The organism is Flavobacterium endoglycinae (genome assembly GCF_017352115.1).
GTDB classification, from domain to species: domain Bacteria; phylum Bacteroidota; class Bacteroidia; order Flavobacteriales; family Flavobacteriaceae; genus Flavobacterium; species Flavobacterium endoglycinae.
Window position 1 is genome coordinate 4,146,712 of sequence record NZ_CP071448.1, and the last position, 57,671, is coordinate 4,204,382.

The following is a 57,671-nucleotide window of genomic DNA, read 5'->3' on the forward strand; positions in this document are numbered from 1 at the left end:
TTTTCATGATTTAGGCGAAATAGAAAAAGCTATTTTCTTCTATAGAAAAGCACTCTTCTACGCAGAGAGATCTAATATTGTCAGTCTCAAAATGATGATTACCAGTAATCTTGGAAATCTGCATTTTTTTGAAAAGAAAATGTACAAAGAAGGGATCGCATATTACAAAGAATCCTTAAAATTTGGGCAGCAGGAAAAATATCTCAAAGAAGTTGCCATAACAAATCTTAATATAGTTTGGTCTTATTTTAAAGTTGAAAACTACAAAGCAGGTCTCCCTTATCTAAACTATATTAACGCTCATCAAAATGATTTAAAGGGAAAATCAGATGATATTGCTTTGAATTTTTTAAACGGAATGTATTGGTCAAGCGTAAATGATACTGCGAAGGCCAACATGTATTTCTCTAAAGCTGTTTCTGCCAGCAAATCGACAGAAGATAAGCAGGATTTGTCTTTTGCACATTTGGAGTATTCTAAATTTCTAAACAAAATTGGAAAATACAAACAAGCTTACGATAACCTTTTGATGTATAATACCATAACCGGCGAACTGTATAACGAAACGAAACTTAAAAAAGCTTCAATTGCAGGTTTAAATTTAGAACTTGATGAATATAAAAGACAGATTGAGAAAATCGAAAACGAAAAAACCTCACAATCACAAAGTCTTAAAAAATCACGAATTATAGTAATTTTGTTTATTCTGATTTCATTTATATTTCTTTTTTTAATTATTACGTTAATTAAAAATATCAGGTTTAAGAAAAAACACAATTTAGAGCTTCTGGAAGCAAAAGAAATTGCGGAAGAAGCTTCTCTGTTAAAAACACAATTTATTTCGACTATAAGCCATGAATTACGCACACCGCTTTATGGTGTGGTTGGAATCACTAATATGCTTTTAGAAGAACATAAAGAACTTTCAGAAAGTGAACATTTAAGTGCCCTGAAGTTTTCTGCAAGGTATTTACTTTCACTGGTCAACGATATTTTACAAATTAATAAAATAGAAGAAAACAAAGTTGTACTCGAAAGCCTTGCTTTTAACATGTGTGATGAAATCACAATGATTAAGAATTCACTGTCGTTTTTAGCTCAGAAAAATAATAATAATTTCAATATTGAAATTGATGAAGAAATTCCAGAATACTTAATTGGAGATAAGCTAAGACTTGCGCAGATTTTAATTAATTTAGTGAGTAATGCACTAAAATTTACAAAAGACGGTCAAGTCGATATCATTATTAAGATTGACAAAATTGAAGGAAGTTTTTATCATCTGGATTTTTTAATTAAAGACAATGGAGTTGGAATCGCGGCTGTCGACCAGAATAAAATATTTGAAAAATTTGTTCAAGTAGGGCGGAAAGATGAAGATTATCAAGGAACAGGATTGGGGCTTAGCATCGTAAAACGTTTGTTGGGGCTTTTTGGCAGTTCAATTAAATTAGAAAGCGATTTGGGTAAAGGAACTGCATTTTCGTTTAAAATTCCTTTCGAATACAATACGCTTAAAACACAAAAAATAATAGAAGATATAGAAGTTGATTTGACCTCAAATGAAATTTATAAAATACTGATTGTCGAGGATAATCTAATTAACCAGCTGGTGACTAAAAAAATCATCGAAAAAAACAACTATGTATGTAAGGTTGTAGATGATGGGTTTGCCGCGCTTAAAATATTAGAAAAAGAACATTTTGATCTTATTCTAATGGATATTAATATGCCTTTAATGAACGGATTTGAAACAACTAAAAGAATTCGTTTAGAAGGAGTGAAAACACCTATTGTGGCACTTACTGCTTTTGATAAAGATGAAATTACAGATGAAGCTGTTTCTGCGGGAATGAACGATATAATAGTGAAGCCGTTTGAACCAGTTAAACTATTTAAAATTTTAAATTACCTTATTACTGAAGCAAAAAAAGCTGGTTAATACCAGCGTTTTTTGTTTCTTTTTGATGCGTTTGACTTTCTCGATTTGTGAGCGTCACCGCTTCTGTTTGAATTTTTAGGTTTTTCTCCCGGTTCAGGACTTCCAGCATGCCACGGATATGGATGATCTGAAATGACTTTTACATCAACCTTAATTAATTTTTGAATGTCTTTCCAGTACGGATGTTCGTCTTTTCCACAGAAAGAAATAGCAATTCCTCCATTTCCAGCGCGGCCTGTACGACCAATTCGGTGAACATAGGTTTCAGGAATATTCGGAAGATCAAAGTTGATTACGTAAGGAAGCTGTTCGATATCAATTCCTCTTGCGGCAATATCGGTTGCTACTAAAACGCCTACTTCTTTATTTTTAAATGCATCTAAAACACGCTGCCTTGCATTTTGAGATTTGTCTCCATGAATAGCTTCTGCGGGAATATCTTTTTTACGCAATGCTTTCACCACATTATCAGCGCCGTGTTTGGTTCTGGAAAAAACCAACACGTTTGATAAATTTTCATTTTTAATTAAATGATACAGCAGATTTCGTTTTTCTGTTTTGTCAACAAAATAAATGCGCTGTTCAACATTTTCTGCAGTTGATGAAACCGGAGAAACTTCTACTTTTTCAGGATCCTGCAAAAACATTTCTGCCAATTCGCGTATTGCCAAAGGCATTGTAGCAGAAAACAATAATGTCTGTCTGTTTTTTGGAGTCAGTTTTATAATCTTTTTTACATCATTTATAAAACCCATATCCAGCATTTGATCGGCTTCATCTAATACTAAAGTGTGCAGATGATTCAAATCTAGAAAACCTTGTTTGTGTAAATCCAATAAACGACCTGGAGTAGAAACCAGAATGTCAACACCATTTTTTAAAGCTTCAACTTGCGGATTTTGCGAAACTCCTCCAAAAATAGTGAGTTGTACTAAATTGGTATATTTAGAATACGTGTCAAAACTTTGTCCGATTTGTACTGCGAGTTCTCGTGTAGGTGTAACTACAAGAGCGCGAATTTGTTTGGCTTTTTTTGATGAGCCTACAATTCGGTGCAATTGGTGTATAATTGGAATAGCAAATGCTGCCGTTTTCCCCGTTCCCGTCTGTGCACAGCCAATTAAATCCCTTCCTGCCAAAACAATCGGAATGGATTTTTCTTGAATTGGAGTAGGATTTAGATAGCCTTCTTCAAATACGGCTTTTTGTATACTTTTTGAAAGTGATAAATCTTCGAATAACATATCTTACAAATTAAGATTTTTAGTTTTAAGTACTAAAATCTGTGCAAAGATAGGTTTATTCAGCCAATCGTTTATTTGAATCTCGTATTATTTGGGAAATATGCGGTTTTAAGCCAGCTGACCTTCAGTTAAGTTTTTCTTTTTCGTTATTGGCTTTTATGAAATCCGTGATTAAATAACCAATTAATTTTCCAATTAAATTATTATTGGGAGAATCTGCTAAATCCGGAGCGCCTTCGCATATATGCAGGTAGGTCGCATTTCTGTTTTGCCCGAAGAAAGAAATAAACTGTCGTAATTCTTCAACCGAAAACCCGCTGATTGTCATGGCACTGCTTGCAATATTAGGTATCGCATCGAGATCAATCTCAATTCCAAAAGCATCTGTTTTAATAAACTCCAGTGCAAGTGCCATTTCTCTAGTGAAATCTTTTTCTTTGCGAATATTCACACTGTCATAAGTATTGTAACGAACACGATCCTCAAGTTTTTTGATGATATCTAAAACGCTTTTTGAAGTATAATTTTCATGTAGACCAAAGATGAAATATTTTTTGAGGAAACCTTCTTCGTAAGCATATGAAAAACCATTGCCACTGTGTCGTCCTTCTAAAATTCTGAAATCAGAATGCGCATCAAAATTGATAGCGTTAATAGGTTTTCCTTTGGCTAAAGCCGAACCTTTAATATTGCCATAAGCATTATTATGTCCACCGCCAATAATAATAGGGGTTTTTCCGGCTTTTATGATGTTAAAAATGATATGCGAAACTTCTTTGTCGATTTTTTCAACCAGCTGGCTTAATTTAGAACGATCGTCAATATCATTAAAGTCCAGATTTTCTACCTCGCGCATTTCTTCCGCTACATTCAGCTGTCCTAAAATAATAATCTGACTGCCTTTGGCAAAACGATTGTGCTGTATGTTGGCAATACTTTTAATTGCATTTTCCCAAGCTGAAGCTGTTCCCGGACGACCGTAGTTAGCACGCACGCCAATATCTTCTGGAATACCAAAAAGTACATACTTCGCCTCAGATTCTTGTAAAAATTTGATTTTGTCAGTTCCTGTTGGAATGATAATCATTTTTTCACCGAATTTTATTTCACCACTACGATGATTTGTGACTTTTGCCAAATCATTGACAGTAAAAGGAATCAATTTCTCCATTAAAAAAAAATATTTTCCAAAAATAATATAATTGTTACAACTTACGTTATTACGATATATTAATTCTTAAATTTGTTTTAAAGAAAATTATTTAAATATGGAAAACCCAAAGAACAACAACAATTCGAGTCTAAAAGCGGTAATCGCCGTTCTAGCAGTCCTACTGATTGGTAGCTTAGTGTATATTTTTAAACTTTCTTCTGATACTGACGTAGTTCAAACAGAATTAACAACAACTATGACAGAAAAAGAGTCTGTTATGAAAGATTTACAGGAATTAAAAGCAACTTACGATGCTGCAATTGCTGAAAATACTTCAATGTCTGATGAATTAATTCAGGAAAGAGATAAAGTTGTCGCTTTGATGGATGATTTAAATAAATCAAAAGGGGACGTTTCTAAATATAGAGCTCAAGTTCAGGCTATGCAGGGCAAAATGAAAACTCTTGTTGCGGAAAACGATGAGTTGAAAAAACAAAATGGTGTTTTAACAACTCAAAGAGACAGTACAATTGTGGTTTTAGGAGAGTCTAAAAAATACAATGAAGTACTTGTTGGCCAAAACGAGGAGTTAGCAAAAACAGTTGAAAGAGGTTCTAAATTATCGATTTTGAACACTAAAACATCTGCTTACAAGTTAAAAAGCTCTGGAAAACAGATCGAAACAGATAAAGCAAGCCGTGCTGATATCTTAAAAGTTAGTTTTACAATCGCTGAAAACCAAATTGCTAAATCTGGAGATAAAACGTATTATGTTCAGGTTATTGATGCTAAAAACAATGTTTTAGGCGAGAAAAAAACAGAAAATTTTGGAGATAACTCTTTAACTTACAGCTTTAAAACAACTGTAAAATACGAGAATAAATCTGTAAATGTAACAGAAGATCTTCCTGGAAAAGATTTCGCAAAAGGAACTTATTTTATCAACGTTTTCGATAATGATGAATTAGTTTCTAAAACAAGCTTCAGCTTAAGATAATTCAGCCAAAGGGATAAAAATACCACTTAAGATATTAAAGGTCTGTGATTTTCACAGACCTTTTTTAATATGGTAAAATTTCAATTATTATGTTAGAAGTTTTCCTTCTATAAAAACATTTTCAATCAAATTGCTTCCAAAAGCGTATGGGATTTGATAATAAGAAGAAATAGGTTTGGTAAGGATTAAATTAGCTTTTTTTCCTTTTGTAATACTTCCATGTGTTTGCGATAATCCCATAGCATAAGCACCGTTTATGGTCGCTGCATTTATAGCTTCTTCAGGAGTCATTTTCATTTTGATACAAGCTGTGGCAACAACAAAATTCATATTCCCTGATGGAGTAGAACCGGGATTAAAATCTGTAGCCAATGCGAGTGGTAATCCTGCTTTTAGCATTTCTCGGGCTGGTGTATACGGAATACTTAAAAAATAAGAACAAGAAGGTAATGCGACAGGCATCGTTTCAGTCGCTTTTAAAGCTTCGATATCTTCGGGATTCATGATTTCAAGATGATCTACAGAAAGAGCATTATACTTAATTCCTGCCTGAATACCGCCAATAGAATTAAATTGGTTAACATGAATTTTTGGCTTTAAGCCAAATTCAATTCCAGCCTGCATAATTTTTTCAGTTTCTTCTACAGAGAAATAACCGCTTTCGCAGAAAACATCTATATAATCTGCCAGTTTATTTTGCGCAATTTCGGGAATCATTTTGGTAATGATTTCATCGATATAGCCTGTTTTATTTTCTTTATAATGTGCAGGAAATGCATGAGCACCCAAAAAAGTGGCCTTAATTGAAACCGGATAGTTTTCAGCCAATTTTTTGATTACACGAAGCATTTTCATCTCGCCTTCGATGGTTAATCCGTATCCTGATTTTATTTCTACAGCTCCAGTTCCTAACTGCATTACTTCTTCGAGACGAAGTTTTGACTGTTCGTAAATTTCTTCTTCAGATGTTTCGTTTAATTTTTTAGCCGAATTTAAAATTCCGCCGCCACGGTTTGCGATTTCTTCATAAGAAAGTCCGTTGATGCGGTCTACAAATTCCTGTTCACGGTTTCCTGCGTATACAATGTGGGTATGGCTGTCGCACCAAGCAGGAAGAACAACTCTGCCAGAAGCATCTATAATGGTATCAGCATTGATTTGAGGAAGATTTTCCATTGAACCGAAGTCTTCAATCAAATTGTCTTTTATAATTAAAAATGCATTTTTTAGGGTTGGAAGTTTAGCCATTTCTGCTCCCGAAATTTTCTCTATAGAGGTTTCGCGAACTTGGAGTAACTCTTGTATGTTTTTTATTAATGTTATCATTAGCGTGGTTGTAAAACACAAATTTGCTTCGTCTATTCCCTACGGTCGAGTCAAATTATCACGAACTAATGCGTGCAATTTGTGAAATTCGTATTTTTTATTGTTTTGTCCTTTTATTCTGAAACTGTTATTTCAAACATTTTATCCCAGTATTTACCAGTTACAAAAATAGTTTTGGTGGCAGGGTTGTAAGCAATACCATTTAATACTTCAGCATTTTTAGCTTTAAGGAATTTACGTAAACCTGATAAATTGATAATACCTTCCACAGCACCAGATGTGGGATTTACAACTGCAATAGCATCTTTCTGCCATACATTTGCATAGAATTTTCCGTTGATTAATTCTAATTCATTTATAGCTTTAATTTTAGAACTTCCAGAGTACACATTGATATAATCAATCAATTTTTGAGTCTGCGGATCCATTTTCCAGATTTTTTCTGTTCCGTCAGAATGATAAATATATTTGTCGTCATGTGTCATTCCCCAGCCTTCAATATCTTTATCGTATTTGAACGTTTTTTCTAATTTGAATGTTTTTGCATCATAGATAAAACCTGTTTTTTCCTGCCAGCTCAACTGATAGATTTTATCATTAAAGAAAGTGATTCCTTCTCCAAAATATTCTTTAGGAAGATCTACTTGTTTAATTACTTTTCCAGTTTTATAATCTACAGATCTAAAGTAAGAATCTTCTTTTTGACCAGTACTTTCAAATAAAACACCATCGTGAAATTCTAAACCTTCTGTAAAAGCAGTTGTGTCATGTGTAAAAGTGTTTACGATTTTATAGTTTAAAAGTTTTGGTTCAACACTAGAAACTAATTCAATACGTTTTGTCGCATCAGATGAATTTCCTCCGTAATAAACGGTTGCTTTTAAATACTGATATCCTAATTTTTGATCTTTTAATTCAAACTTAAATTTTTCAGTACCTTTTGTACTTCCCACTTTTTTATCATTATTGAAGTACACAATGCTGTCGATTTCTTTCGAATTTGGGTTCAAAATTCCTATTGAAACTGATTCTTGAGGTAAAAAATGGGCTGGAAAAGCAGAATCATCAATATTAAATAAAGAATTTTCACCTTTATTTTTATCTCCGCATCCAATTAAAGTGATTCCTAATAAAATGACAGATAGGAAGTTATATTTTTTCATAGTTTAAAATTTGAATAAGCCAATATACAACGATATTTTTATAGCAACAAAGGTCTTGCAAAAATATAAAAAGATTGTATATTTGCACCGGCAAGTCCTACACGACCAGCTCCTGCAGACTCCCCCAGGATGGGAACATAGCAAGGGTACGTGGTTGAGCGGTGCGATGTAGGTCGCTTGCCATTTTTTATTTTTTGTTTTTCCTGAACCTGTTTCAGGATTTTTTTTAGAATTTATTTAAATGTAGTCTTCCTTCGGGAGGATTTTTTTATTTTTGAACCTTTCTGATGTTACATGTTATTGGTTAGAAGTTCAATGTTAACTGCTCAGATTTCAGTTTTCAAAAAGACAAAATCCAAAAACGTATAACTCATAATCTCTAACTTATAACTTAAAAAATGAGTAAAGTCGTTTTAATTACCGGAGGTTCCTCAGGAATTGGAAAATCTATTGGTGAATTTTTGCATAAAAAAGGTTTTGTAGTATATGGAACAAGCCGAAATCCTGAAAAAATACAAAATTCTGTTTTTCCTTTACTGGCTTTAGATGTTCGAAATTCTGAAACTATTAAATCTGCTGTTGAAGAAGTTATTAAGCTTTCAGGAAGATTGGATATTGTAATTAACAACGCCGGAGTAGGAATCACTGGTCCACTTGAAGAAATCCCGATGGAGGAAATCAAGAATAACTTCGAAACCAACTTTTTTGGTCCTATAGAAGTTATGAAATCGGTTTTGCCTCAAATGCGTGAGCAGAAATCAGGCTTAATTATCAACATTACTTCCATCGCAGCTTATATGGGGTTGCCTTATAGAAGCGTTTATTCCGCTTCAAAAGGGGCTTTAGAATTGATTACAGAAGCTTTACGAATGGAGGTAAAGCAGTTTGGAATCGAAATCACAAACGTTGCTCCGGGAGATTTTGCTACAAATATTGCAGCAGGCCGTTATCATGCTCCAGTGGTAAAAGATTCTGCTTACGAAAAAGTATATGGTGATGTACTTGCCACTATGAACGAACATGTTGATGCTGGAAGTAATCCAAATGAAATGGCAGAAGCGATTTATAAAATCATACAAAATGATAAGCCGAAAGTTCATTATAAAGTTGGGGTGTTTATGCAGAAGTTTTCAATCGTCTTAAAGCGTGCACTTCCAGATAAAATGTATGAGAAAATGCTTATGAATCATTATAAATTATAAAAGTTGTAGATATGGTCAATGATTATGTAATAATATTTATTCCTATTTTATTTCTTATAGCTATTTGGTTTATAATTCGCAAGATATTTAAATCGGTAAGCAATAAAATTAATAATGCTGAGGATTATAGAGAAGATACTTTGAAAGTTCTTGAAGAAATTAGAGATGAATTGAAGGAGTTGAATAGAAATAGTTCTAAATAATCTTAAAATTTAGTTTGCATTACGAAGCGGGTTTTTGATTTATGGTGTATGAAAAAACTTTCTAATCTTGCAAGATGTGTTAAAAATGTAAAAAGCACACTTATTTTTAACATATAATTTCAAAATGGTTTTGATTTTAAAAACGTTATTGATATTGATTTTGTAATTTTGCGGCTAGATTTTCTTTTGATGATTTATTTGAAGAAAATTTATTAACATATAAATACGAACAAACCATTTTTAATTAAACAAATAATTATGAAATTTTTTATAGACACAGCTAATTTAGCTCAAATTAAAGAAGCACAAGCTTTAGGTGTTTTGGATGGTGTAACTACTAATCCATCATTAATGGCAAAAGAAGGCATTACTGGAAAAAACAATATCCTTAAACATTATGTAGACATTTGCAATCTTGTTGATGGTGATGTAAGTGCTGAAGTAAACGCTCTTGACTTTGAGGGAATGGTGAAAGAAGGTGAGGAGTTAGCTGAATTACATGAGCAGATTGTTGTAAAACTTCCTATGACTAAAGAAGGTGTTATGGCAGCTAAATATTTTTCTGATAAAGGAATCAAAACTAATGTAACACTTGTGTTTTCTGTAGGGCAGGCTATTTTAGCAGCTAAAGCAGGAGCTACTTATGTTTCTCCATTCGTGGGACGTTTAGATGATGTTTCTACAGATGGATTAAACTTAATCCAAGAAATTAGGGAAGTTTACGATAACTACGGTTACGAAACTCAAATCCTTGCCGCTTCTGTACGTCACACTATGCACATTGTAAACTGTGCTAAAATTGGTGCTGATGTTATGACTGGACCACTTTCTGCAATTTACGGATTGTTGAAACATCCATTAACTGATATTGGATTGGCTCAGTTTGTTGCTGATTTCGAAAAAGGAAATAAGTAATACTTAGTATATTATAATTTAAAATCGTCTTTTCTGTAATAAGAAAAGACGATTTTTATTTTCTCCCAAATGGATTTTTATTACAGAATAAATAGGTGATTTTTTTTTCGGATAAGACACAAAAAAACTCCCATTGAGAGAATGGGAGTTTTTTTATGCTTTATATTTAATTTTTTAGTGCCCACCGCCTTCACTTTCGACGTGGCTGATACCTTGTTTTTTAAGTATTTGTGGACAGTAGAAACCATAGAATGCTAAATATGCAAAACCTAATAATGGTACAATATAAGAGAAGTGTGTCCATGAGATTCCTAAAATACCTTCTGGTTTTGTAATATCAAAATCACAGATACTTCCTTGAATCAATGGAATAACTCCACCACCAAGAATCATCATGATTAAGAATGAAGAAGCTTTTCCGGTGTTTTTTCCTAAACCTGCAATTGCTAAGTCGAAGATAGAAGGCCACATGATCGATAAAAATAAACCTCCAGAGATAAAGAAGAATTTAGCAATTTCAGGATCTGGCCAAGCTAATCCAGCAATCATCATTGTGATTCCTGAAAGACCAAAAAGCATCAACGTTTTTCCTGCATTTTTTCCTCCTATAAAACTTACTCCAATGAATAATAAAATCCAGATTGGGTAAATGTAAAATGAAGATACATCGTGAGCAGCAAAAATATTAGCACCAATGATTACACCAAATGCAATAGCTGGTACGATGAATTTTAGTGCTGTGTTTACCAATTTTGATGTGTCAAAAACGTTAACACCACCATTCCAACGACCAATCATTAAACTTCCCCAGTAAAGGGCGATAAATGGCGCAACGGCATCTTCTAAAATATTTCCAAATTCGTGAGTATGTAATAACGCTGGTAAATTACTAATAATAGTAACTTCTGTTCCAACATAAATGAAGATCGCAAGCATTCCAAGATATAATTGTGGATAATCAAGGATATTAAAACTGCTGTGGGCATCTTTGATAACGGCTTCTTCTAGTTTTTCAGGATCTTCGATTTTTGAGAAGTTCATGAAAATAGCCACTGCGATAAAAGCAAGACCAAGAATAATAAATGGTAATTTGATATCTTCTAAGGAAAGAGCTGTTTTTTTGTTATCTCCCATTCCAAATAAAGCGATACCTAATAAGATAGCTCCAATTGTGGTTCCGAACGAGTTGATACCTCCAGCCAATGTTAAACGGTGCGCTCCAGTTTGAGGGCTTCCCATTTTAATAGCTAATGGATTGGCTACAATTTGTTGAATTGAAAATCCTAAACCAACAGTAAACAAAGCAGTTAAAAAGAATGGAAAGCTTTCCATTGTCGCTGCTGGAACAAATAAAAACGATCCAACTGCTGAAAGAACTAAACCAGCTGAAAGTGTTTTTTTGTATCCAAATTTTTGAAGGACATCTAATTTTAAAGAAACTAAAAAGAAGATAATTGATCCCACAAAATAAGCAGCATAAAATGCCCAGGCTACTAACTGTGATTGTACTTGTGATAAAGTAAATACTTTTTTGAATACTGGTATCAGGATATCATTGGCAGAACCAACAAAACCCCAAAAGAAGAAGACGATTATCAATGAGATAAACTGCCCCCACTTGGTTTGAACATTTTCTGAACTCATAATTGTAATTAAGGTTAATTTTTAATAAAAATTGTTTTTTGAAGACCGTAAATATATTTGTTACGTTAATCAAAAAAAAATTATTGATTGAAAATAATGTTAAATTTAAACCAACGGCGTTATTTATTCAACAATGTGTTAGTTTATACAGAGTTAGAAATGTTAAAGTTTATTCGAAAATTCTATTTTTTACGTCTTTGCTGTAATTTCTTCCAATTGGTATCGTGTAAGACTGGATTTGAATGCGGTTTCCTTCAATAGATTTTACCTTGTTTACAGCAATTACGTACGATTTATGAATACGCAGAAAACGGTCGCCAGGCAATTCTTCGGATAATGACGTTAATGATTTATGAGTAATATAGGTTTTGTCTGGCGTTACAACTTTGATATATTCCTTCATTCCTTCTATAAAAAGAATTTCTTCAATATTAATTTTCATCATCTTTTTATCGACTTTAATAAAAATATGAGAATCGCCTTTTACAGCATCAATTTTAATATTGTTTTTTAAGTTATACTCCGTGGTAATCTTGTTGATGCATTTTATAAATCTTGGCAGCGGAATGGGTTTTACAAGATAATCTAAAACATCAAGATCATAACTTTCTGCGGCAAATTCCCTAAAAGCTGTGGTTATAATAACCTTGGTTTTGTTTTCAATAAGACTTATCAATTCAAAACCAGTCATCATAGGCATATTGATGTCTAAAAAAACGGCATCTACAGAAGTGCTGTTTATAAAATCCAGTGCTTCTAAAGAATTATTGAATGTTCCTATAACTTCAAAATCTGTGAAATTAGTAAAATAATTTTGCAGAACTTTAATAGCTAAAGGCTCATCATCAATCAATACGCATCTAATTTTCATTCTGAATTGGTATTTGCAAACGGATTATATAGTAATTTAGTTTTGTTGTGTCTTTTAAACTGAAATGATTTTTGTAAATTAACTTTAGTCTTTTCTTTGTATTAACTAAACCAATACCGCCTTTGGACTTTCGATTTTGTGAAATTACAAAATTATTTAAGATTTCAAAGTACAACATTTTATTGTCGACAACTTTGCAGTTGATTTTGATTTTGAAGTTATTGTTGTTAACTCCGCCATGTTTAAAAGCATTTTCAACCAATGAAATAAAAATTAACGGGGGGACAACAACATCTTCAATATTCGATTCTAAATTGATCGTAACTTCAACATTCTCAAAACGTAATTTTTCTATTTCAATATAGTTTTGAATGTAATCTATTTCTTTTATCAACGGTACAAACTTGGTTCCTTTTACATCATACAATACATATTCCATCAAATTGGAAAGTTTGATAATGACATCTGGAACTTTATCTGAAGATTCTAAAGATAAAGCATATAGATTATTTAAAGTATTGAAGAAAAAATGAGGCTGGATTTGGTTTTCCAGATATTTCAGTTTGATTTTAAATTGATTTTCTCTTAGCGATCGGTTTCTTTCCCTTTCGCGAAGCCACGTTAACGTAAGATAAACTGAAGAAGCCATTGCAAGCACATACAACTCTCCAATACAAACTGCTACGATATGATTTATTTCAAATGGATGATATTCTCTATTGGCTTCCGGCCAGATATTTTCGGATACTATATAATAGGTAAGAGCGGTTTTTAATAAATAAATTCCGAAAAGACTAACTAATAACGCCAGCGTATAAGTAATGTACTTCTGTTTTAAGACATATTTCGGAACTAAAATAAATAGATTAAAATAAACAAGTGGAATATGAAGCGAAAATTCAATAAGATTTGATTTAAACGAATAGGGATAGTCGTTAAAATAAGCTCCCCATCGTAAAAAGTTGAGAGTAAAGTAAGTTCCCCAGAACCAAATGTGATTTTGAAGTTTGATGTCAAATTTTAGTTTTTGAATTTCTTTCAACTTTTTCTTTAACTTTTTATTATTTGTTTTGGATGGTTCGAATAGTTGTGCAACTTTACATAATTAGTTGATAAAACGCAATTCTTTTGAAGAAAATTTTGAAATAAAACGATATTGATATTTAATTTAATTGGAATAACGTTTTCGTGAAACATATTGTTGAATGTTTTATGTCGTTTGTTTAAAGATAATGACTGTTTGTATAAAATATTTTTTTTAACAGTACCTTAACAATAAATTTATCCCTAACTAATCAAAACCATGATAAAAATGAAACAAATTATGTTAATCCTTATGATTGCTTTTACGGTGCAGGTTTCGCTTGCACAAGTAAAGACAGTTAAAGGTTTGGTAAGCGATCAAAACGGATTGCCGCTGCCAGGGGTAAGTATTCTTGTTCAGGGTACGAAGACGTCAAGTCAATCCGATTATGACGGTATGTATACGATTCAGGCATCAGCAGGAGATGTTCTGGTTTTCTCGTATATAGGTATTAAAACTAAAACAGTAACAGTTGGGACTTCAGCAACAGTAAATGTAGTGTTGACTCAGGACACACAAAATCTGAATGAAGTTGTTGTTACGGCTTTAGGTATCAAAAGACAAAAGAAAGAACTTGGTTATGCTGTTCAAGACGTTAAAGGTGAACAATTGAATAAGGCAATTACAACCAATGTAACTTCTGCTTTATCAGGTAGAATTGCCGGTGTAGATGTTTCTATACCAGCAACAGGAATCGCAGGAAGTACAAGAGTTATTATTAGAGGTATTTCTAGTATTGGTGAAAGTAACCAGCCTCTATACATTGTAGATGGTGTTCCTATTGATAACTCAGGTTTAAATAATGATCAGGCAGCTACTAGCAAATGGTTTGATGGCCGTGATAACGGAGATGGGATTTCAAGTATTAACCCAAACAACATCGAAAGTTTAACGGTACTTAAAGGAGCTGCTGCTGCGGCTTTATACGGTTCACGAGCTTTAAATGGGGTAGTTTTAATTACAACTAAAAAAGGAAGCAAAGGTAAACTTCGCGTTGAATTAACAAGCGGAGTAAATTTTGACAGAGTAAATGCAAAATACTCTGATTATCAAACAGAATACGGAACAGGATCCAACGGTGCTCTTCCAGATCCTGCAAAAGCACCAACTGAAATTTATGGGTACACTACTAATGCGTGGGGACCTAAATTTTCTGAAAGTGTAGGACAACAGGTTAAAATTTTCGACGGTTCTATGAGACCTTACGCTAGAGTAGAAAACAATATTCAGGATTTCTTTAGAACTGGCTTTACAACTACAAACGGAATTGCGGTTTCTGGAGGTAATGACAGCGGATTTGTGCGTTTTGGTTTCAATAACTTGAAAAACGATGACGTCGTTCCAGGATCTGGATTAGAAAGAAACGACGCTACTTTGAATGCGACTTTAAAATCAGAAAAATTTACGTTAGATGCAAATGTGAATTATATCGCTGAAAATACAAACAATAGACCAGCTTTAGGAGATTCTCCAAATAACGTTGGATATTCATTAAGTGGTTTAGCGCCAAATATTGACCAAGCTTGGCTGAAAAATTATAAAAATCAAGACACTGGACAGATTTATCCATGGAACAACAATGTTTATTTGTTGAATCCTTATTTTGTCACCGAGGAAAATCACAATACATCAGTTAAAAATCGTTTCATTGGAAATGTTACAGGAACATATCAATTGAAAAAATGGATCGCTTTAACTTTTAGAACAGGTCTTGACACTTACAATTTTAGTGCAAAAGATTTCATGGCGGCAGGAAGCACCTGGCCGGGAAGAGATGAAGGCTATCTTGGTTTAAATAATATTAATGTATCTGAAATGAATACTGATATTATTGCCACTTTGAGCGATATTAAGTTAGCAAAAGATTTAACTTTTTCTGGAATTTTAGGTACAGCAAGAAGAGATTTTAGAAGAGAGCAAAATTCAAGATTTGGAACAAAAATTATTGAGCCGGGAACTGAATACATCAGCAACTTTGTAAATAAAACAGAAAACGCTCCCGTTGAAACAAAAACAAGAACAAATTCAGTTTACGGATCTGCGAAATTTGATTACAAAGGGTATCTATATGCTGAGTTTACAGGAAGAAATGACTGGTTTAGTGTAATTTACAGCGGAGATGAAAGTGCATTTTATCCTGCGGGTTCGTTAGGATTTGTATTCTCTGATGCATTTAACATTCAAAACGATACTTTTTCTTATGGTAAATTTAGAGCATCTTGGGCTCAGGTTTCGAACTCACCAGGGGCTTATAAAAATGCATTAAACTATACTACGTTTTCTTCATACGACGGTCAGAGTGTTGTGAATATTAAAAATACTGCGGCACCAAACCCTAATTTAACATATCAGTCAAAAACAGGAGTTGAGTTTGGATTTGAAACAGCTTTCTTCAAAAACAGATTAAGAGCAGATGTTACTTTATATCGTGAAGACACATCAGATCAAACACTTGACTTACCTTCATCAGCAACATCAGGATATGAATTTGTTTCTGTAAATGCTGGAAAATTACGTAACGAAGGTATTGAGGTATTCTTATCAGGAACTCCAATAAAAACAAACAGTTTTGAATGGGGAATTGATTTGAACTTCTCAAAAAACAAAAACTCTATCATTTCATTGCATCCAGATATTAATACCTATACAATATCCGAAGCTCGTTGGGCTGGAGCAGCTGTTGTTGCGCAGGTTGGCGGCCAATACGGAACTATTATGGGTAGAGATTTCTTAAGAAATGAAAATGGAGAAAAAGTAGTTGCGGCAAATGGACTACCATTATTTACAGATGAAAAAGTAGCCTTAGGAAAAGGACTTCCTGATTGGGCTGCTGGTTTAACCAATAGATTTACTTACAAAGGAATCACGCTTCAATTCTTAATTGATATGAAATTTGGTATGGATGTATATTCTATGACGAATTCATTGGCGGCAACAAAAGGACTTTTGGATGTAACTACTGATGGTAGAGATGCTTACAATCATGCAAGAGCAGAAGCAATTGCAAATGATCCTAACTTTAGCCAGTCTACATGGGTTCCAACAGCTGGATATGTGGCAGAAGGTGTGGTAAATACAGGAACAGCAGCAAATCCGGTTTATGTAAAAAATACAAAACCTGTTAATCCACAAGATTACTGGAATACAGTATTTAACAACTCACCAGCGCCATTTGTTTACGATGCATCTTATGTGAAATTAAGAGAGGTAAGTTTAGGATATACTATTCCTTCAAGTGTTTTCGAAGGAGCAAAAATAAGTTCAATTTATGTTTCGGCATTTGCAAGAAACTTGTTGACTTTCAATAAAGATCTTCCAAATATTGACCCAGAATCTATGTATACTTCTGGAAACGGACAAGGTTTTGAATATGGTTCATTGCCATTTAGACAATCTTACGGTTTTAATATTAAAGTTGCATTCTAAAAAAAGAAATTATGAAATTTAATCAAATAATTATAGCCGTACTCACATTGTTTATTGCAGTAGGCTGTACAGATAATTTTGAAGAACTGGAGAAAGATCCGGTTGCGTTGTCAGCAAATCCAGCTGGGCAGCTTACCTTCACCCAATTATGTATGTCGGGTGATGGATTTTACCAATGGAGAGCCAATTTAATTTATTCAGGAGGTTTTGTGCAGCATTATGCAGGTGCTTGGAACGTAACTGAGTTTGGAAGCAAATTCAAAAAAGACGATGGATATGCAACCGCTCTTTGGAGAAATGGGTACCAAAACGAATTAAAAAACGTGGTTGATATTCTTGAAAAAACAAATGGCGATCCAGCAGCTGTCAACATGAATGCCGTTGCTAAAATTATGAGAGTAATGGTGGCGCACCGTATTACGGATTTGTATGGAGATATTCCTTATTCTGAAGCTGGTTTAGGTTTTTCAAAAGGAATTGTAACTCCTAAATATGATAAACAAGAAGATATTTATGCTTCATTTTTTCATGATTTAGAAGAAGCTTATAATCAATTAAATCCGAATGGTGGCTCTGTAAAAGGTGATTTATTCTACAAAGGAGATATTTCTAAATGGAAAAAATTAGCCAATACATTACGCTTACGTTTAGGTATGAGACTTTCTGAGGTAAAACCAGCAGAAGCAGAAAAACAAGTGAAAGCAGCTTTACAAGCAGGTGTTTTTGCAAGTAACGATGACAACTGTATTATGCACCATTTAGATGCTACTTTTAATGATGATCCAGCATCAATCGATTTTAGAGGAAATGGATTAGCTTATGCACTTGTAGGAAATGAAAATGGAGATCATTTTAGTACTTTGGTTATTGACTTTTTAAGAGATAACGGAGATCCTAGATTACCAATGTATGCAACTCCAAAAACAACGAGCAGTCTTGCTTGGGGAGCACCATTACAGCCGGGAGAAACACCTTATGAAGGCGTAAAACCAGGACTTTTTCAGTGGGAAGTTCCAATGGGAGCAAGTTCGACTTCTGGAATCCAATCGTATTTCAAACAAAAAACTACACCATTTTTACATGTAAGTTATTCTGAAACACAATTATTACTTGCAGAAGCGGCATTTAGAGGATGGGTTTCAGGTTCAGCAGCAGATTATTACAGAAAAGGAGTTGAAGCAGGTATTAAGCAATTAGAGATTTACGGAGCAACACCAGCAACTCAAGCTGCTATTGATACGTATTTAAATGCTAAACCTTTAGTTGCAGGACAAGAGAAAAAACAAATTGCAACACAATTATGGATTACTTATATATTTAACAGTATTGAAGCGTATTCAAACTGGAGAAGAACAGGATTCCCTGTGTTGATTCCAATTACAAATCCAGATTCTGAAACAGGAGGAATTACACCAAAACGTTTGTATTATCCTAATGATGAAATGCAGAAAAATGAAGCAAATTATTTAGAAGCTTTATCAAGAATGGGAGGTAAAAATGATTGGTTGAATAAAGTTTGGTGGGATGCCAATTAAAAAATCCTAAAAAAATATAGAGTTATGCCTAATAAGGTGCTATTTTCATTCTAATTAAAATTTAAAAAATTATGATAAAAAATAAAGCCTTATTAGGCATCCTTTTTTATATCAGTTCTCTTTTTTCAGTTTACAGTTGTACAACTCAAAAAGATGATAATCCAGAAGAATCAAAAATAAAAACAGCAAGAGTCGTTGGTTATTTATCATCGGATAGTTTTGACAAAATGACCTCGATTGAATATTGTAAGTTGACACACTTAAATATTGCTTTTGCAAATCCAGATAAAGACGGAAATTTGATTTTCAACGGAAATATTGATGCTGTGATTCAATACGCAAAATCAGTGAATCCTAATATTAAAATTTGTATTTCTCTGGCAGGCGGAGTTATATCGCAAGAGCAAGCGGCAAATTGGTCGTCACTAATTGATAAATCAGAAAACAGACCCGCGTTTATTCAGCATATTATTCAGTTTACCGAAATTCACAAATTAGACGGTGTTGATGTTGATCTCGAATGGGATGCTGTTACAACGGGCTACAGCGGTTTTGTAACCGAATTGCGAAAAGCTCTTCCAATAAATAAGCTGCTAACGGCTGCATTACCTAATAATACCCGATTTGTAAACATAAGCAATTCGACTCTTAATGCTTTTGACTTTTTAAACATTATGGCTTATGACAGCACTGGACCTTGGAGTCCAAACAAAGTGGAGCAGCACAGTTCGTTTGATTTTGCAAAAAATGGTATCGAATTTTGGCACAAACTTCAAAATGTGCCTTCAGAAAAACTAACACTTGGTGTTCCCTTTTATGGATACAATTTTACATTTACGCCTGTTACAAGTTCAACATACGGAGACATAGTTGCCGCAGGAACACAATTAGCAGATCAGGACGAATTAGGTAAGCTATATTACAACGGCAGGCCTACGATCGCTCGGAAAGTTGAATATGCTTCTGAAAATACGGGAGGAATAATGATATGGGAACTTACCCAAGATTCATTTACTGAATATTCTCTCTTAGATGTTGTTCACAAAAAATATACAGCATTAAAAACAAAAACATCAGGATTGTGCGGTAATTAAAATTTCTTAAAATTATTTAAAAATATAAGCATTTTCATCTTTTAATATTAACAAATTAAAAGGCGAAAATGCTTTTTAATTTTATAAAACCCAGATTTATAGCTTTTTATTTTTATTTAAAAATTATCAATAAAAAAGCTTAAACATTGATATAATTTGTTACAAATAGATAAAATGATGCTTTTTATAGAATGGAAAACGTTTTCGCATAACGGATTATTGAATGTTTTATGTCGTTCGTTTAAAATATGATGCAGTTTGTATAATATATTTTTTTTAACAATCCCTTAAGAATAATTTTACCTCATAACTAACAAAATAAATAAACATGAAAAAAATTTTCTTAATCTTTATGATTGCTTTTACGGCGCAAGTTACGCTTGCACAAGTAAAAAGTATCAAAGGTGTGATTACAGATGCTGATGGGATGCCATTACCAGGGGCGTCTGTTGCTGTGCAGGGAGGTCAAAAGGGAGCTACGACAGATTTTGACGGATTGTACTCTATTGAAGCACAAAAAGGCCAGACATTAGTTTTTAGTTATGTAGGTCTTGAAACACAATCAATAGTTGTAGGAGATGCTGCTACAATTAATGTAAAAATGCAACAAGCAGCTTCAAATGCTCTTAACGAAGTAGTAGTTACTTCTCTGGGTATTAAGAAAACAAGAAAATCTTTGACTTATGCGGCTCAGGAGCTTAAAGGAGAAGAGTTAACCAGAGTTAGAGATGTAAACGTTATTAATACAATAGCAGGTAAAATTGCCGGTGTTGCTGTAACTAAAAGTTCAAGTGGTACAGGAGGATCTACAAAAGTTGTAATTAGAGGTAACTCTTCAGTTTCTAATAATCAGCCTTTGTATGTAATCGACGGTATTCCATTGTATAACGGTACTTCTGGACAACCAAATGATTCTTTTGGTAGTACCTCTACTGGTAACCGTGATGGTGGTGATGTTGTTTCATTAATAAACCCAGATGATTACGAAGGAATGACAGTTTTAAAAGGTGCTGCAGCATCTGTTCTTTACGGAAGCCAAGGAGCAAACGGAGTTATCTTATTATCTTCTAAAAAAGCAAAAGCAGGTCAGCCAACAATTACAGCATCATCTGTAACTACTTTCGAAACAGCTGCTTATTTACCAAAATTCCAATCTGATTATGTTGCTGCGACTGGGGCTGATGAAAGCTGGGGAGCTAAGCAAAAAACAAAAGATCACGTAAAAGACTTTTTCGAAACAGGTAATACTCAAATTACTTCAGTAGGTTATTCAACTGCAGCTGAAAATTCTTCTACAGCATTTACATACGCAAACACATCTGGTTCAGGAGTAATGCCTGGAAACAGTATTAAGAAAAATAATTTTGGTATTCGTCAGACAGCAAAATTCTTTGATGATAAATTAAATTTTGCTGCAAACGCAAACTATACTACACAAACTATCATAAACAAACCAGTTAACGGTTTCTACTTTAACCCTTTAACAGGTGTTTATTTAATGCCAAGAGGAAACGATTTCAACTACTATAAAAACAATTTTGAAGTTTTTAATGCCAACAGAAATTTAATGGCTCAAAACTGGATGACTAATAGAGATATTATGCAGAATCCATATTGGGGAATCAACAGAAATAAATCTGAAGATGATAATAATTTCTTCAACGGAGCATTATCATTAACTTATAAAGCGAACAATTGGTTAAGTATCGCTGCCAGATATAGTTATAATAGAATTGAAAGTGCTTTTGACAAAAAAATCTATGCTACTACACAAGGAACAATTTCTCACGAAAATGGTAGATATTATGTAGAAAATGCTTTAAGTACACAACGTTATGGAGATTTAATTGCTACAATTAACACAAAATTTGGTGACAACTTTAGTTTTAATGCCAATGTTGGTACCAGTATTAATAACACTTTAGGAAATCAAAAAACGATTCTTGATTCTGGAATTGGAGGAGGTTTAAAATATGCTAACTGGTTTACATTACAAAACTTCAACAACAATTCTGGAAACTACCAGACAATTGATTCAAGAAAAGAAGTACAGTCAGTATTTGCAGCTACAACATTTGGATACAAAGACATGTTATTCTTAGATCTTGCGGCAAGAAATGACTGGTCATCAACTTTAGCAAATACAGGTTCTGCAAGTTATTTTTATCCATCTGTTGGGGTAACAGCTATCATTAGTGAAATGACTAAATTACCTGATTTTATTAACTATGGTAAAGTTCGTGCTACATATGCTGAAGTAGGTAATGATATTTATCCTTTCGTAACAGTTCCAACTTACTACTATACTCCAGGAGTAACGGATCCAAAACCAAAAGTGGCTCCAAAAGAAGGAACTACATTAAAGCCTGAATTAAAATCAGAGTATGAACTTGGTACAGAGTGGAGAATGTTCAATAACAGATTCACTTTTGAGTTATCATACTACAATTCAGAAACTAAAAACCAATATTTACAAGTTGTTGCTCCAAAAGGAAATGCATTAGGAGTAGATTTCTACGGAATCAATGCAGGAAGTATCGAAAACAAAGGTTTTGAAGCAGTTGTTACTGCGGGAATTTTTAGAGGAGATAAATTCTCTTGGGATTCAAGCGTAAACTTCTCACAAAACAAAAATAAAGTAAAAGAAATTCCAACAGAATTAGGAGGAAGAGTAAACTTAACAGAAGCAGGTGTAAACAGTTACAGATATGCATTAATTGAAGGTAGACCGTTTGGGGTTATTGAAGGTATCAACATCAAAAAAGATGCTCAAGGCAGAATGTTGTTAAACGATGACGGAACTATCCAGAAAACAGATTTCCAAGAAGTTGGAAACTCTAATCCAGATTTCATGTTAGGTTTTTCTAACTCATTTAAAATTGGTTCATTCTTCGCTAACGTATTAATCGATGGTCGTTTTGGAGGAGAAGTAATGAGTTTAACTGAAGCACAAAATGACTCTTTCGGGGTGTCTAGAGCTACTGGAGATGCAAGAAATGCAGGTGGTGTAAAAGTAAATGCGGTGAGAGCTAGTGACGGAACTGCAGTTTCTACAATGGATGCTCAATTATATTATACTCAAGTGGGTGGTAGAGCAGGTATTACTGGTGAGTATGTATATGATGCAACAAATGTAAGTGTGAGAGAAGTTTCTATCGGATATAATTTCAATGCTAAAAAATTACCATTTATTAAAACGGCAAGCGTTTCTTTAATAGCTAGAAACCTATTCTTTATCTATAAAGATGCTCCGTTTGACCCAAACATTGCATTAAGTACAGGCGAAGGATTACAAGGTGTTGATATTTATGGATTACCATCTACAAGAAGTATCGGGCTTAATTTAAATGTAACATTCTAATTTTAAAAACATGAAATTAAATACTATTAAAAGAACAGCTATCTGTATATTATTACTCGCAGCAGTTGGGTGTACAGGTGATTTTGAAGATATTAATACCAATCCTAATGGTATTACACCTGAACTATTTGAACAAGACTTCAATCATATTAAAGGAGGTTTTGCTCCAATGTTTAACAACATTTATGTATACACTCCAGAATGGGTTTACCAGTTACAGCAAAACTTAAACAGTGATATCTGGTCTGGTTACATGGCAACTCCAACAGGTTTTGCTGGAGGAATTAACAATACCACTTATTCATTAGTTGATGGATGGAATGGATTTATCTGGGATTATGCATACAGTAACGTAATGTTTAATGCTTACGATATTGCACAAAAATCAAAAGGGAAGTACGATCAGTTTTACGCTCTTTCATTGATTTTAAAAGTTGAAGGAATGCACAGATTGACAGATACTTTTGGACCAATCATTTATTCTAAATTTGGATCAACTGAATCAACAATTGAATACGATTCTCAAGAAGAAGTATACAACCAAATGTTTAGTGAGTTAGATTTTGCTGTTGCAGAATTAACAAAAAGAGTCGATGCCGGAGAAGCTTCAAGCTTTACATCAACGGATTTATCTAACTACAAAGGAGATTATAAAGCTTGGGTAAAATTTGCAAACACATTACGTTTAAGATTAGCAATGCGTATTGTAAAAAAGAATCCGGCACTAGCAAAAACGCAAGCTGAAAAAGCCGTGGCGCATAAATTTGGAGTTTTCACAACAAATGCTGATTTATTTAAAATCGTATCTCCAGTTTATACAAACCCACTTGCAACCATTAGTGGCGCATGGTTAGACATTAGAATGTCAGCTGATATGGAATCAATTTTAGGAGGATATCAAGATCCAAGAATCGAATCTTATTTTGATGTTTCAACTCAATTCCCTGGACAGTATAAAGGAGTTCGTACTGGTATCGATATCGCTGCTAAGTCAGATCACCAAGATTTTTCTGGACTTGGAGCACTTATTAGATCAAAAGAAGTTATTTTAATGACTACTGCAGAAGCTTATTTCTTAAGAGCTGAAGGAGCATTAAGAGGATGGAATATGGGAGACAATGCTGAATCTTTATACAAAAAAGGAATTACAGCTTCTTTCGAACAGCACGGAGCTGCAGGAGCTGCAGCATATATCGCAGATAATGTAAAATTACCAAAAGCCTATGTAGATCCAAACTTCCCAGTAAACAATTCACTTGCAGTAAACAATGTTACTGTTGCTTGGGACGATCTTGCTACAAATGAGGTTAAATTACAAAAAATTATCACTCAAAAATGGATTGCAGGTTTCCCTGAAGGACAAGAAGCATGGTCTGAATACAGAAGAACTGGATATCCTAAATTATTCCCAGTGCTTAAAAATTATAGTGGAGGATCAATTACAACTCAGTATGGTGTAAGAAGAATTAACTATGTTCAATCTGAAAAAGCAGGTAACTCTGGTGGTGTTGCTTCTGGAGTATCAAAACTTGGCGGACCTGATAATGGTGGAACAAGAGTTTGGTGGGATGTAAATGCTCCTAACTTCTAAAAATAAAATAGATTACAGATTTTAAGTTTGGTTAGAAAATGGTGCAAGTATGAAAATTGCTTGCGCCATTTCAAAAACCAAAATTGTACATACCAAAAAAAGAAAAAAATGAAAAGTGCCTTAGAAATAAAACCTGATATCAGCTATAAGAGCGCCGGTAAATTTGAAGAAACAAGATTTGAAAAAATTCACAACGAAATCTTCAAGAGTTCTGCTGAAGCTTCGGTAATTGTTGCGCAGGAAATCGCTCAATTAATTAGATCTAAGCAGGAAAAAAATAAATCTTGCGTGCTTGGTTTAGCAACAGGATCTTCTCCTATAAAAGTATACGAGGAGTTAGTTAGAATGCACAGAGAAGAAGGACTAAGTTTTAGCAATGTAATCACTTTTAATCTGGATGAATATTATCCAATGAATAAAGAGAATAATCAAAGCTATCATTATTTCATGCATCAGCATCTCTTTAATCATATTGACATTAACCCTGAAAATATTAATATTCCTGATGGTACAGTTTCAATTGAAGAATTGAATCAGTATTGCATCGACTATGAAATGAATATTAAACAAGCCGGTGGACTTGATTTTCAGTTATTAGGAATTGGTCGTACGGGTCACGTTGGATTTAACGAACCGGGATCTCACATCAATTCTGGAACAAGAATTATTACTCTGGATCATATTACGAGAGTCGACGCTTCTTCTGATTTTAATGGTATTGATAACGTTCCCAAACGTGCCATTACCATGGGAGTTTCTACCATTATGAGATCTAAGAGAATTGTATTAATGGCTTGGGGGCAAAACAAAGCCGATATCATCAAAAGAACTATTCAAGGTGATATTAGCTCTGAAGTACCTGCTACCTTTTTACAAAATCATCCAAACGCAACTTTCGTTTTGGACCAGTCAGCCGCATCAGAGCTAACACGTTTTAAAACACCATGGCTTGTTGGAGAATGTATATGGACACAAGAATTAAAAAGTAAAGCAATTGTTTGGCTTTGCCAGAAAACCAAACAATCTATTTTAAAATTGACAGACCGTGATTACAACAACAACGGAATGTCTGATTTACTGGCACAGGAAGGTTCTGCTTACGATATGAACATCAATATGTTTAATATCCTGCAGCACACTATTACTGGATGGCCGGGCGGAAAACCGAATACAGATGATTCGCATCGACCTGAAAGAGCTAATCCTGCTAAAAAACGAGTGATTCTTTTCAGTCCGCATCCAGATGATGACGTGATTTCGATGGGAGGAACTTTTTCAAAATTGATAAAACAAGGCCACGATGTACATGTTGTATATCAAACCTCTGGAAATATTGCCGTTACTGATGACGAAGCTTTAAAATTTGCTGAAGTATGTAATGATTTTGTAGGCGCAGATCTGCCAAAGGACATCAACTTCAAATCAGTAATTGAGTTTTTGAATAACAAATCAGAAAATCAAATCGACTCTCTTGAAGTTCGAAAATTAAAAGGATTAATCAGAAGAAGAGAATCGTATGCCGCAACAAGATATATCGGATTAAAAGATGAAAATACACACTTTTTAGACCTTCCGTTTTATGAAACTGGACAAGTTAAAAAGAATCCGCTTGGGCCAGAAGATATTGCAATTGTAAAAGAAATTATTGCCAGAATCAAACCGCATCAAGTTTTTGCAGCTGGTGATTTGGCTGATCCGCACGGAACTCATGAAGTTTGTTTAAATGCCATTTTTGCAGCAATGAAGGAATTAAAACCAGAAAAATATATGGATGACTGCTGGTTATGGCTTTACAGAGGAGCTTGGCATGAGTGGGATATACATGAAATCGATATGGCAGTGCCGCTTTCTCCATCAGAAGTATTATTGAAACGCCACGCTATTTTATACCATCAGTCTCAAAAAGACAGGGTTATGTTTCAAGGAAATGACTCTCGTGAATTCTGGGTTAGGGCAGAAGACCGAAATAAAAATACAGCGATTTTATACGATGAGTTAGGATTGGCTGAATATGAAGCGATTGAAGCTTTTAAACGTTTTGATTATTAAAGTTGTTTTAAAACCGATTCGGGTGAGAGCGAATCAAACTGCAAAATTCAGATCGACCTCAGAACAAGTAGTGAGGTAAACTGAAGTCTTTCTGAGTTTTGTTTTTTATCTAATTTACAAGGATACTCTTTGAAGTGTCCAGCCAAAAAAAAGAAGAATGAAATATTTATTTGTACTACTATTAGCGGGTGTAACTGCCAGTGCTCAAGTTCAAAAAGAGCAGCTAAATTTAATGCCATGGCCTCAAAATGTTGTTGTAAACGAAGGGAATTTTACTGTAACTAAAAACTTTAGAGTAAACATTTCTGGAAATCCAAACCCAAGAATTTTTGGTGGGGTAACTCGTTTTCTGCGCCGGCTGGATGGTAGAACAGGTATCTTTTTCGAACAAGGTTTTATTACAAAATTAAACGAATTCCCTAATGCAGAATTACAAATAAACTGCGATAAAAACGGAAAGATAGGTCTATATGAAGACGAAAGTTATCATTTAGATATCCAAAAAAACAAAATAACAATTAATGCCACCAGCGATTTAGGTGCTTTGCATGCATTAGAAACTTTATTGCAGTTGCTGCAAAATGACAGTAAATCATTTTACTTTCCAGTTTCTAAAATTTCAGATTTTCCAAGATTTACTTGGAGAGGTTTAATGATTGATGCTTCAAGACACTTTCAGCCAGTTGATGTCATCAAAAGAAATTTAGATGGATTAGCAGCCATGAAAATGAACGTTTTCCATTGGCATTTAGTGGATGATCAAGGATGGAGAATAGAAACCAAAAAACATCCAAAGTTAATAGAACTCGCTTCGGACGGATTGTATTACACACAGGAAGAAATTAGAAATATCGTAAAATATGCCGATGAGCGCGGTATTTTAATAGTTCCAGAAATAGATGTTCCAGGTCATGGATCGGCAATACTTACGGCTTACCCAGAAATAGGGAGCAAAGTGATTACACTGACTGGAGGAACAGCCGAAAAAAATATTGAAGGTACCGCAATCAGTACCTATGGAATTGAAAGAAATGCTGGGATTTTTTCACCAACATTAGATCCTTCAAATCCTAAAACGTATAAAATTTTAAGTGAACTTTTTGATGAGGTATGCCCATTATTTCCTGGAGCTTATTTTCACATTGGGGGTGATGAAAATGAAGGGAAAGACTGGGATGCCAACCCAAAAATTCAAGAATTCAAAAAGAAACATAATTTAAAAACCAACCACGAATTACAAACTTATTTTACTATGCAGCTGGCACCAATGCTTAAAAAACATGGAAAACAGCTAATGGGATGGGAAGAAATTTTAACCAAAGACCTTTCAAGAGAAGCGATTGTACATTCATGGAGAGGACCAAACGAAGGAGTTGCCGCTGGCCAATCGTTAGTTGATGCTGTAAAAAAAGGTTATAAAACAGTTCTTTCAAATGGTTATTATATTGATTTAATGTATCCCGTAGCAAGTCATTATTTAAATGATCCAATGCCGAAAGGTGCCGATTTATCTGCTGAGGAAAAAGCTAGAATTTTAGGCGGTGAAGCCACAATGTGGACAGAACTAACTACGCCAGAAACTATTGATTCTAGAATTTGGCCAAGAACAGCAGCAATTGCAGAAAGACTTTGGTCAGCAGAAAACATTACCGATTTAGCAAGCATGCGCAAACGTTTGGATAATGTTTCATTTAGACTAGAAGAATTAGGTCTTACACACCTTAAAAATAAAGATGTTATTCTTAGAAATATTGCCAATAACCAAAACATAAGTTCACTAAATGAATTTACAAATGTATGTGAACCATTAAAAGGATATACAAGAAATAAAGGAGGTACAGAATACCAAATGTATTCACCATTTACCCTTTTTGCAGATGCTTGTACACCAGATGCCAAAGATTCGCTTGCTTTTAATGAAGCAGTAAATCAGTATTTAGCAAACAAAACGCCAGAAAACAAAGCAAAAGTGACCGCATTTTTTAATAAATGGATTGCACTTAATAAAGAATTGTTTGATTTAGGGGCCAATGCTCCATTAGTACAGCCAATTCTGCCTTTGTCAAAAAAATTAAGTGATGCATCGCAGGAATTATTACTGGTTTTAGAAAACAAATCAACTTTGAAAACAGCTGATTTAAAAAACCTGATTGAACAATGCAATACAAAAGATCATGCTGACGTAGAATTGTCAGTTTATGAAAGTTTAAAGAAACTAATTTAGAATTTTGGTTGAGTTAGTGTTTAGTAGTTATCCATTGATTTAGTCTTTAATTATCTCTACTGTATTCTGCAGTAGAGATAGTTATGGCTAGATTTCAAAAAAACGAAAAACACTCAACAAAAAATCAAAACGAAAAATATAAGCCCTTGAAATAATTTATTAACCCTTAAAAACCAAATAAAAAGAATTCCACAAAACATGACAAACGAGAGTATAGATTGATGAGTAGTCCCAATTTATCATTTGTATTTACGATTAATTTTTAGAATTATAAATAAATATCAATCACTGCTATTTGCTAATGATTACGAATGAATCAGAAATAGTAATATTTATCTATAGAATGTAATTTGAGTTTATTTCCAACCAACAGCAGCCTTCCAACCTGTAGTTGAGTGAAACCTGGCTGATGAATAACCAGCTATGGCCCAAGTATTTATTTTCTATTAACCAATATTTATTAATTATGAAACATTATTACAGATTACTCTTTTTGTTATTGTTTCCCTTACTCGCGTTAGCCCAGCCGGCTCACGGAAAAAAAGTAGTGGGATATTATGCGCAATGGTCTATTTATGCCCGGGATTTCAACGTTCCGAAAATCGATGGAAGCAAATTGACGCATTTAAATTATTCTTTTTACGGGACCACTTTTGATCCCGCTCATCCTGAGAACACAAAATTAAAATGCCTTGACACATATGCTGATTTTGAGCATATGGAAGGCGGAATTCCTTGGGATGCTCCGGTTAAAGGAAACTTTTATGATTTGAAAAAATTAAAAGAAAAGTATCCTCATCTTAAAATTTTAATATCTGTAGGAGGATGGACAAAAGGTCAGGATCTTTCTCCAATTGCAGCCAGCCCGGTTGCAAGAGCCGCTTTGGCAGCAGATATGGCAAACTTCATTGTGACTTATCCGTTTATTGATGGTTTCGATATCGATTGGGAATATCCTCTTTCTGGCGGAACTGATGGAACGGAAATAGTAAATGGATCACCTGTGCCTCCACAAAAATACAGCCCAGATGATAATAAAAATTTAGTTCTTCTGCTAAAAGCCATGCGTCAGGCAATGCCGAATAAACTAGTTACTATTGCTGCAGGAAACAATGTTAGAAACGTTTCAAAACAGTATTTAGGGCCAAACAATAGAGCACAATACGGTATGACCGAAGATATTTCGACTTACTGTGATTATATTACCTATTTCGGATATGATTTTGGTGGAAACTGGTATGATAAAACATGCTACAATGCTCCTTTATACGCAAGTGGAAATCCAAACGATCCATTGTATGGTGCAACACAATCATTAGACGAATTAACTAATCAATATTTAAACGTAATTGGTTTTCCTGCCAATAAATTAATCATGGGACTGCCTTTTTACGGAAAAAAATTCGATCACGTTGCTGCTAACTCAACAAACGGATTATTCGTTTCTGCTCCAAGAGATATTGTGGGAGGATGTACTAACCCGCAGAATCCAACAGGAACATGGGATGGTTCTGGTGCTTGTGAGAAATCTGGAAGTATTGAAATTTGCGATTTAGTTGGAAATCCAGTTACGAATTCACATCCTTATTTAGATCCAAATACGATGTTAGTAACGCCATCTGCAGCTTCAGCCGGATGGGTAAGATATTTTGACAATACCACAAAAGTTCCTTATTTATATAATGCTACTACAAAAGAGTTTATCTCTTATGAAGATAAACAATCCATGGATTTAAAAGTGCAATACATTAAATCTAGAAATTTAGCTGGGGGTATGATTTGGGAATTATCTCAAGATACGAGAGGTTCAATCCCTAATTCATTATTAACTCAGGTAGATACTTCATTTGGAAGCGCTGTTCCAGGAACAGTAAGCATTTCGGGTTCGGTTAAAAACGGATCAGCTTTAGTAACCGATGTTACGGTAGAATTACGTAATGCTTCTAATGTTGTGATTCAAACAATAGTTTCTGCAACAGGAAACTTTACATTCAACAGCTTAACTTCGGGACAAAACTATTCACTTACAGCATCAAAAAGCAGTTATACTTTTACTCCAGTAACGTTAACAAATGTTACGGTAAACCAGACTGCTGTTGTAATTAACGGAACACAGCCAACGTATACAGTAAGCGGAACAGTTCTTAACGGAACAACTCCAGTTTCTGGTGTAACCGTTTCTGCGGTTTCTGGCAGTACAACATTAACAGCAACTTCAAATGCAAGCGGAGTTTACAGTGTTGCAGGTTTAACAGCTGGACTAAATTACACCGTTACAGCTGCAAAAACAGGATTTTCATATACTCCAGCATCAACAATTTACAATGCAATTGATGCAAATAAAACATTGAATTTTACACAAGGCGCAGCAATAGTTTACTACACAGTAAGCGGAACAGTTCTTAACGGAACAGCTGCAGTTTCTGGTGTAACAGTTACAGCATCTTCAACAGGAGGAAACTTCACAGCTGTTACAAATTCAAGTGGAGCCTATTCTCTAAGTTTACCTTCAGGAGGAAATTATACGGTAACAGCTGCTTTAACAGGACAAACTTTTACTCCGGCTTCAACAGTATATTCGAATCTGAATGCAAATAAAACATTGAACTTCGCACAAGATGTTGTAGTAAGTTCAAGTAAAATTAGCGGAACGGTTAAAAACGGTGCAAATCCAGTTGCAGGCGCTAAGGTAGAAATCGTTTTACCTTGGACAGATAATACGCATAACTGGAAAAGTGTTCTGGCAACAACAGATGCGCAAGGAAAATACAGTTTTGATAATTCAGTTACTGATGGTTATACGCAAATTACAAGTTTAAAACTAAACACATGGCAGAATGGAGAAGTAACCTATTATCCAAACAATCTGGCCAACTTCGCAGTTCCTGCAAATCCAACGGTTTACAACTTTAATACAAGCTCAACAGCAAAATCTGCACAGGTTTTGGCAAACTTAATCAGCGGAAGTGTTAAAAACGGAACAACTCCAGTTGCAGGTGCTAAAGTAGAAATTGTTTTGCCTTGGACAGATAACACACACAACTGGAAAAGCGTTTTAGCCACAACAGATGCATCAGGAAATTATACTTTTGATAATTCAGTTGTAGCAGGTTATACGCAAATTTTAAGTTTGAAATTAAATTCATGGGAAAATGGTGAAGTAACGTATTACCCAAATAATTTGGCCAACTTTGCAGTTCCAACAAGTCCAACAGTTTATAATTTTAATAGACAAGCTACGGTTGCAACTAAACCAGTCGTAACTATTACAGCACCAACAGCTTCGGCGATTGCTATAAATTTAGGATCATCAATTAATTTTGTGGCAACTGTTGGATTAAGCGCTGCAGACGCCACTACAATCTCATCTGTTGTATTTAGTTTAGATGGGCAAACCATAAGTGCTACAAATTCTTCAGGTACTTATACATCGACTTGGACACCAGCAGCAAATCAGTTTTCGGCTTCTCATACTTTAACTGTTACGGCTACTGCCTCAAACGGAACAACAGATGCAAAAACATATAGTTTTACATTAAATTGTTCAGGTTCAAACTGTCCTAATTCACTGCCTGTAATTACATGGAATTCACCATCGAATACTACTGTTACCCAAAGCTCTTTTCAAGTTGTGCCAATTTCAGTTACAGCTGTAGATAGTGATGGTACTGTTTCTGGTGTTACAATAACCATAAATGGAGGTACGTTTAACATGACAGCAGGTACAAATAATACCTATACGTATAATTTTACACCATCTGCTTATCAAGATTATCCAGTTGTAATCAAAGCAACCGATAATAAAGCTGCTGTTACTACTTTAAACAATACTATTAAAATTGCTCCGGTAAGCACTAATAGATTCATTCCGCTTCCTTCTAAAATTATTTTAGGGTATGCACATTCTTGGGAAAATGCATCTGCTCCATTTTTATATTTCTCTCAAATGGTGGGAAGTAAATTTAACGTAGTGGATTATTCTTTCGTAGAAACCGTTAATCGTGATGGTTATACACCAATATTGACTACGAATGACACTAGATATTTGACTAATGGTGTTTTCAATAAGCAATTGCTGAAAAATGACATCAAATCTTTAAGAGACAGCGGTGTTCCGGTTATTGTTTCTATTGGAGGTCAAAATGGTCATGTTGTTTTAGAAAATGTAACTCAGAAAAATATTTTCGTTAATGGTTTAAAAGCAATTATCGACGAATATCAATTTGATGGAGTTGATATTGATTTTGAAGGCGGATCGATGAATTTTAGCGCTGGAGGTTTAAGAGATATTTCTTATGCAGGTATTTCTGCTTATCCAAGATTGAAAAACGTAGTAGATGCTTTCAAAGAATTAAAAGCGTATTATGGTCCTGGATTCTTATTAACTGCAGCTCCAGAAACACAATACGTTCAAGGAGGATATACTACTTATACAGATACTTTTGGCTCGTTCCTTCCAATTATTCAAAACTTACGTAATGAATTGGATTTGTTAGCAGTGCAATTATATAATACAGGAGGAGAAAACGGATTAGACGGTCAATATTATGGCACAGCTAAGAAGTCAAACATGGTAACAGCTCTAACTGATATGATTATAAAAGGATATAACATTGCTTCAACAGGAATGCATTTTGATGGTCTTCCAGCCTCAAAAGTCCTTATTGCACTACCAGCTTGTCCAAGTGCGGCAGGAAGCGGTTATCTAACACCAACAGAAGGAATTAACGCAATGCATTATTTAAGAACCGGAACTACTTTCTCTGGCAGAACATACACTATGCAGCCAGGCGGACCATATCCTTCTTTAAGAGGTTTAATGACTTGGTCTGTAAACTGGGACGCATCTTCTTGCGGAAATTCATCTGAATTATCAAAAGCATACGCAAATTACTTTGCTTCGCAGTCAGCAGCAAAAACATTGGCGCTTGAGGATATTTCTTCAAAAAACAATGCAACGATAGCGTATTTCAAAAACAATGCATTATCAGTTTCAAATGAAAATGAAGAAATCGCTCAGGTTGAGGTATTCAATGTTTTAGGGCAAAATTTAGTAAGCCACAGAAATATTCAAAATAATAAAGAAGTACTGCTTCACGATCAAAGTTTCTCATCTAAACAATTGTTTTTAGTAGTAGTAACAGACAAAGCAGGAAACAAAAAATCATTCAAAGTAATGAACTTTTTAAACTAAAAGAATGATTGAAAAATTAGAAATAAAAAGATGGGACGGTTAAAATTGAGTTTGGTTATTTATTTTTTAGCTGATTTTTATTTCGAACAAATGCGGCTTTAGGTAATTTGTTATTTGGTTTTTGCCTAAAGATGCGCATTATGAACCTGGTAGTTTTACTGCCAGGTTTTTTTATTTAAAGAATTTTATTTACCAGTTTGGCGAAATTATTTTCAACACATAGAAACATAGTTTAGGGAACTTAAAAAGACGTTTCACTAATTTAAATGCAGATAGTTTAGCTATGTTTGGAAACTTGTTTCTTCCGCTCTCTTTTTTTCAAAACAAAAGCTATGATCGTATGTGTTAAAATCTATTTTTTTCATCCAATGGAAGTTTATAAACATTAAGTTTCTAAATAAGGATCTAAAACTTCTGCAAGCTTATTGAGCCAATAAAAATTATCATCAATATTCTTGATTTCAGATTCTATAGTTTCACATCCTCTCATAACACATAATGAAAGCGCATTATTTACTTCTCGGATTATTTTTGCCATCTCTTTACTATCGATTTTATCAGTAAAAAAATCATTTAATCTGGCGTCAATTTTGTTTGAAAGGTTTTGTGTAGTCATTGTGTTGTTTTTTTACAAATTTAAAAAGTAATTATTTAAAGTGTGACACAGATTTGTGTCAAAGCTTTATAAATGTTTGTTTTATGGAGATTTTTGAGTATGTTTTAGATTAAAAATTTTTGCGAACTCTGCGTAAACCCTTGCGCCTTTGCGGTTAAAAAAAATCGTACTTTTGAAACCATAATTTTCGCATAAATCTTCATGAAAAATTCAATCATTATAATAATTACATTTCTAATTTCTACTTCTTCTTTTGCTCAAAATAAATTCGGAAATCCAGAAGTCGATCCCATTCAAATTCAAAAAACTTTTACAGATTGGTCCGTTTATCAAAGTAAAAAAATAATGCTTTCTAGAGATTTTACCGCTTTGGATTCATCATCAAAAGAAATCTCAAAAGAAACTTTCTTAGATCAATTGGCAAACGGAAACTTCATTCCAGTTCGATTAAAATCGGAAGCAGAGGTTTACATTTACAAACTTTTCAAAATTCAGCCCAAAACCGATAGCAGCATAAAAGCAACCATTAACCAAATAGGTTTTGATGCGTACAAAAACTTCAAAATGGAAGGAACTGCTTTTCCGCAGTTTTCTTTTAAAGACTTAAACGGAAATTTGGTGACCAATGAATCTATGAAAGGAAAAATCATTGTAATAAAATGCTGGTACATTCACTGCACGCCATGTATTAGAGAATTTCCGCAAGTCAATAAATTAGTTGAAGATTACAAAGACAGAAAAGATATTGTTTTCATGAGTTTAGCCGAAGATTCTCCAGAACAATTAAAAACATTTCTGGTAAGAAAACCATTATCTTATTCTGTAATTCCAGATATGAAAGAATATATGAATACTGCTTTACAACTGAATTCGTTTCCAACACATTTTATCATCAACAAAGAAGGAATGATTTCAAAAGTGCTTCCAAATTTCGAAAGTTTAGAAGTAGCTTTAGAGAATGAAAGTAAATTGTGAAGTTTTAAACCATATAAGCTCATATAAGAGATATAAGTTTAATTTGATGATGTTGTAGATTACAATTTTGCTGAATTTTAAGAGTATTTAAATTGTAAGTTTAGTTTTAAATGAACTTATATTACTTATATGGTTAAAATAAAAACCTTAGCACCTTCGTATCTTTGCAACTCTGAACCTTTTTCACTACTTTTGCACCAAATTAATTAAAAAGACATTCATGTTAACAGTCAATAATTTATCAGTTCAATTTGGTAAAAGAGTTTTATTTGATGAAGTAAATACAACTTTCACTCATGGAAACATTTACGGAGTTATTGGAGCCAATGGTGCTGGAAAATCTACTTTCTTAAAAGTTATTTCGGGCGATATCGACCCAACTTCTGGACACATCCATTTGGAGCCGGGCAAACGTATGTCGGTTTTAAACCAGAACCACAACATGTTCGATGAGCATACTGTTTTGGAAACCGTTTTAATGGGAAATAAAGTGCTGTACGCTGTTAAAAAAGAAATGGATGAACTTTATTTAGATTATAATGATGCCAATGCAGACCGAATTGGAGAGCTTCAGGTTCAATTTGAAGAAATGAACGGATGGAATGCTGATTCTGATGCTGCAGCGATGTTATCTAACTTAGGAATCACAGAAGCAGATCATTATACTTTAATGGCTGATATGGAAGGAAAAATGAAAGTACGTGTGCTTTTAGCGCAGGCACTTTTCGGAAATCCAGATTTGCTGATTATGGATGAGCCTACCAACGATTTGGATTTCGAGACAATCGCTTGGTTAGAAAACTTCCTGGCAAACTACGAAAACACTGTAATCGTTGTATCTCACGACCGTCACTTTTTAGATGCGGTTTGTACACATATTTCTGATATTGATTTCGGAAAAATCAATCATTATTCAGGAAACTATACATTCTGGTACGAGTCAAGCCAATTAGCAGCAAAACAACGTGCACAGCAAAACAAAAAAGCAGAAGAGAAGAAACAAGAGTTGGAAGAATTTATTCGTCGTTTTAGTGCAAACGTTGCTAAATCGAAACAAGCAACTTCTCGTAAAAAAATGATTTCGAAATTAAACATTGCCGAAATCAAACCTTCTAGCCGTCGTTACCCTGCGATTATCTTTGATCAGGATCGTGAAGCGGGAGATCAAATCTTAAATGTAGAAAACTTATCAGCTTCTGTAGATGGAGAAGTTTTATTTAAAGATATTAACTTGAATATGGCAAAAGGCGATAAAATCGTTCTTTTCTCTAAAGATTCACGTGCTACAACAGCTTTTTATGAAATCTTAAACAACGAACAAAAGGCAGATTCTGGAAACTTCGATTGGGGAATTACCACCAACCAAGCGTATTTGCCAGCTGAAAACCACAAATACTTCGAAAATGACTTAACTTTAGTTGACTGGTTACGTCAGTACGCTAAAACAGAAGAAGAACGTGATGAGGTTTTCATTAGAGGTTTCTTAGGGAAAATGATTTTCTCTGGAGAAGAAGCTTTAAAAACGAGCCGAGTTTTATCAGGAGGAGAAAAAGTACGTTGTATGCTTTCTAGAATGATGATGGAGCGTGCTAACGTTTTAATGCTTGATGAACCAACAAACCACTTAGATTTGGAATCTATTACCGCTTTCAACAACTCATTGAAAAACTTTAAAGGTTCTGTAATTTTCACAACACATGACCACGAGTTTGCACAAACTGTTGGTAACCGAATTGTAGAATTGACACCAAACGGAGTTATCGATCGTTACATGACATTTGACGAATATCTTGATGATGAAAAGATTCAGGAACAAAGAAAGAAGATGTACAATCTATAAAATTACAATTTTGGAAATTGCTTCGCCTGTTCGCTAACGCTCGAGTCCAACTTCCAAATTCTAAACTGAACTTGCAACTTTGACAAAGTTCTACAAATAAAAAATCCCAAATTCTATATTGAAATTTGGGATTTTTTTTGTTTTTTATTTTCTGAAAACCTTGGCAAAGATCCAAATGATAATCGCAATAATAAAAATTACGATAAAAATCCCGAATCCCATTCCGGCTTTAAAAATGTCTCCAATAACTTCACAGCTTGTAAATGAAAACAGTATAACGAATACCATTAACAATCTTAGTATTTTATTTTGCATGATTTTGAGTTTTTAAATTCACTATTAAAATTACTTCAAGATTCAGGAAAATGTGTTATAGAATTTTTTGGAAATGTTTTAGGATTTTGATTTGGCTTTCAATAGAAAGAAATGGAAAAAAGAGCCATCGGCTCGAAAAATATTGTAGGGCCGGATTTTAATCCGGTTAGATTAAATCGCAAGATAAAAAGAGCCGTAGGTTCGATATATTTTTACATATTTATAAAAATGAATCGTTCCGACGGAACTCTATTCTAATCGTTAAATTTTACAACGGATTAAAATCCATTGCTACAATATTGTTCATTCCTATGGAATTTTGAAAAGTATCACGGTTGTTTTATTGTTTTTATTTCTAAAGAGACCAAACTTATAATGACCACAATTTCTGCTAAAAAATAAACAATGCCAAAAACTGAAATACTTTGGCAATAATAAAGTATAATTCCCGATGTCAAAACAGAATAAAGAATATTAGCTGTACATATTATTTTTAAAAATGATTTCCAATTTTTCTTAACCAGCAAATAGCAGCTTATCGAATAAATGAAAAAAGTAAAGAAATAATTGTAAGGTATTCAAAAACATCTTTTGATAAACCGAAAAATCCGCTGAAATTTCTAAGGAGAAAATAGAGTAGAATAGTAGTAAGAAAAGCCCTCAAGCTGTCTAATAGAAAAATATTTTTGGGTTTAGATATAAATTGTTTACTACTTTTTCTCATACGATTTGTTGGGTTTTACAACATTTCAATAAGCTGAATATTATTGCCGCAAGTATCATTTAAAATAGCAATTTTAACCGTTCCCATTTCAGTGGGTTTCATGCTAAATTCTACGCCGAGATTTATAAGTCGGTTATATTCTTCTCCGATATTGTCAACGTTGAATTGTGTATATGGAATTCCAGCTTCGAAAAGGGCTTTCTGATACGTTTTAGCTGGTTCAAAATGATTTGGCGATGGTTCTAATAAAATCTCAGTTCCAAATTGTTCTTCCTTAGAAACGACTGTTAACCATCTATTGTTTTCACTCAAAGGGACATCATGTTTTTTTATAAAACCTAGTTTTTCTGTATAAAATTGTAATGCAATCTCTTGATCTTGAACTGGAATTCCGATAACTTTTACTCTCATCTTTTTATGTTTTTAAATTGATTGATGCAAAGTTTGTAAAATCAATTCCGACTTACTTTGCAAAAATTGCTCTTTTTTGAAATTCCATTGGAGCGATTCCAATTTTGGTTTTGAATAAAGTACTAAACGAACTCGGACTTTCGAATCCAACAGCAAAACAAGTTTGAGTTACAGGCATCCCATTTCGTAAGTATTCTTTAGATTTTTCTATTCTTCTATCAATCAAATATTGCATCGGCGTCATGCCGTAGTATTTTTTAAATAAACGTAATAAATGGAATTTAGATGTGAATTGAGAATCAGAAAGGACATCCAAATTCAGTTCTTGTTCAAAGTTGTTTTCAATGAATTTCTTCGTACGAATTACAGTTTTAATCTGTCCTTCGTTTTTATAGCAGATTTTGCTGATGCGATTTATTTCTTTTTGGTAAAAATTCATTTTTTATTCTCCTATTAGTTCTTGCTATATTTTTATGATTTTGAGTTTTTGAATTCGATTTAAAAGTACTTATAGAATATTAGCTGAATATCTTAATTCATCAGAATCAATAAGTTTATGACAATTTCTACATAACCAAATTGAGTTATTTATTTCAGCTCTTCGCCTATTTTTGTTGATTTTTCAGGATCTGAATTTGGTCCAATAGTATTTACTCTACAATCTGGATTGGAACATTTATAACCTGCTCTTTTTGCTAAAGTATCAATTGTGGTTTTATTAAAATCTGGATTCATTACCTTAACATTTTTATTTAAAAGCTAAATAGTTTTTACTTGGGTTACGTTATTGACTACATTAAGAGATAGATTGAAAATAAGATAAAAAAAATAGACACAAAGCCAATTAATCTGAATATCGATGCTGTAAATTTTCTTATTAGAGAGACGTCGTAATTTTCGCTAAAATATTGATTGTCTTTAATGATTATAATAAGTGAAATTGTTCCAATTATTAAGTAAATAACTAATGTAATTATATTTTCATTTTTTCTTGTTGAAGTGATTGTTAATGTATTTTCTATAAATTCAATAATACTCTTCGTTATATTATTAAAGAAAGATAATATGGACAGTAATATCAGAGCGATTATTACTCTAAAAAATAAATCATATAATTTCATAAATCTCTAGAATTGCCATTCGATATAATTTTAGTATTAAAAATAAGATTTATTCTTGAATATTAATTTGTTTTTTAAATATGATTCTTTATTATTTACGATGAAAAATATTTCCAACGCCAACACCCCAACAAATAAAATCAGATTCCGTATATTTGCCCGACCAATCATTACAATTAATTATGAGCCAGAAAGTATTACTTAATTCAAAAGAAGTTACTATCATACTTCACCGTTTGGCTTGTCAGTTAATCGAAAAACATCTTGATTTTTCAAATACTATTTTAGTGGGAATTCAGCCAAGAGGCGTTTTTTTAGCTGAACGTTTAAAACAAATATTAGAAAATGAATACCAAGTTCCTGAAATTTCTTTGGGGTATTTGGATATTACTTTTTTTAGAGATGATTTTCGTCGTACAGAAAAACCACTTGAAGCCAATAAAACTCAAATCAATTTTATAGTTGAAGACAAAAAAGTCATTTTTATTGATGACGTTTTGTTTACAGGCCGTAGCATTCGTTCTGCGCTAACTGCTATTCAATCTTTTGGAAGACCTTCAGAAATTGAATTGCTAGTTTTGATCGACAGACGTTTCAGCCGTCATTTGCCAATTCAGCCCGATTACCGCGGTCGTCAGGTAGATGCTATTAATGGCGAAAAAGTGATTGTAAGCTGGAAAGAAAATGATGGCGAAGATGTTGTTCACTTAGTGACAAATTAAAGTTGGTTAATCGTTTAATCGGTTAATTGTTTAATCGATTCATTTCGATTACTCAATTAAAAATTATAAAAATAGTTAATCGTTAAATCGGTTAACTGTTTAATCGCAAAGCAAACGATTAAACGATTCAACAAATAAACAGTTAAACATTAAACATGAAAGAATTAAGCGTAAATCATTTATTAGGAATAAAATATATCAATGAGAATGATATTAACCTGATTTTTGAAACGGCAGATCATTTTAAAGAAGTCATTAATAGACCGATTAAAAAAGTTCCTTCATTACGAGATATTACTATTGCCAATATTTTCTTCGAAAACAGTACCAGAACCAAACTCTCTTTCGAATTAGCGCAGAAACGTTTATCTGCTGATGTAATCAGTTTTTCTGCAGCTCAGTCATCAGTTAAAAAAGGAGAGACTTTGATTGATACTGTAAATAATATCCTTTCAATGAAAGTAGATATGGTTGTAATGCGCCACTCCAATCCCGGAGCGGCTTATTTTTTATCTAAAAATGTCAAAGCAAGTATTGTAAATGCAGGCGACGGTGCACACGAACATCCAACTCAAGCTTTATTAGACAGTTATTCGATCAGAGAAAAACTAGGTGATGTAGCTGGGAAAAAAGTGGTAATCGTAGGCGATATTCTGCATTCGAGAGTAGCTTTATCCAACATATATGCTTTGCAGATGCAAGGTGCAGAAGTAAAAGTTTGCGGACCAAAGACGCTGATTCCGAGATATATTGAATCGCTTGGCGTTACGGTTGAACCTAATTTGCGTAAAGCTTTAGAATGGTGTGATGTGGCCAATATGCTTCGTGTACAAAACGAACGTATGGATGTAAATTTCTTCCCATCAACACGTGAATATGCACAACAGTACGGAGTAGACAAACCTCTTTTAGATTCTCTAGGAAAAGAAATCGTAATCATGCACCCAGGACCAATCAACAGAGGAGTAGAAATTACTTCTGAAGTTGCTGATTCTGATCATTCTGTAATCTTGAATCAGGTTGAGAATGGTGTAGCGATTAGAATGGCGGTTATTTATCTTTTGGCATCTAAAATTCAATAGGTTTAGTGTTCAGTCGCAGTGAAAGTTTCAGTTACACGTTGTCGCCCTGAGCGAAGTCGAAGGGCTTTTGCGATAAGTGCATCTTTGTAAATGAGGGCTTCGACTTCGCTCAGCCTGACAATCTGTAAACGGACATTGAATACTGAAAACCGAGACTGCAACTGAAAACTATAAAAAAACTTCGTACCTTAGCCTTCAAAAATCAATTTTTATATTAGCCCCATAAATAAAAAAATGAAAGTAGATCAAAAAGGACATACGGTTACAATTAAAGACACACAGGGTAATTTAAATGACTTTGTAGAAAAAGTAACGCAGCAATTTAAAACCTTTGAAAAGCACAATATTATAATCGATTTGTCATCAGACACGGAAATTTCGGAAAATGATTTGAAAGCTTTTTTACCGCTTGTTAAACTTCAGAAAAAAGGAAAAAAATCGTTTGTAATTGTTGCTACTGATCTTGATTTTAATGCTATTTCAGATAAACTAGTTGTTGTTCCTTCTCTTTTAGAAGCTCACGATATTATTGAAATGGAAGAAATTGAAAGAGACCTAGGGTTTTAATTTTAGATTTGTGATTTTAGATTTTAGATTTTTGAATGCTAAATCTAAAATATTTATAAATCTAAAATCTGCAATCTAAAATCTAAAATCACTAAATGAAATTAACAATACTTGGCTGTTATGCCGCAACTCCCAGAACCCTTACCAACCCAACTTCGCAGGTTTTAGAAATTAAAAACCGTTTGTTTTTAATTGACTGCGGTGAAGGAACTCAGGTACAGCTTCGAAAAAATAAGATTAAATTCTCAAAAATCAACCATATTTTCATTTCCCATCTTCATGGGGATCATTTGTATGGATTAATCGGGACTATTTCGACTTTTTCTCTTTTGGGAAGAACGACAGATCTACATATTTACGGTCCTAAAGGAATTAAAGAGTTGATTCTGCTTCAGCTAAAATTAACAGAATCTTGGACTACTTATAATTTGTTTTTCCATGAGCTGGAATCCAAACAAAGTGAAGTAATTTTTGAGGATAATCGCGTTACTGTAACGACAATTCCGTTAAAACATCGTGTGTATACAAATGGTTATCTTTTTCAGGAAAAACCAGATGAAAGAAAATTAAATGTAGAGGCCGTACAGCAATATGATATTCACGTGGCTTATTATCAGAAAATAAAAAACGGAGGCGATATCAAACTTGATAACGGAACGGTAATAGAAAACGCAAAATTAACTTTTGATCCTGCACCTCCAAAGAGTTATGCTTTTTGCTCTGATACAGTTTATCATGAAGACGTAATTCCAATTATTCAAAATACAGATATTTTATATCACGAATCTACGTTTTTGGAATCTGAAGCTGGATTGGCTCAAAAAACACTACATTCAACAGCAAAAGAAGCAGCAAGAATAGCTTTAAAAGCGAATGTAAAACAATTGATTTTAGGGCATTATTCTACACGATATGATGGTATAGAGCCATTTAAGAAAGAAGCAGAAGAAGTATTTCCAAATGTTCTGCTGGCGGATGACGGTGTAAGTTTTGAGTTTTGAGTTATGGGTTATGAGTTATGAGTTATGGGTTATGAGTTATGGGTTATGAGTTATGAGTTATGAGTTATGAGTTATGAGTTATGAGTTGAATTTTCTAAATCTAATATCTAAAATCAACAATCTAAAATAATAAATCATGAATGATTTAAGCAATTACAGAAGATCATACGAGAAAAGTGAACTACTGGAAACTAACATTCCAGAAGATCCGATTAATCTTTTTAACAGATGGTTTCATGAAGTGGAAGATTTTGGCGGAAGCGGAGAAGTGAATGCTATGACTGTTTCTACAATTGGATTGGATGGTTTTCCGAAATCTCGTGTGGTTTTATTGAAGAAATTTTCTGAAGAAGGATTTATATTTTATACCAATTATGAGTCTGAAAAAGGAAAAGCGATTGACGCAAATCCAAATGTTTGTTTGTCATTTTTCTGGCAGGAAATGGAACGTCAGGTGATTATAAAAGGAATAGCGCAAAAAACGTCTGAAATTATTTCTGATAATTATTTCAACTCACGTCCGGATGGCAGTAAATTAGGTGCTATTGTTTCTCATCAAAGTGAAGTTATTCCTTCAAGAACTTTTTTGGAAGAGAATTTAAAAAAGATTGAAGCCGAATTTGAAGGAAAACCTATTCCAAGACCTGAAAATTGGGGAGGATATCTTGTAACGCCTTTACAAGTTGAATTTTGGCAGGGAAGACCCAACAGATTACATGACAGAATTCGTTATACAAGCCAATCCGATTTTTCATGGAAAATAGAACGACTTTCATCTTAACATTTGTAAGAATTTTATCTTTATTTAAAAATATTTAGTGTATTTCATCGATTATTTTTGTAGTTTAACGGTAAATTAAATACGTTTGACCCAGAAATTTAAAGAGCAATTAGTCACATAATACTATTTAAAGCATTTGCCCCAACATTTACTTTAGAACTTAACTACTTTTGATTATGAAGAAAATTATGTGCGCCATGATGTTCATTGTGATGTCTGTCACAATGAGCTCATGCTCTGCTGATAATGCCGATGCAGTTGAAAATGAAAATAATGCATCAACGGAAAAAATAGTAACAAACTACGAATACAATTCTTCTGAATTGGAAACCATGCAGTTAATAAATGAATACCGAGTTAGTATTGGTTTAAAAGCATTGGAAAAAATTAATCATATTTCATTTAAGTGCGAAGAGCACAACCAATATATGATTGCAAACAATGTTGTGAATCATAATGATTTTACAGCACGTTCTAATAATATCATGAGTGTTCTAGGTGCGAAAAAAGTAGGTGAAAATGTTGCTTATAATTACAAAACTTCTGAAGCTGCTGTAAAAGCATGGCTTGAAAGTCAAGGGCATAAGGAAAATATCGAAGGAGATTATACACATTTTGGAATTTCAGTTACAACTGATTCTGCAGGTAGAAAATATTACACGAATATATTCGCAAAAATTTAAACGATAGTACATTGAACTGGTTGGTTAGTTGTCGTTGCAATACCTGAGTTGCAGCGGCGTTTTGAAATAAAAGCTGTCTATTTACGTAGACAGCTTTTATTTTTTTAACTCTATGAGATTATAATCCCGTAACAATAAACTCACTTCGTCTGTTCATTTGATGTTCTTCTTCTGTACATTTTACATTATCAGAACAACGATTAACCAATTGTGTTTCACCGTAACCCCTTCCGGTTAAGCGGTTTTTAGCTACGCCGTTTTGAACAAGCCACTCGATAGTCGATTTGGCTCTTCTGTCAGATAAAGCTTCGTTGTATTTAAAGCTCGCTCTGCTGTCGGTGTGTGAACGAATATCCAGTTTCATAGTTGGAAATTGGTTCAGTACATCAAGTATTTTTTCTAGATCTAAAGCTGCTTCGGTTCTAATATTCGATTTATCCAAGTCAAAATAAATCATTTTAATTCCGAAACATTTTCCTAAATCATCACCAATCGCCACTTTACAAATTGATCTTTCCAGCGCAATTGGCAGGTTTGTTTTTCCAGTTGTTTTTGGAATGGTAATGCTAACTTCTTTGGTTGAATATTCTGGTTTTTCGGCTCTTACATAATAGGTTTTTCCGCATTCGACTGAAAAACTGTATTTTCCCTGAATGTCAGCGGCCACTGAATTTTTAATTTCCATATTTTCATATAAAGTAACTTTCGAATCTGGAAGTATTTCACTGGTTTGAGCATCAGTAATCACACCTTCTAATTCCTGAAGACATTTTAGTCTTCGGGTTTCCAAAAAACTGTAAATATCATCAGAACCTAATCCGCCGTCTTTATTTGAACTAAAATAGCCTTTTCTTGTAACTGGATCAATGATGTACGCAAAATCATCCTGGGGAGAATTAATATCGTTTCCCAGATTTTGAATATCACTTATGGTTCCATTGTTTTCAATCTGCCCCACGAAAACGTCCAAACCTCCAAGCCCAGGATGACCATCTGAAGAAAAGTAAATCTCATTTTCGTTAGTTACATACGGAAAGGTTTCTTTCCCTTCTGTATTTATTACTTTTCCTAAATTTTGCGGTGTGTCAAAATTACCTTCATTAATATTTACTTTATAAATATCAGATTGTCCAACGGAGCCAGGCATATCTGAAGCAAAGTAAAGCGTTTTCTCATCGGGACTTAATGATGGATGTGCTGTGCTGTAATTATCGCTGGTGAAAGGAAGAGGTGTGATGTTTTTCCATTTTCCATCTTGAAGAGTCGCTTTGTAAATTTTTACCAATGTAATTTTATTAGCATCTTTTCCCTTTTTTCCATCTACATAATTGTTCCTGGTAAAATAGACGGTCTTTCCGTCTTTGGTAAAAACAGGAGTAGCTTCGTGAAACCGACCATTGAGTTCGGATTTTATTTTATTTACTTTGGAAGGTATTCCAGTCTCAGCATCCAAGTTAGCGTTGTAAATATTGGTAAAGTATTCACCTGTCCATTTGTGTTTTCGCTGACTAAAATTCCCGGTATCTCTCGCTGATGCAAAATAGATTTTATTTTCATATATAAAACTCCCATAATCGGAATATTTAGAATTTATCCCAGCACCTTCAATTTTATATCTCCCAGAATTGGCTTTAATCTGATCCAGATAATTCCGATCATTTTTATAAAGAATTCCTCGAGAATCGTTTTTGTACTTTGCGTTAAACTCATCCAAAATTTTATTGGCTTTATCAGTTTCGCCAATTGATTTTAAGCATTGTGCATATCGGTAATAATATTCGGCAGCAGGAGAAGGGTTCATGGCAAACATTTCACCATACCATTTTGCTGCATTTTCAAATTCAGAATTGAAATAATAGGCGTCTCCAAGTTTTTTAAACAATTCTTCCGATTTATACCCTTTTTTGGCTACTCTTTCGTAAGTTTTAATGGCATCTATATAGGCATAACCATCAAATTTTTTATCTCCTGAATTCATCTTTTTCTCCTGTGCATAACAGAAGAAAAGATTAAAAGTGATTAAAAGAAGTGTAAAATTTTTCATGATACATAGTTTTAGAAGAAACGTGGCGTTGTCATTTTACCATTGTTGGTAAAGAATTCATAACGCAGGAATATTTCATGAGATCCTGAATTGTAATTTTTCAGATTTGTAGTTTCGCGATCGTATCCATATCCAATGTAAAGTCCATCAGTAACCTGAAAACCAGCCATTGCACTAACTGAAGCACTCCATCTATAAGCTGCACCCAATGTTATTTTGTCCAGCAGCATAAAGTTGGCTGATATATCTACCTGAAGCGGTACTCCTTCAACCATTTTAGCAAGAATAGCAGGTTTAAATTTGTAATATTCGTACTTGTCAAGATTGAATACATAACCTCCCATTAAGTAATAGTTCATTTTGCTTTTGTAAATAGCAATATCATTGTCATTGTACTTACTGCTTTCTATAAAATTAGGAACAGACAAACCCACATAAGCTTTATCTGAATGCCAGTAAACACCAGCGCCTACATTGGGAGAGAACTTGTTGTCAAAATCCTGAAACTGCGGATCGTTCTGATTAGCTGGATTCAGTTTGTTAATGTCTAAATTGAATAAATTGGCGGTTCCTTTAATTCCAAAAGAAAGCTTTGTATCGGCAGAAGTCTGAATAGTGTATGATAAATCAGCTGAGATATTGGTTTCGTTGGTAGGACCAATTTTATCGTTTACAAGAGAAAGTCCAACTCCAATATTGCTATTGTTAATAGGAGAGTTTACCGATAAAGTAGAGGTTTGAGGTGCTCCATCCAGACCTACCCATTGTGTTCTGTATAGAGCAAAAACACTTAATGCTCCACGTGATCCTGCATAAGCCGGATTTATATTGATAGTGTTGTACATATACTGAGTATACTGTGCATCTTGTTGTCCGTAACCGAAGATGGTTGCAAACATAATGACGAAAAAAAATAATTTTGTTCTCATAATAGATGTTATTATTGATTAGTATGTAATGCATTATAAAAGGGCATTTTTATAATGCATTACTTTTGTTACTCTATCTGGACAGATATAAATACCCATCTTTTTTATTGTTATGAACTACATTATTTCCATCTATTGATTGGTAATTTAAAATGTAGAAATAAGTACCTGTAGGTAATCCGTCAGATTGTTTAATTGTTGTTCTTCCTCTAGAAGTACCGTCAAATGCGTTGGTTGCATTGTTATAGTTAGTGGTTTCAAAAACTAATATTCCCCAACGGTTGTAGATTTCAACGGTATTTCCGGGATAACAGGCCAAATCATTAATGTTATCAATTTCAAAGACATCATTTATTCCGTCACCATTTGGTGAGAAGGCATTATGAATTATAATATTACCGCATGCTAAGACTTTACAATCGTCATTTATTTCCATTGTTAAGACAATTGTTCTGGTGCAATTTTCATCGGCAATTCGGTATTCGAATATGTAGTTTCCTAGTGCAAGACCAAAAGGATTTAAAATGCTTCCCTGCAATGCATTGGTACCAGTTTGATCAGTCCATACTCCAGTTGTAAGTGTACCGTTTGGAAGTAAATTAGAAAGATTAATCAAAGTCGAATCGTCACTGCAAGCTTCACTGGTAATATTGGTTACACTTTCAACAGTGAAGGTTTGAACTAATTCTGTTTTATTTCCTGCACAATCAGACAAAGTATATGTTCTTGTCAGGATATAAGTGTTTCCATCGCAGCCGGTTCCATCATTGGTGGAATCAACAATCGTGATGGTTACATTTTCACTGCAATTATCAGCAGCATCTGTAATGGCATCAGGGTTAGGTACAGGAATTTCATTTATATTATGCAGACCAGTTACATTGGCTGGGGCAGTACCAGTTGGTGGAGTAGTGTCTCTTACAGTAACGATTTGGGTATATGTTGCTGTATTTCCACTGCAATCACTGGTTTTCCAAGTACGGGTTAATGTGTAATTGGTTGGACATCCGTTTACAATACCACTTTTTACTTCGGTAAAGATAACTGGTAAGTTTTCATTGCAAGGATCAGAAGCTGTAATTTCAGCTGGTTGAGGAACAGCATCACATGAAACAGTAATATCAGCAGGAAGATTACCTAAAAGTACAGGAGCAGTTGTGTCCTGAATGGTGATCACTTGAGTGAAAATTTCTGATGCATTGCCACATTCATCTTTAGCAGTCCATGTATTGGTATAAGTTCCAGCATTGTTACATGATTCAGAAGCAGTAAAAATACCGCTTGATTTAGTATATACAATATTGCTGTTACAGCTGTCTGTTGCAGTCGGTGTAACCATTTGAGCGGTTGCTAAACCAGAAGCATCACTGCATTCTAAAATCACATTTAGAGAACCCGCCTGGGTAATCCATACCGGCGCTGCTGTGTCCTGAATGTTGATTATCTGGGTGAAAGTATCGGAAGTATTCCCGCAGTCGTCTTTCACGGTCCATGTGTTGGTGTAGGTTCCTGCATTGCTGCATCCTTCGGAAGCTGTAAACTGTCCGCTGGTTTTGGTGATATTGGTTACATCGGCATCGCACAAATCAGAAGCTGAAGGGAACATTGCCTGGGCAGCTGCAAGTCCGGCTGTATCACTGCATTCCAAAGTTACATTTAGAGAACCTGTCTGGGTAATCCATACCGGTGATGCTGTGTCCTGAATAGTGATTACCTGTGTGAATGTATCTGAAGTATTTCCGCAGTCATCTTTCACGGTCCATGTATTGGTGTAAGTTCCTGCATTGCCGCATCCTTCGGAAGCTGTAAACTGTCCGCTTGTTTTGGTAATATTGGTTACATCAGAGTCGCATAAATCAGAAGCAGCAGGAAACATCGCCTGGGCAGCTGCAAGACCAGAAGCATCACTGCATTCTAAAGTGACATTTAAAGCTGCCGGAGCAGTTGTCCATACCGGCGCTGCTGTATCCTGGATGGTGATTATCTGTGTAAAAGTGTCAGAAGTATTTCCGCAGTCGTCTTTCACGGTCCATGTGTTGGTGTAGGTTCCTGCATTGCCGCATCCTTCGGAAGCCGTAAACTGTCCGCTGGTTTTGGTGATGTTAGTTACATCCGCATCGCACAAATCAGAAGCAGCAGGGAATTGAGCCTGAGCAGCCGCAAGTCCGGCTGAGTCACTGCATTCTAAAGTTACATTTAGAGAACCCGCCTGGGTAATCCATACCGGCGCTGCTGTATCCTGAATGGTGATTATCTGTGTGAAAGTATCAGAAGTATTTCCGCAGTCGTCTTTTACGGTCCATGTGTTGGTGTAGGTTCCTGCATTTGCGCATCCTTCAGAAGCTGTAAACTGGCCGCTTGTTTTGGTAATGTTCGTTACATCGGCATCGCATAAATCAGAAGCTGAAGGGAACATTGCCTGAGCAGCTGCAAGGCCAGAAGCATCACTGCATTCTAAAGTGACATTTAGAGAACCTGCCTGGGTAATCCATACCGGCGCTGCTGTGTCCTGAATGGTGATTATCTGTGTGAATGTATCTGAAGTATTTCCGCAGTCGTCTTTTACGGTCCATGTGTTGGTGTAGGTTCCTGCATTGCCGCATCCTTCGGAAGCAGTAAACTGTCCGCTGGTTTTGGTGATGTTCGTTACATCAGCATCGCACAAATCAGAAGCAGCAGGGAATTGAGCCTGAGCAGCCGCAAGGCCGGAAGCATCACTGCATTCTAAAGTGACATTTAGAGAACCTGCCTGGGTAATCCATACCGGCGCTGCTGTGTCCTGAATGGTGATTACCTGTGTAAAAGTGTCGGAAGTATTCCCGCAGTCGTCTTTCACGGTCCATGTATTGGTGTAGGTTCCTGCATTGCCGCATCCTTCGGAAGCTGTAAACTGTCCGCTGGTTTTGGTGATGTTCGTTACATCGGCATCGCATAAATCAGAAGCGGCAGGGAACATTGACTGGGCAGCTGCAAGACCAGAAGCATCACTGCATTCTAAAGTCACATTTAGAGAACCTGTCTGGGTAATCCATACCGGCGCTGCTGTGTCCTGAATGGTGATTGTCTGGGTGAAAGTATCTGAAGTATTTCCGCAGTCGTCTTTCACGGTCCATGTATTGGTGTAGGTTCCTGCATTGCCGCATCCTTCGGAAGCTGTAAACTGTCCGCTGGTTTTGGTGATGTTCGTTACATCGGCATCGCATAAATCAGAAGCGGCAGGGAACATTGACTGGGCAGCTGCAAGACCAGAAGCATCACTGCATTCTAAAGTCACATTTAGAGAACCTGTCTGGGTAATCCATACCGGCGCTGCTGTGTCCTGGATGGTGATTGTCTGGGTGAAAGTATCTGAAGTATTTCCGCAGTCGTCTTTCACGGTCCATGTATTGGTGTAGGTTCCTGCATTGCCGCATCCTTCGGAAGCTGTAAACTGTCCGCTGGTTTTGGTGATGTTCGTTACATCGGCATCGCATAAATCAGAAGCGGCAGGGAACATTGACTGGGCAGCTGCAAGACCAGAAGCATCACTGCATTCTAAAGTCACATTTAGAGAACCTGTCTGGGTAATCCATACCGGCGCTGCTGTATCCTGGATGGTGATTACCTGTGTAAAAGTGTCGGAAGTATTTCCGCAGTCGTCTTTCACGGTCCATGTGTTGGTGTAAGTTCCTGCATTACCGCATCCTTCGGAAGCTGTAAACTGTCCGCTGGTTTTGGTGATATTGGTTACATCGGCATCGCACAAATCAGAAGCTGAAGGGAACATTGCCTGAGCAGCTGCAAGACCAGAAGCATCACTGCATTCCAAAGTGACATTTAGAGAACCCGCCTGGGTAATCCATACCGGCGCTGCTGTGTCCTGGATGGTGATTACCTGTGTAAAAGTATCGGAAGTATTCCCGCAGTCGTCTTTCACCGTCCATGTATTGGTGTAAGTTCCTGCATTGCCGCATCCTTCGGAAGCTGTAAACTGTCCGCTTGTTTTGGTAATATTGGTTACATCGGCATCGCACAAATCAGAAGCAGCAGGGAATTGAGCCTGAGCAGCTGCAAGGCCAGAAGCATCACTGCATTCTAAAGTTACATTTAGAGAACCTGTCTGGGTAATCCATACCGGCGCAGCTGTGTCCTGAATGGTGATTATCTGGGTGAAAGTATCGGAAGTATTTCCGCAGTCGTCTTTCACCGTCCATGTATTGGTGTAGGTTCCTGCATTGCCGCATCCTTCGGAAGCTGTAAACTGTCCGCTGGTTTTGGTGATATTCGTTACATCGGCGTCGCATAAATCAGAAGCGGCGGGAAACATTGTCTGGGCAGCTGCAAGTCCGGCTGTATCACTGCATTCCAAAGTTACATTTAGAGAACCTGTCTGGGTAATCCATACCGGTGCTGCTGTGTCCTGAATGGTGATTACCTGTGTAAAAGTATCAGAAGTATTTCCGCAGTCATCTTTTACGGTCCATGTATTGGTGTAGGTTCCTGCATTGCCGCATCCTTCGGAAGCTGTAAACTGTCCGCTGGTTTTGGTGATATTGGTTACATCCGCATCGCACAAATCAGAAGCTGAAGGGAACATTGCCTGGGCAGCTGCAAGACCAGAAGCATCACTGCATTCTAAAGTGACATTTAGAGAACCCGCCTGGGTAATCCATACCGGAGCTGCTGTGTCCTGAATGGTGATTATCTGGGTGAAAGTATCGGAAGTATTTCCGCAGTTGTCTTTCACCGTCCATGTGTTGGTGTAGGTTCCAGAATTGCCGCATCCTTCAGAAGCTGTAAACTGTCCGCTGGTTTTGGTAATATTGGTTACATCGGCATCGCATAAATCAGAAGCAGCAGGGAACATTGCCTGAGCATTTATTAAACCTGAAGCATCGCTGCATTCCAAAGTTACATTTAGAGAACCCGCCTGGGTAATCCATACCGGCGCTGCTGTATCCTGAATGGTGATTATCTGGGTAAAAGTATCAGAAGTATTTCCGCAGTCATCTTTAACTGTCCATGTATTGGTGTAAGTTCCTGCATTGCCGCATCCTTCGGAAGCTGTAAACTGGACGCTGGTTTTGGTAATATTCGTTACATCCGCATCGCATAAATCAGAAGCAGCAGGAAACATTGCCTGGGCAGATGCAAGTCCGGCTGTATCGCTGCATTCTAAAGTTACATTTAAAGCTGTGGGAGCAGTTGTCCATATCGGCGCTGCTGTGTCCTGAATAGTGATTATCTGGGTGAAAGTATCGGAAGTATTCCCGCAGTCATCTTTCACGGTCCATGTGTTGGTGTAGGTTCCTGCATTGCCGCATCCTTCGGAAGCTGTAAACTGTCCGCTGGTTTTGGTGATGTTCGTTACATCGGCGTCGCATAAATCAGAAGCGGCGGGAAACATTGCCTGGGCAGCCGCAAGTCCGGCTGTATCACTGCATTCCAAAGTTACATTTAGAGAACCCGCCTGAGTTACCCATACCGGCGCTGCTGTGTCCTGAATGGTGATTATCTGTGTGAAAGTATCTGAAGTATTCCCGCAGTCGTCTTTCACTGTCCATGTGTTGGTGTAGGTTCCTGCATTTGCGCATCCTTCGGAAGCTGTAAACTGTCCGCTGGTTTTGGTGATATTGGTTACATCCGCATCGCACAAATCAGAAGCGGCAGGAAACATCGCCTGGGCGTTTATTAAACCTGAAGTATCGCTGCATTCCAAAGTGACATTTAGAGAACCCGCCTGAGTTACCCATACCGGCGCTGCTGTGTCCTGAATGTTGATTATCTGGGTGAAAGTATCTGAAGTATTCCCGCAGTCGTCTTTTACAGTCCATGTATTGGTGTAGGTTCCCGCATTGCCGCATCCTTCGGAAGCTGTAAACTGTCCGCTTGTTTTGGTAATATTGGTTACATCGGAATCACATAAATCAGAAGCAGCAGGAAACATTGCCTGAGCGTTTATTAAACCAGAAGCATCACTGCATTCTAAAGTCACATTTAAAGCTGTTGGAGCAGTTGTCCATGCTGGAGCGGTAGTATCCTGAATAGTGATTACCTGTGTAAAATTGTCAGAAGTATTTCCGCAGTCGTCTTTCACGGTCCATGTGTTGGTATAGGTTCCTGCATTGCCGCATCCTTCGGAAGCTGTAAACTGGCCGCTGGTTTTGGTAATATTCGTTACATCCGCATCGCACAAATCAGAAGCTGAAGGGAACATTGTCTGGGCAGCCGCAAGGCCGGAAGCATCGCTGCATTCTAAAGTTACATTTAAAGCTGCCGGAGCAGTTGTCCATACCGGCGCTGCTGTATCCTGAATAGTGATTACCTGTGTAAAAGTATCGGAAGTATTTCCGCAGTCGTCTTTTACGGTCCATGTGTTGGTGTAGGTTCCTGCATTGCCGCATCCTTCGGAAGCTGTAAACTGTCCGCTGGTTTTGGTGATATTGGTTACATCCGCATCGCACAAATCAGAAGCAGCAGGGAACATTGCCTGGGCAGCCGCAAGTCCGGCTGTATCACTGCATTCTAAAGTTACATTTAAAGCTTCTGGAGCAGTTGTCCATACCGGCGCTGCTGTATCCTGAATAGTGATTATCTGTGTGAAAGTATCTGAAGTATTCCCGCAGTCGTCTTTCACTGTCCATGTGTTGGTATAGGTTCCTGCATTTGCGCATCCTTCGGAAGCTGTAAACTGTCCGCTGGTTTTGGTAATATTCGTTACATCCGCATCGCACAAATCAGAAGCTGAAGGGAACATTGTCTGGGCAGCCGCAAGGCCGGAAGCATCGCTGCATTCTAAAGTTACATTTAAAGCTGCTGGAGCAGTTGTCCATATCGGCGCTGCTGTATCCTGAATAGTGATTACCTGTGTAAAAGTATCGGAAGTATTTCCGCAGTCGTCTTTTACGGTCCATGTGTTGGTGTAGGTTCCTGCATTGCCGCATCCTTCGGAAGCTGTAAACTGGCCGCTGGTTTTGGTGATGTTCGTTACATCGGCATCACATAAATCAGAAGCTGAAGGGAACATTGCCTGGGCAGCTGCAAGGCCAGAAGCATCACTGCATTCTAAAGTTACATTTAAAGCTGTGGGAGCAGTTGTCCATGTTGGAGCAGCTGTATCCTGAATAGTGATTATCTGTGTAAAAGTATCGGAAGTATTCCCGCAGTCGTCTTTTGCAGTCCAGGTATTGGTATAGGTTCCTGCATTTACACAAGATTGAGATGCTGTAAAAGCTCCGCTTGATTTTGTGTAAATGATGTTTGCACTACAAACATCTGTTGCTATTGGAGCTTGTGCCTGCGCAGCAATTAATCCTGCTGCGTCACTGCATTCTAAAGTTACATTTAGAAAACCTACTTGAGTTGTCCATGTTGGTGCAGTAACGTCTACTACATTTATGGTTTGACTTACTGGAAGTGAAGTATTGTCGCAAGCGTCTTTTGCAGTCCATGTTCTGGTTATTGAATAAGTACCAGCACAGGAACCTGGGGTATTCTGATCACTATATGTCAATGATGTTACTGTGCCGCTATTATCAGTAGCGGTTGCCTGAGCAAATACTGGAATGTCAGGACAATTGATTGTGCTGGGCGCTGGAAGTGGATCAATAACTGGTTTAACAGAATCGCCACCAGATATGTTTACAGTCAATTGCTTCGAACAATTATTACTATCTTTAACTGTAACGGTATAAGTTCCAGGAGCGACATTGGTTAAATCTTTTGTAACCGCTCCATTACTCCATGAATACGTGTAGCTAGGAGTTCCACCGCTTACGTTTAAGGTAATATTCGTAGTTCCGCCACTGCAATTTACCGCAGTATGCGTTTCACTTAACATCAATTCTGCTGGCTCCACTATAGGAAGAATATAAGTATTTGATAAATTTTGAGCATCAGTGACCGTTAATTTAGCAGTATTGTTCGATGTGGTATACGTAAAAGTTGGATTGGGCGAAGTGGAATCTGGTGCCCCGCCGTCATTTCTAAAATCCCAAGCATACGTGTAAGGCGTTTTTCCTCCATTAGTTGTCGATGTGAAAGTAACGGTGGTATTAGTGCCAACTTTACATGCTTTGTAAGTAAACTGAACAGCCAGAGGTTTTGAAATAGTAAAAGTATTGGTAAAATCACACTGTGAGTTGCTGTAAGATGAACAGGTATAATTAGGCCCAGGGTCATTATTACTGCTTGTTTTCCAAGCAATAATAGTATTGCTAAGACTTAATTCATCACCACAAGTCCAATTAAATGGACCATATATTAACTTTTTGTTGCTTCCTGGTGCAATATCTCCTAACAATACATTTAAAAATGTACTTACTCCGTTTATGATTAAATCAGAATTTAACCTTGTAAAATGAATAGTCGAATTTGAATTGGAAGAATAATTAAGATAAATATACACTTGTTGTACTTGTCCAATCGTACAGGTAGTATTCGTTATTGGAGTTCCGTTTACATTAGACAAACTAAGGTAAACGTCTGTCAAAGTGTAATTGTTTGAGGTACAGCTATAACCACAGGTTCTTAAATCTACTTGTGAAAAAGATAATTGAATATTAAATAGAAGTAACGATATGAAAACGCGCTTAATAGTAATATTCATCAAAAAAGTAATGTTTTTCATAATCTCTAATTTTTAAACTTTAATAATTTTATTTGAGATTCTTAGCAATAATCAGTTTAACTGACTATTAAATAGCTGGTTGAAAAATAGTAGAAGAGAGGGCGGGCAGAACTAATTTTAAAAAGAACAGTTGGTGTTGGGTTCCACTTTAATCTTTTGTTTTTTGGAGTTGGTTTTAAAGTTAACGTTGAATAAATTCTGTGAGAGATGTAAAAAATGGTACTGTTTCACTTTCTGATGGATAAACAATGCATTATCACATCTTACGTTCTTAGCAGAAAAATAACTTACAATTTTTGATACTTTTATTTCTTCAGAAATGGTAGGTTTTAAATTCGTATAATTTATTTATCTGTTTATGATATCTTTAATATTTTAACATAATTAAAGGTATATACTTAATTTTTTGATTTAATTTTTTTATCTGTAACTAACCTAAAAAGTCGTTAAATGACATTTTTTGATGTAAATATTACCTCAAAAAAATTTTTTTTAACTCTTTTGAATCTATTTTGACTTTTGATGTAAACTTTTTTTTGAGAAATTGTTACAGAGGATTTTTGTTTTTAAATAATTGATTATCAGTAATTTAATTGTTTTCATGTGTATTTTTACACAAATCGATTAAGTGTTGGGTTTACTAGACGAAATACCTTATCTTAAAAAAAAGGAAGAATTTTGTTTCAAAATGTTAATGTTTTACGAATTATTTATTCTTGTTAAAATTTCGATTAATTGTTAACAGAAATAAAAAATCAATCGGTATTAAAATAACTTTTGTAAATTAGAACTTAATAAAAATCGTAGCCTCGATGTTGAGGTTTCAAACCTTTAGCCTATGAAAAATTTAATTTTAATACGTCATGCAAAATCAAGTTGGGAAGCTCCTTTGAAAGATTTCGACAGGCCGCTTATGAAGAGAGGAATTAAAGATGCCCATGAAGTTTCAGTAAATATTTCAGACTACCTTCCTAAAACCTATATAATTTGGAGCAGTACAGCAGCACGTGCCACAGAAACGGCGCTGATTTTTG

36 protein-coding genes and 1 other RNA gene (2 of these 37 only partly in view) are annotated in these 57,671 nt (G+C 35.2%); 22 read left to right on the top strand and 15 right to left on the bottom strand.

Annotated features, from left to right (window positions below; translation table 11 throughout):
- Positions 1-1,942: the 3' portion of a response regulator gene (locus J0383_RS18490; protein WP_207295446.1), read on the top strand. It extends 245 nt beyond the left edge of the window; only the last 1,942 of its 2,187 coding nucleotides appear in the window; its start codon lies off the left edge, out of view; it ends in the stop codon at positions 1,940-1,942.
- Here the strand turns inward: J0383_RS18490 and J0383_RS18495 are convergent.
- Both J0383_RS18495 and J0383_RS18500 read right to left on the bottom strand, forming a co-directional pair.
- Entirely contained in the window at positions 1,939-3,186 is a 1,248-nt protein-coding gene (locus J0383_RS18495; protein ID WP_207295447.1) for a DEAD/DEAH box helicase, read from the bottom strand. The genes J0383_RS18490 and J0383_RS18495 overlap by 4 nt on opposite strands.
- Before the next feature lie 124 nt (positions 3,187-3,310).
- On the bottom strand, positions 3,311-4,357 hold the full coding sequence (locus tag J0383_RS18500) for a formimidoylglutamase (RefSeq protein ID WP_207295448.1): 1,047 nt from the start codon (positions 4,355-4,357) through the stop codon (positions 3,311-3,313).
- A gap of 97 nt (positions 4,358-4,454) precedes the next feature.
- Between J0383_RS18500 and J0383_RS18505 the strand changes: the two genes are divergently transcribed.
- Positions 4,455-5,336 (top strand): hypothetical protein, encoded by an 882-nt coding sequence (locus J0383_RS18505; protein WP_207295449.1) that lies wholly within the window; start codon positions 4,455-4,457, stop codon positions 5,334-5,336.
- An 87-nt stretch (positions 5,337-5,423) separates the two neighbouring features.
- On the opposite strand, the gene hutI is transcribed toward J0383_RS18505, so the two are convergent.
- Positions 5,424-6,662: an imidazolonepropionase gene (gene hutI / locus J0383_RS18510; RefSeq protein WP_207295450.1), complete on the bottom strand. Its 1,239-nt coding sequence runs from the start codon at positions 6,660-6,662 to the stop codon at positions 5,424-5,426.
- A gap of 113 nt (positions 6,663-6,775) precedes the next feature.
- Positions 6,776-7,825 carry a glutaminyl-peptide cyclotransferase gene (locus J0383_RS18515; RefSeq protein ID WP_207295451.1) on the bottom strand — a complete coding sequence of 350 codons (1,050 nt, stop codon included), beginning with the start codon at positions 7,823-7,825 and terminating at the stop codon, positions 6,776-6,778.
- 88 nt (positions 7,826-7,913) lie between these two features.
- Here J0383_RS18515 and ffs point away from each other — a divergent pair.
- The 3 genes from ffs to fsa all read left to right on the top strand — a co-directional run bounded on the left by ffs (position 7,914) and on the right by fsa (position 10,145).
- Positions 7,914-8,011, top strand: an RNA gene (ffs, locus tag J0383_RS18520) — signal recognition particle sRNA small type.
- A 212-nt stretch (positions 8,012-8,223) separates the two neighbouring features.
- Positions 8,224-9,027, top strand: a complete 804-nt coding sequence (locus J0383_RS18525) for an SDR family oxidoreductase (RefSeq protein ID WP_207295452.1) — start codon at positions 8,224-8,226, stop codon at positions 9,025-9,027.
- A 461-nt stretch (positions 9,028-9,488) separates the two neighbouring features.
- Positions 9,489-10,145 (top strand): fructose-6-phosphate aldolase, encoded by a 657-nt coding sequence (fsa, locus tag J0383_RS18530; protein ID WP_202004015.1) that lies wholly within the window; start codon positions 9,489-9,491, stop codon positions 10,143-10,145.
- A 174-nt stretch (positions 10,146-10,319) separates the two neighbouring features.
- Here fsa and J0383_RS18535 read toward each other — a convergent pair whose 3' ends face one another.
- From J0383_RS18535 to J0383_RS18545, 3 genes are all read right to left on the bottom strand, one after another.
- On the bottom strand, positions 10,320-11,789 hold the full coding sequence (locus tag J0383_RS18535) for an MFS transporter (protein ID WP_207295453.1): 1,470 nt from the start codon (positions 11,787-11,789) through the stop codon (positions 10,320-10,322).
- A gap of 169 nt (positions 11,790-11,958) precedes the next feature.
- Positions 11,959-12,660, bottom strand: coding sequence for a LytR/AlgR family response regulator transcription factor (locus tag J0383_RS18540; protein ID WP_207295454.1), 702 nt, complete (start codon positions 12,658-12,660; stop codon positions 11,959-11,961).
- Positions 12,650-13,702 (bottom strand): sensor histidine kinase, encoded by a 1,053-nt coding sequence (locus J0383_RS18545; protein ID WP_207295455.1) that lies wholly within the window; start codon positions 13,700-13,702, stop codon positions 12,650-12,652. Before J0383_RS18545 ends, J0383_RS18540 begins: the two co-directional genes overlap by 11 nt.
- Before the next feature lie 270 nt (positions 13,703-13,972).
- On the opposite strand from J0383_RS18545, the gene J0383_RS18550 reads away from it, so the two are divergent.
- From J0383_RS18550 to chiA, 8 genes are all read left to right on the top strand, one after another.
- The gene (locus tag J0383_RS18550; RefSeq protein WP_207295456.1) at positions 13,973-17,170 is read left to right on the top strand and encodes a SusC/RagA family TonB-linked outer membrane protein; all 3,198 of its coding nucleotides are present in this window, start codon (positions 13,973-13,975) and stop codon (positions 17,168-17,170) included.
- Positions 17,171-17,181: 11 nt separating this feature from the next.
- On the top strand, positions 17,182-18,705 hold the full coding sequence (locus J0383_RS18555; protein WP_207295457.1) for a SusD/RagB family nutrient-binding outer membrane lipoprotein: 1,524 nt from the start codon (positions 17,182-17,184) through the stop codon (positions 18,703-18,705).
- Between the two features lie 71 nt (positions 18,706-18,776).
- Positions 18,777-19,799: a glycosyl hydrolase family 18 protein gene (locus tag J0383_RS18560; RefSeq protein WP_207295458.1), complete on the top strand. Its 1,023-nt coding sequence runs from the start codon at positions 18,777-18,779 to the stop codon at positions 19,797-19,799.
- A gap of 328 nt (positions 19,800-20,127) precedes the next feature.
- Positions 20,128-23,160: a SusC/RagA family TonB-linked outer membrane protein gene (locus J0383_RS18565; protein WP_207295459.1), complete on the top strand. Its 3,033-nt coding sequence runs from the start codon at positions 20,128-20,130 to the stop codon at positions 23,158-23,160.
- Between the two features lie 10 nt (positions 23,161-23,170).
- The gene (locus J0383_RS18570) at positions 23,171-24,751 is read left to right on the top strand and encodes a RagB/SusD family nutrient uptake outer membrane protein (protein ID WP_207295460.1); all 1,581 of its coding nucleotides are present in this window, start codon (positions 23,171-23,173) and stop codon (positions 24,749-24,751) included.
- A gap of 108 nt (positions 24,752-24,859) precedes the next feature.
- Positions 24,860-26,800 (top strand): glucosamine-6-phosphate deaminase, encoded by a 1,941-nt coding sequence (gene nagB / locus J0383_RS18575; protein WP_207295461.1) that lies wholly within the window; start codon positions 24,860-24,862, stop codon positions 26,798-26,800.
- 157 nt (positions 26,801-26,957) lie between these two features.
- Entirely contained in the window at positions 26,958-29,024 is a 2,067-nt protein-coding gene (locus tag J0383_RS18580) for a beta-N-acetylhexosaminidase (RefSeq protein ID WP_207295462.1), read from the top strand.
- A 466-nt stretch (positions 29,025-29,490) separates the two neighbouring features.
- On the top strand, positions 29,491-34,218 hold the full coding sequence (gene chiA / locus J0383_RS18585; protein ID WP_207295463.1) for a T9SS-translocated chitinase ChiA: 4,728 nt from the start codon (positions 29,491-29,493) through the stop codon (positions 34,216-34,218).
- A 385-nt stretch (positions 34,219-34,603) separates the two neighbouring features.
- Here chiA and J0383_RS18590 read toward each other — a convergent pair whose 3' ends face one another.
- A complete protein-coding gene (locus tag J0383_RS18590) occupies positions 34,604-34,834 on the bottom strand; it encodes a hypothetical protein (protein WP_207295464.1) in 231 nt (76 codons plus the stop codon).
- Positions 34,835-35,035: 201 nt separating this feature from the next.
- On the opposite strand from J0383_RS18590, the gene J0383_RS18595 reads away from it, so the two are divergent.
- Together J0383_RS18595 and J0383_RS18600 are read left to right on the top strand one after the other, a co-directional pair.
- Complete coding sequence (locus tag J0383_RS18595; RefSeq protein ID WP_207295465.1) at positions 35,036-35,809, top strand: TlpA family protein disulfide reductase; 774 nt, start codon at positions 35,036-35,038, stop codon at positions 35,807-35,809.
- Between the two features lie 220 nt (positions 35,810-36,029).
- Positions 36,030-37,649 (top strand): ABC-F family ATP-binding cassette domain-containing protein, encoded by a 1,620-nt coding sequence (locus tag J0383_RS18600; protein WP_207295466.1) that lies wholly within the window; start codon positions 36,030-36,032, stop codon positions 37,647-37,649.
- A 144-nt stretch (positions 37,650-37,793) separates the two neighbouring features.
- Here J0383_RS18600 and J0383_RS18605 read toward each other — a convergent pair whose 3' ends face one another.
- The 4 genes from J0383_RS18605 to J0383_RS18620 form a co-directional block, all read right to left on the bottom strand.
- A complete protein-coding gene (locus J0383_RS18605) occupies positions 37,794-37,964 on the bottom strand; it encodes a hypothetical protein (RefSeq protein WP_207295467.1) in 171 nt (56 codons plus the stop codon).
- 739 nt (positions 37,965-38,703) lie between these two features.
- Positions 38,704-39,099 (bottom strand): VOC family protein, encoded by a 396-nt coding sequence (locus J0383_RS18610; RefSeq protein WP_207295468.1) that lies wholly within the window; start codon positions 39,097-39,099, stop codon positions 38,704-38,706.
- Between the two features lie 52 nt (positions 39,100-39,151).
- Positions 39,152-39,538, bottom strand: coding sequence for a helix-turn-helix domain-containing protein (locus J0383_RS18615; protein WP_207295469.1), 387 nt, complete (start codon positions 39,536-39,538; stop codon positions 39,152-39,154).
- Between the two features lie 149 nt (positions 39,539-39,687).
- Entirely contained in the window at positions 39,688-39,834 is a 147-nt protein-coding gene (locus J0383_RS18620; protein ID WP_207295470.1) for a hypothetical protein, read from the bottom strand.
- Positions 39,835-40,402: 568 nt separating this feature from the next.
- Here J0383_RS18620 and pyrR point away from each other — a divergent pair.
- From pyrR to J0383_RS18650, 6 genes are all read left to right on the top strand, one after another.
- Positions 40,403-40,942: a bifunctional pyr operon transcriptional regulator/uracil phosphoribosyltransferase PyrR gene (pyrR, locus tag J0383_RS18625; RefSeq protein WP_144219125.1), complete on the top strand. Its 540-nt coding sequence runs from the start codon at positions 40,403-40,405 to the stop codon at positions 40,940-40,942.
- A gap of 155 nt (positions 40,943-41,097) precedes the next feature.
- Positions 41,098-42,024 carry an aspartate carbamoyltransferase catalytic subunit gene (locus J0383_RS18630; RefSeq protein WP_029273654.1) on the top strand — a complete coding sequence of 309 codons (927 nt, stop codon included), beginning with the start codon at positions 41,098-41,100 and terminating at the stop codon, positions 42,022-42,024.
- Between the two features lie 234 nt (positions 42,025-42,258).
- Positions 42,259-42,591: a ribonuclease Z gene (locus tag J0383_RS18635; RefSeq protein ID WP_207295471.1), complete on the top strand. Its 333-nt coding sequence runs from the start codon at positions 42,259-42,261 to the stop codon at positions 42,589-42,591.
- Positions 42,592-42,686: 95 nt separating this feature from the next.
- A complete protein-coding gene (locus J0383_RS18640) occupies positions 42,687-43,592 on the top strand; it encodes a ribonuclease Z (protein ID WP_207295472.1) in 906 nt (301 codons plus the stop codon).
- 136 nt (positions 43,593-43,728) lie between these two features.
- Positions 43,729-44,373, top strand: coding sequence for a pyridoxamine 5'-phosphate oxidase (gene pdxH, locus J0383_RS18645; RefSeq protein ID WP_207295473.1), 645 nt, complete (start codon positions 43,729-43,731; stop codon positions 44,371-44,373).
- 176 nt (positions 44,374-44,549) lie between these two features.
- Positions 44,550-45,056: a CAP domain-containing protein gene (locus J0383_RS18650; protein ID WP_207295474.1), complete on the top strand. Its 507-nt coding sequence runs from the start codon at positions 44,550-44,552 to the stop codon at positions 45,054-45,056.
- Positions 45,057-45,174: 118 nt separating this feature from the next.
- Here J0383_RS18650 and J0383_RS18655 read toward each other — a convergent pair whose 3' ends face one another.
- The 3 genes from J0383_RS18655 to J0383_RS18665 form a co-directional block, all read right to left on the bottom strand.
- Positions 45,175-47,100, bottom strand: a complete 1,926-nt coding sequence (locus tag J0383_RS18655; RefSeq protein ID WP_207295475.1) for an OmpA family protein — start codon at positions 47,098-47,100, stop codon at positions 45,175-45,177.
- An 11-nt stretch (positions 47,101-47,111) separates the two neighbouring features.
- Complete coding sequence (locus J0383_RS18660) at positions 47,112-48,029, bottom strand: PorP/SprF family type IX secretion system membrane protein (RefSeq protein ID WP_207295476.1); 918 nt, start codon at positions 48,027-48,029, stop codon at positions 47,112-47,114.
- Between the two features lie 73 nt (positions 48,030-48,102).
- On the bottom strand, positions 48,103-56,637 hold the full coding sequence (locus tag J0383_RS18665; RefSeq protein ID WP_207295477.1) for an HYR-like domain-containing protein: 8,535 nt from the start codon (positions 56,635-56,637) through the stop codon (positions 48,103-48,105).
- A gap of 838 nt (positions 56,638-57,475) precedes the next feature.
- Between J0383_RS18665 and J0383_RS18670 the strand changes: the two genes are divergently transcribed.
- Positions 57,476-57,671, top strand: the beginning of a protein-coding gene (locus tag J0383_RS18670) for a SixA phosphatase family protein (protein WP_207295478.1). Its footprint extends 290 nt past the window's final position; 196 of the gene's 486 nt are visible here — the first part of the coding sequence; it begins with the start codon at positions 57,476-57,478; its stop codon lies off the right edge, out of view.

Bases quoted from the DNA above. Each gene is read 5' to 3' on its own strand.
- J0383_RS18535 (WP_207295453.1), bottom strand. From the start codon at position 11,789: ATGAGTTCAGAAAATGTTCAAACCAAGTGGGGGCAGTTTATCTCATTG.
- J0383_RS18655 (WP_207295475.1), bottom strand. From the start codon at position 47,100: ATGAAAAATTTTACACTTCTTTTAATCACTTTTAATCTTTTCTTCTGT.
- J0383_RS18505 (WP_207295449.1), top strand. From the start codon at position 4,455: ATGGAAAACCCAAAGAACAACAACAATTCGAGTCTAAAAGCGGTAATC.
- J0383_RS18495 (WP_207295447.1), bottom strand. From the start codon at position 3,186: ATGTTATTCGAAGATTTATCACTTTCAAAAAGTATACAAAAAGCCGTA.
- J0383_RS18600 (WP_207295466.1), top strand. From the start codon at position 36,030: ATGTTAACAGTCAATAATTTATCAGTTCAATTTGGTAAAAGAGTTTTA.
- J0383_RS18665 (WP_207295477.1), bottom strand. From the start codon at position 56,637: ATGAAAAACATTACTTTTTTGATGAATATTACTATTAAGCGCGTTTTC.
- chiA (WP_207295463.1), top strand. From the start codon at position 29,491: ATGAAACATTATTACAGATTACTCTTTTTGTTATTGTTTCCCTTACTC.
- J0383_RS18595 (WP_207295465.1), top strand. From the start codon at position 35,036: ATGAAAAATTCAATCATTATAATAATTACATTTCTAATTTCTACTTCT.
- J0383_RS18560 (WP_207295458.1), top strand. From the start codon at position 18,777: ATGATAAAAAATAAAGCCTTATTAGGCATCCTTTTTTATATCAGTTCT.
- J0383_RS18620 (WP_207295470.1), bottom strand. From the start codon at position 39,834: ATGAATCCAGATTTTAATAAAACCACAATTGATACTTTAGCAAAAAGA.
- pyrR (WP_144219125.1), top strand. From the start codon at position 40,403: ATGAGCCAGAAAGTATTACTTAATTCAAAAGAAGTTACTATCATACTT.
- J0383_RS18650 (WP_207295474.1), top strand. From the start codon at position 44,550: ATGAAGAAAATTATGTGCGCCATGATGTTCATTGTGATGTCTGTCACA.
- J0383_RS18515 (WP_207295451.1), bottom strand. From the start codon at position 7,825: ATGAAAAAATATAACTTCCTATCTGTCATTTTATTAGGAATCACTTTA.
- J0383_RS18615 (WP_207295469.1), bottom strand. From the start codon at position 39,538: ATGAATTTTTACCAAAAAGAAATAAATCGCATCAGCAAAATCTGCTAT.
- J0383_RS18635 (WP_207295471.1), top strand. From the start codon at position 42,259: ATGAAAGTAGATCAAAAAGGACATACGGTTACAATTAAAGACACACAG.
- nagB (WP_207295461.1), top strand. From the start codon at position 24,860: ATGAAAAGTGCCTTAGAAATAAAACCTGATATCAGCTATAAGAGCGCC.
- J0383_RS18540 (WP_207295454.1), bottom strand. From the start codon at position 12,660: ATGAAAATTAGATGCGTATTGATTGATGATGAGCCTTTAGCTATTAAA.
- J0383_RS18590 (WP_207295464.1), bottom strand. From the start codon at position 34,834: ATGACTACACAAAACCTTTCAAACAAAATTGACGCCAGATTAAATGAT.
- fsa (WP_202004015.1), top strand. From the start codon at position 9,489: ATGAAATTTTTTATAGACACAGCTAATTTAGCTCAAATTAAAGAAGCA.
- J0383_RS18550 (WP_207295456.1), top strand. From the start codon at position 13,973: ATGAAACAAATTATGTTAATCCTTATGATTGCTTTTACGGTGCAGGTT.
- pdxH (WP_207295473.1), top strand. From the start codon at position 43,729: ATGAATGATTTAAGCAATTACAGAAGATCATACGAGAAAAGTGAACTA.
- hutI (WP_207295450.1), bottom strand. From the start codon at position 6,662: ATGATAACATTAATAAAAAACATACAAGAGTTACTCCAAGTTCGCGAA.
- J0383_RS18660 (WP_207295476.1), bottom strand. From the start codon at position 48,029: ATGAGAACAAAATTATTTTTTTTCGTCATTATGTTTGCAACCATCTTC.
- J0383_RS18555 (WP_207295457.1), top strand. From the start codon at position 17,182: ATGAAATTTAATCAAATAATTATAGCCGTACTCACATTGTTTATTGCA.
- J0383_RS18630 (WP_029273654.1), top strand. From the start codon at position 41,098: ATGAAAGAATTAAGCGTAAATCATTTATTAGGAATAAAATATATCAAT.
- J0383_RS18500 (WP_207295448.1), bottom strand. From the start codon at position 4,357: ATGGAGAAATTGATTCCTTTTACTGTCAATGATTTGGCAAAAGTCACA.
- J0383_RS18525 (WP_207295452.1), top strand. From the start codon at position 8,224: ATGAGTAAAGTCGTTTTAATTACCGGAGGTTCCTCAGGAATTGGAAAA.
- J0383_RS18640 (WP_207295472.1), top strand. From the start codon at position 42,687: ATGAAATTAACAATACTTGGCTGTTATGCCGCAACTCCCAGAACCCTT.
- J0383_RS18570 (WP_207295460.1), top strand. From the start codon at position 23,171: ATGAAATTAAATACTATTAAAAGAACAGCTATCTGTATATTATTACTC.
- J0383_RS18565 (WP_207295459.1), top strand. From the start codon at position 20,128: ATGAAAAAAATTTTCTTAATCTTTATGATTGCTTTTACGGCGCAAGTT.
- J0383_RS18610 (WP_207295468.1), bottom strand. From the start codon at position 39,099: ATGAGAGTAAAAGTTATCGGAATTCCAGTTCAAGATCAAGAGATTGCA.
- J0383_RS18580 (WP_207295462.1), top strand. From the start codon at position 26,958: ATGAAATATTTATTTGTACTACTATTAGCGGGTGTAACTGCCAGTGCT.
- J0383_RS18605 (WP_207295467.1), bottom strand. From the start codon at position 37,964: ATGCAAAATAAAATACTAAGATTGTTAATGGTATTCGTTATACTGTTT.